Here is a 57,671-nt window from a genome sequence, read left to right as displayed (position 1 = left end):
TGATCCTCGATCTGATCCGTCAGTCAGGCACATTTCGTACCCAGACCAGCCTGAATGGCTTTTATCAGGACAATGCTGAAGGTGCGGACCTGCTGCGCCTGCAGCTGTCGCTGGAGGATGCGCTCTATCCGCAGGTCTCCGGACATAAAAGCCGTTATGCCATTCGTTTTATGCCGCTTGATAGTGAGCGTGGCGAGGTTCCGGCCCGACTCAATTTTCAACTGGCCTGTTGTTAGAGGTGAATATGCAGCAAGAAGTGATGACCGTCGCCTGTCCACAGTGCGGCAAAGATGTGATTTGGGATGAGCTCAGCCCGTGGCGGCCGTTTTGCAGCAAGCGCTGCCAGCTGATCGATTTAGGGGAATGGGCCGCTGAAGAGAAACGTATTCCCAGCAGCGGCGACCTGAATGACAGCGATAACTGGAGTGAAGAGGACCATTAATCGTCAGGTGGAGCCCACGGCTCCGCCCTGTCAGAGCTCGCCGGCGACCAGGCGAGCAATCAGTGGGTGATTGGCCGGCGGAAACTCCTCGGCGACCAACGCCTGCTGATCAACCCAACGTTGCGGCTGCCCCTCTTTGCCCCACGGCTCGCCCTTCCAGCCTTCGACCAGGAAGAAGTGCAGCGTTACCCGTAAATCCTCATAACTGTGGTCAGCCTGTCCAATCGGATGCGCCTCGGTAACCTCGATGCCGGTCTCTTCATGCAACTCGCGAATCAACCCCTGTTCAGCGCTCTCACCCGCTTCGATCTTGCCGCCGGGAAACTCCCATTTATTGGCCATATAGGAGGTTGCTGCGCGCTGAGCAAGGAAAATCTGTTTATTGGCATTGCGGATAATACCAACCGCGACCTGCAGGTGCTTCATGAAGAATATCCTGGTAATGTTGGATGAATGAAGGATGAGTGTAAAACAGGGTGTGACGGATGTTAATCGCTTTGGCCTGCCGCCCTCATCCGGCTCAACGCTGAGGCAATAAAAAAGGAGCCAGAGGCTAATGCTCGTCAGTTTAGCGACAGGTGATAACGCAGTCTGGTGCCGGGCCGGGGCTGGCGCGGTCCTCGCGCCGCTGCGCGGTGCCTTCACTTCATTTCTCTGCCTCACAGCCCGGCAGCAGCAGAGGTGCGCAGGCCCGCCCTCCGGCACGCCTGCCCAAAAAAAAGCTGCCACGTTTAACCGTGACAGCCTTGCAAATCTAACCTTAACTGATCAGCATTGAGCCAGAGGCTCCTTTTTCATCAGTGCTTAATCTCAGGCCAGACGACCGTGGCACTGCTTATACTTTTTACCTGAACCACATGGGCAGGGATCGTTGCGGCCGACTTTGCGTTCGCCACTCTGCTGCGCCAGCGCTTCTGCCGCTAGCGTCTCTTCTTCAACGTGACTCAGTTGCTGCTGCTGGGCCAGACGTTCAGCCTCTTCGCGACGTTGCTGCTCCATCGCTTCAACCTCTTCCGGCATCCGCACCTGCACTTTGCTCAGCGTACTGATCACTTCATATTTCAGTGACTCCAGCATGGCGGCAAACATGGCGAACGACTCACGTTTGTACTCCTGCTTCGGATCTTTCTGCGCGTAACCACGCAGATGGATACCCTGACGCAGGTAGTCCATCGCTGCCAGATGCTCTTTCCACAGCGAATCCAGCGTCTGCAACATCACGCCTTTTTCGAAGTTACGCATCATCTCAGCGCCAACCACCTCTTCTTTGGCGGCATAGTTTTCCATCGCATGCGTCATGATGCGCTCACGCAGCACCTCTTCATGCAGATCCGGCTCTTTATCCAGCCATTCCGCAATCGGCAGGTTAAGATCGAAATCGGTACGCAGACGCTCTTCCAGACCCGGCACATCCCACATCTCTTCCAGTGACTGCGGCGGAATGTAGGTATCGATGGTCGCTTTATAGACGTCATGGCGAATGCTGTTGATGGTTTCGCTCACATCCGACACATCCAGCAGTTCGTTACGCTGGCTGTAGATGGCGCGACGCTGATCGTTGGCTACATCATCATATTCCAGCAGCTGCTTACGAATATCGAAGTTACGGCTTTCCACTTTACGCTGCGCGTTGGCAATAGCTTTGGTGACCCAAGGGTGCTCAATCGCTTCACCTGGCTTCATCCCCAGTTTACGCATCATGTTTGAGACGCGATCCGAGGCAAAAATACGCATCAGCGCATCTTCCATTGACAGGTAGAAGCGTGAAGAACCGGCATCACCCTGACGACCAGCACGACCACGCAGCTGGTTATCGATACGACGCGATTCGTGACGCTCGGTACCGACAATGTGCAAACCACCGGACGCCAGTACTGCATCATGGCGAATCTGCCATGCGGCTTTGATCTCTTCGATTTGTGCTTCGGTCGGGTTTTCCAGTTCAGCGACTTCAGCGTGCCAGCTGCCGCCGAGCATAATGTCGGTACCACGACCGGCCATGTTGGTGGCGATGGTGACCGCACCAGGCTGACCCGCCTGGGCCACGATCTCCGCTTCGCGGGCGTGGAATTTGGCGTTCAGAACGTTGTGTTTGATACCGGCACGCGTCAGTTCGTTCGAGACCACTTCCGATTTTTCAATCGAAATAGTCCCGACCAGTACCGGCTGGCCGTTGGCGGTCCGCTCACGGATATCTTCGATGATCGCATCGATCTTCTCTTTCTCGGTCATGTAGACCAGATCGGCCAGATCTTTACGCACCATCGGGCGGTTGGTCGGCACCACAATGGTGTCGAGCTTGTAGATAGAGCTGAATTCGAACGCTTCGGTGTCTGCCGTACCGGTCATACCGGCCAGTTTTTCGTAAATACGGAAGTAGTTCTGGAAAGTGATAGAGGCCAGCGTCTGGTTCTCGTTCTGGATCTCAACGCCTTCTTTGGCTTCAATCGCCTGATGCAGACCGTCAGACCAGCGACGACCCTGCATGGTACGACCGGTGTGTTCATCCACGATCACCACTTCGCCATCTTTCACGATGTAATCGACATCGCGGGTAAACAGTGCATGGGCGCGCAGTGCCGCAGTAACGTGGTGCATCAGCATGATGTTGGTCGGCGAATAGAGGGATTCGCCCGCTTCCATGATGCCCTGGCTGACCAGCAGCTCTTCCACTTTGACCAGACCGCGTTCAGACATATGCGCCTGACGCGCTTTTTCATCGACCCAGAAGTCGCCTTCACCCTGATAGGTTTCCGTATCTTCTTTATCCTGGCGAACCAGATGCGGGATGATCTTGTTCACTTTGGTGTAGAGCTCAGAACTGTCTTCCGCGGGTCCTGAAATGATCAGTGGCGTACGCGCTTCATCGATCAGGATGGAGTCAACTTCATCCACCAGCGCGTAATGCAGTTTACGCTGCACGCGCTCTTCCGGGCTGAAAGCCATGTTGTCGCGCAGGTAATCGAAGCCATATTCGTTGTTGGTGCCGTAAGTGATGTCAGCCGCGTACGCTTCGCGCTTCGCCACTGCAGGCAGACCCGACATGTTAATACCGACGGTCAGGCCGAGGAATTCAAACAGTGGGCGGTTATTCTCGGCATCACGCTGTGCCAGATAGTCATTGACGGTAACGACGTGTACGCCTTTACCCGAGAGCGCATTCAGATAGGCTGGCAGCGTTGCGGTCAGGGTTTTACCTTCACCGGTACGCATCTCCGCGATGCAGCGGTCGTTCAGCACCATACCGCCAATCAGCTGGACGTCAAAGTGACGCATACCGAACACACGCTTACTCGCTTCACGCACGGTAGCAAACGCTTCCGGAATCAGGCTTTCCAGCGTCTCGCCTTTTTTCAGACGTTCGCGGAACAGTTCGGTTTTGCCTTTCAGTTCATCATCAGAGAGCTTTTCAAAATCCGGCTCCATCTTGTTGATGACGTCTACCACTTTACGCATGCGACGCAGAGTACGATCGTTACTGCTACCAAAAACCTTGGTTAACATTTTGATTAACATAGTAAATATATTCTCAATTCAGCCGGAGCATTCCGGCCTGCAAAATCTAAACAGAGTGAATAAAACCAAAAATATTAGCAGAACAATCGGGCGGGTCCGGCGCGAATACCATGCACGCGGGCATGCCATTCAACCCATGAGCGGGTTGGCGCGGTAAACAGAGGCGGCGTTGAGAGCGTCTGCGGCGCAGCGCGCAGCGCAGAGTGAGATGTCAGTAAATCATGCAGCGAATCGATCAACGCCAGCTTTTGAGCCGCCAGCGGCAACGTCTGCTGTTCCGCCTGCGCCTGGGGCGTGAGCGTGAAAGAGAGGTGGCGAATAACAGTGCGGATGGCGTGCTGGTGCCAGTAGTCGACATTAAAACTGGGACGGCGTGCCGCTTCCTGAAGGCGAATCAGGTGATCAAAGCGCGCGGCGTTACCCATAAACAGGCTACTGGCTGGCGATTCAGACGAGGTATTGAGTTCAGAACTTTGCGCGCAGGCAGGTAAGCCGAGACTGGCCGCGACCATCCCTAACAGGAGATGAGGCCAGAAATAGCGTCTACCTAATTGTCGCCAGCGCAGAAGAATTCCGATCACAACCTTTCCATCGCGCATGCTCTGTTGCGCTTCCGTTTTTGTTCGTCCGCCGCGAGCCGCAGCGGTATTCAGCCTGTAAAAGCGCCAGAGATAGTATCACTAATGTGGGGCATCCACACCTGGGATTAAAGTGGCGGTGCGAGAAATCGCGCGTGATTGTACATCAATTCAGCAAAAAAACGGTGTGATGCGAGCCGTGTCGCAATAGCCGGGAGCAGGAATGAAAGCAATAAAAAAACGGCTGGTGCCGCTGACCGGAGAGGGTGTCAGCATAACCAGCCGTTTCACGTTCTGAGGTAATTAAGCCAGAACCAGATTCGGTGCTTTGAATGCCAGCGGCAGTTCAGCTTCGTCTTCGAAGGTTGCCCATTCCCAGGCTTCCTGCTTAGCCAGAACCGCTTGCAGCAGCTTGTTGTTCAGTGCGTGGCCCGATTTGAACGCAGTAAATGCGCCAATGATGTTATGACCACACATAAACAGGTCGCCGATAGCGTCCAGCATTTTGTGACGGACAAACTCGTCTTCAAAACGCAGGCCTTCTTCATTCAGTACGCGGAAATCATCCAGACCTATCGCACAATCTAAGCTACCGCCCAGGCACAGGCCTTTAGACTGCAGATATTCGATTTCACGCATAAAGCCAAATGTACGCGCCCGGCTGATTTGACGAACAAAGGCGTCAGCAGAGAAGTTCATCGCATAACGCTGCGAGCTGGAATCGATCGCCGGGTGTTTGAAGTCGATGGTGAAGTCGAGCGAGAAACCGTTGTACGGTTTGATCTCGGCCCATTTGTCACCCTCTTCTACACGCACGGTCTGCTTAACGCGCACAAATTTCTTCGCGCTGTTGAGCTGCTCGATACCCGCATCCATCAGCAGATAGATAAACGGTGCTGCGCTGCCATCCATGATCGGGATTTCCGGTGCATCGACTTCAACAATAATGTTATCGATACCCAGACCCGCCAGGGCGGCATTAAGGTGTTCGACCGTTGAAATACGCACGCCTTCATCATTCACCAGGCAGGTACTCAGCATGGTGTCGCGCACGTATTTTGCATCAGCCGGAAAATCTACCGGTGGATTCAAGTCGGTGCGACGATAGATGACCCCGGTATTAGCCGACGCAGGGCGTAATGTCAGGGTGACTTTCTTGCCGGTATGCAAACCGACGCCAGTCGCCTGAACAATACGTTTTAGTGTCCTTTGTTTGATCATCGTATTATCTCGCAATATTACCTTTCCGACCGCCAGTATACTTTACCAGCGGGCAGACACTTTAGCACAAAGAGCGGAGAAACCCAATTATAGGGTTAATCCTAGTCGGCCTGCTTACGCAAAAATGCCGGAATATCAAGGTAGTCTGGCTCTTTGTTCGATTGCGCAGCCTGGTCGTTAACCACTTTGGCCGCCGGTTTCTGCTCCTGCGGCAGCGGTGACATACCGTGCTGCTGATAGCGATGATCCATCACTGGCTGGCTGGCAGGCTTGTTAGTCACCAGCGTAATTTCTGGACGTTTGTCCATGCCGATACCGGTTGCCACCACGGTGACGCGCAGTTCGTCGTTCATTTCCGGATCGAGTGAGGTACCGATTACAACGGTCGCGTTGTCAGAAGCGAAGGCGCGGATAGTGTTACCCACGGTTTCGAACTCATCCAGACGCAGGTCGAAACCAGCCGTAATGTTGACCAGCACGCCGCGCGCGCCAGAGAGGTCGATATCTTCCAGCAGTGGGCTGGAGATCGCCATTTCAGCCGCTTCTTCCGCACGGTCTTCGCCACAGGCAACGCCTGAACCCATCATCGCGTAGCCCATTTCGGACATCACGGTGCGCACGTCAGCGAAGTCGACGTTCATCAGACCCGGACGGGTAATCAGTTCGGCAATACCCTGAACCGCACCTTTCAGCACGTCGTTAGCCGCGCCAAAAGCATCCAGCAGAGAGATACCACGACCCAGAACTTTCAGCAGCTTGTCGTTTGGAATAGTAATCAGTGAATCGACATGCTTAGAGAGTTCCGCGATCCCCTGCTCGGCAAACGCCATGCGCTTTTTGCCTTCGAAGTTGAACGGCTTGGTGACAACAGCAACGGTCAGGATACCGAGATCCTTCGCCACTTCCGCCACCACAGGTGCTGCACCGGTACCGGTACCGCCGCCCATGCCCGCTGCGATAAACACCATGTCTGCCCCTTCCAGCGCAGAACGCAGTGCTTCGCGATCTTCTTCTGCAGAGTTACGGCCGACTTCCGGGTTCGCACCCGCACCCAGACCTTTGGTAATGTTATTACCGATCTGAATCGTCTGGCCGACAGCTGTTTTACGCAGCGCTTGCGCGTCGGTATTCACAGCGAAGAATTCTACACCTTCGATACGCTCGCGTACCATGTGCTCTACGGCGTTACCGCCGCCACCGCCGACGCCGATGACTTTAATCACCGCGTCATTGGTTAATTCCATAGGTTCAAACATGATTTCTCTCCGTTATGTGCCTGTCGCCTGGAGATCACTAAAGAAAACAGCATGATCCCCTTTCACAAAAATTAAAACTCTTTTTTCAACCAACTATTGATGCGCTTGAACCAGTTGCCTACAGAGACCCGTTTTTCGGTCTCGGCATCGCCGTTCATGTGCGACTCTTTGCCGTAATGCAACAGTCCCACCGCGGTGGAGTAGTATGACTCCTGCGCATAGTCAGTTAAGCCGGTAATATTCAGCGGTTGTCCAATGCGCACCTGCGTATGGAATACGCGTTGCGCACAGGCCGCCAGTCCTTCAATTTGCGCCGCACCGCCGGTCAGGACTATGCCCGCGGCCAGGTGGTGCTTCACGCCCTGCTGACGCAGTTGTTCCTGTAACTGCAGAATCTCGTCATTGACCAGATTCAAAAGCTCGGTATAACGCGGCTCAATCACTTCGGCCAGCGTCTGACGTTGCAGGCTGCGCGGTGGACGTCCACCGACGCTCGGCACCTCAACGTTCTCATCTTTGCCGACAATCGATCCCAGCGCGCAACCGTGACGCACTTTGATCGCTTCTGCATCGGTCGGCGGTGTGCCAAAGGCATAGGCGATGTCGCTGGTGACCACGTTGCCTGCATAAGGAATAACCTTAGTGTGCCGTAAAGCGCCGCCGGTATATACGGCAATGTCCATTGTACCGCCACCGATGTCGACAACACAGACACCCAGCTCACGTTCGTCTTCGGTCAGGACCGCAAAACTGGACGCCAGGCCGGCAAAAATCAGTTGGTCAACTTTCAGGCCACAACGTTCAACGGCTTTTACAATATTTTTCGCCATATCGTTGTGGCAGGTGATCAGGTGCACTTTTGCCTGCATGCGCACGCCGGACAGTCCGACCGGGTTTTTGATCCCTTCCTGATAATCGATGGCGTATTCCTGAGGAATAACATGCAGGATGCGATGCTCGTCACGCACACGCACCGACTTAGCGGTATGCACTACGTTCTCCACATCATCCTGAGTCACTTCCTCTTCGGAAATCGGAACCATCCCGATTTCGTTCTGACAACTAATATGTTTGCCCGATAACGCAAGGTAGACGGAGGAAATCTGGCAGTCCGCCATCAGCTCAGCCTGATCGATGGCGCGCTGAACGCATTTCACCACCGACTCAAGGTCATTCACGCCACCTTTATCCATACCGCGGGACGGGCAGCTGCCCACCCCAATAATGTTGACCATACCATCGGGCAGAATTTCCCCAACCAGGGCGGCAACCTTCGCGGTGCCAATTTCGAGTCCAACTACCAGTTTTCTGTCCGTTGCCTTGATCATTGTTGTTTAGCCTGTGCCTGGTTCTGTTGCTGATTACTGTCCTGTGGCTCCATCACGACCGGCGTCCAGCCAACAGAGGCGCCCGAGTCGTATCGTAAATCCACGTAGCTGATACGTTTGCTCTCGTTCTGACCTTGCTGTTGCAGCACCGGGTAGAGCTCAATAAAGCGGTTCAGGCGCTTCATGGTGTCGCTGCGCCCCAGTTCGATGCGCACATCGTCGCTGGTGACCAGCTGCCATGAACGCCGGGCCGTCATCGACGCGACCTTCAGGGTAAACTTTCTCGCCTTCAGGACATCGTCCATGCTGTGAAAACCCGCCAGCACCTCTTTCTCGCTGCCTTCCGGCCCATACAGCATCGGCAGAGTCTCCTTGCCGATATGGTTGGCCGGCACGCTGAAGGAGACGCCATCCGCGTCTACCATGTGCAGATCGTTCCAGCGCGCCACCGGCGTATACTCCACCAGATGTATCTTCAGTTCGTCCGGCCACTGTTTACGCACGCTGACCTGCTTGATCCACGGCAGCCGCTCGATCTGCTGCTGCAGAATATCCACATCCTGCGACATAAAGGTGCCCGGCGCGCCAAGTGACAAAATCGCCTGGCGGATGTCATCGTGGGTGGTGTAATGGGTTTGTCCCGTCACCACCAGTTTCGACAACGGCAGCCGCGATGCATCGTTCATCCACTTCAGCACCACCAGCCCGCCAGAAATCATAATCCCGATTACGATCAGCAAAAAAACGATGCCGAACAGTCGGGCTCCGTTACTGCGCCCGGTGCGTATACGCTCCTGCGGTTCACGGTTTCGAACTCTCATCGCCGCCTGTGACATATCAGTCGGCCAGCTCCAGAATATGGGCAACCAGCTGCGCGAAGCTCATTCCGGCCTGTTTCGCTGCCATCGGCACCAGGCTGTGGCTGGTCATTCCCGGTGAGGTATTAGCTTCCAGCAACTGGAAGTTGCCTGCACCGTCGGCCATCACATCCACCCTGCCCCAGCCGCGACAACCCAGCGCATGCCAGGCTGCCAGCACCAGCTGCTGCAATTCCGCTTCACGCGCCGGGCTCAGATCGGCCGGACAGACGTACTGAGTATCGTCAGAAATATATTTTGCTTCATAGTCATAGAACTCGCTGGCGCTCTTTATTTCAATCGACGGCAGAATGCGATCGCCGACAATCGCCACCGTGTACTCCGCACCGCTGAGAAACGCTTCAACCAGCACGTTATCGTCGTGTTGAAACGCCGTCGCCAGCGCGTCAGGCAAATCACTCAGCGTGTTGACCCGGCTGATCCCGACGCTGGAGCCTTCACAGGCGGGCTTGACGAATAAGGGCAGACCCAGCGCCGCGATGGCGGCATCGGTCGCGGTATCCAGTCCGGCATCGAACTGCTGGCGCGTGAGCCAGACAAACTGACCCGACGGCAAGCCGCGTCCCTGCCACAGCAGTTTGGTGCGGAGCTTGTCCATGGTCACTGCGGATGCCATCACGCCGCTGCCGGTATAGGGCAGTTGCAGGAACTCCAGCACCGCCTGCAGCGTGCCATCTTCGCCGCCGCGGCCATGCAGGGCGATAAAGGCTTTGGTAAAGCCCAGCTCTTTTAGTGTCAGCACTGACACATCGCGGGTGTCGACGGCGTGCGCATCAATACCGCTTTCACGCAGTCCGGCCAGTACAGCCTGACCCGACATCAGTGAAACCTCGCGCTCGGCGGATGTACCGCCCATCAATACGGCGACTTTGTCAGCCATGACGGTCCTCCGCTTTGCGTTCCGGCTGCAGTTTGCAGTCCGCCAGCTTGCGGGCGACCTTGCCGACGTTGCCGGCACCCTGCACCAGAATCAGATCGTTGCCAGAGAGCAGTGGCGCCAGCATTTCCGGCAGTGCGTCATGTTCCGGCACCAGAATCGGATCCACTTTGCCGCGATTGCGAACCGCGCGGCACAGCGAGCGGCTGTCCGCGCCTGGAATCGCCGTTTCACCCGCAGAATAGACATCCAGCATCAGCAGCACATCGACCTGCGACAGCACGTTCGCGAAGTCATCAAACAGATCGCGGGTACGGGTGTAGCGATGTGGCTGAAACACCATCACCAGCTTTTTATCCGGCCAGCCGGCGCGCGCCGCTTTGATCGTTGCGTCCACTTCGGTCGGATGATGGCCATAGTCGTCAACCAGCATCGCACTGCCAGTCTGACCGTTAACCGGTTCTGTCGGAAATTCACCCAGCAGATCAAACCGGCGACCGGTGCCCTGGAAACTCTCCAGCGCAGCCAGAATTGCGTTGTCCTCAATGCCCTCTTCGCTGGCTACGGCCACTGCCGCCGCCGCGTTCAGCGCGTTATGACGACCCGGCGCATTCAGGGTTATCTGCAGCAGCGGTTTGTCCTGACGAACCAGGGTAAAGTGCCCTTGCGAGCCGCGCTGATGGTAATTTTCAATGCGGAAGTCGGCGTCATCGCTGAAACCGTAAGTGGTAATTTGACGCCCCACTCGCGGGATCAGGTCGCGGATCACCACATCATCCACACACATCACGGCACGGCCGTAAAACGGCAGGTTGTGCAGGAAGTTAATAAACGTCTGCTTCAGATTCTCGAAGTCACCCTGATAGGTATCCATATGGTCGGCTTCGATGTTGGTGACAATCGCCACCATCGGCTGCAGATGCAGGAACGACGCATCGCTCTCATCCGCTTCCGCAATCAGATAACGGCTGCTGCCCAGACGTGCATGAGTGCCTGCGGCTTTTACCAGGCCGCCGTTAACAAAGGTCGGATCGAGGCCGCCCTCTGCATAAATACTCGATACCATCGCCGTGGTAGTGGTTTTGCCGTGGGTGCCGGCAACGGCAATGCCATGACGGAAACGCATCAACTCGGCCAGCATTTCGGCCCGGCGGATCACCGGGATACGCTGCTCGCGCGCCGCCACCAGCTCAGGGTTGTCCTGCGCAACGGCGCTGGAGACCACCACCACACTGGCGTCGGTGACATTTTCAGGGCGATGGTTGAAATAAATGGTGGCACCCAGCGCAATCAGGTTCTGGGTCACCGGGTTAGGGGCCAGATCTGAACCACTGATATGGTAGCCTTCATTTGCTAACACTTCGGCAATACCGCCCATGCCTGCACCGCCGATGCCGACAAAGTGGATGTGCCGGACGCGACGCATCTCGGGCACGATAGTTCGCAGTTTTGCCAATTGTTGTGTATTCATCGCTCTCAATTACCTGCTCTTTCAGTTTGTGCTCAACCCGAGCACGGGTCAGACGCGCTGACCGGAATGATTACTTTGCGGCGCGAGCCACTTCCTGCGCGACCCGATCGGTCGCATCGGGAATCGCAACCTGACGGGCCTGTTCAGCCATCGTCAGTAACGTCGGGCGATCCCAGTGGCGCAGCAGATCCGCAACCGCCTCCGCCGTAAACTGCGGCTGCTCAAAAATTCGGGCCGCGCCGGCTTTTTCCAGCGGCAGCGCGTTCCAGTACTGCTGGCGATCTTTGTGCTGAAACGGCACGAAAATCGCGGGTAATCCTGCGGCGGCGACTTCGCTCACCGTTAAGGCACCGGAGCGACAGACCACCACATCAGCCCAGGCATAGGCGGCGGCCATATCATCAATAAACTCGGTGACCTTGTGCTGGGGCTGCCCCGCCTGCTGATAGGCTTTTTCCACCACCTGCAAGCCGCCTTTACCGGTCTGGTGCCACAGCGTGATCGCCTCGCCCAGCTCCGCAGCAACCTGCGGCAGTGTCTGGTTGAGTACCCGCGCGCCCTGACTGCCGCCAATCACCAGTACCCGGATCGGACCCGTGCGACCGGCCAGACGCTCAGCCGGCAGCGGCAGAGCCAGCACATCGGTACGCACCGGATTGCCGACCACATCAGCCCGGGGAAAGGCACCGGGAAACGCCTGCAGCACTTTGGTGGCGATCTTCGCCAGCCACTTGTTGGTCAGGCCGGCAATGCCGTTCTGCTCATGCAGCACCACCGGGATGCCACAGCTCCAGGCCGCTAAACCGCCGGGTCCGGAAACATAGCCGCCCATTCCTAACACCACATCCGGTTGCCAGGCTTTCATGATGCGGCGCGCCTGACGCCAGGCGTTAAAGATGCGCAGCGGAGCCAGCAGTAACGCCTTAAAGCCTTTGCCACGTAGTCCGCTGATGCGGATAAAATCGATGTCGATGCCGTGCTTTGGCACTAAATCCGCTTCCATACGGTCGGCGGTGCCTAACCAGCGGACCTGCCAGCCCTGTTCCATCAGATGATGGGCGACAGCCAGACCGGGAAAGACATGCCCACCGGTTCCGCCCGCCATCACCATCAATCGCTTACTGCTCATCGACCACCTCGGGTAAACGCCTGCGCTTTTGCCAGTCGCGTTTCATAATCTATGCGTAACAAAAAGACGATGGCGGTCGACATGATAATCAGACTCGACCCGCCATAACTGATCAGTGGCAGCGTCAGACCTTTGGTCGGTAACATACCGGCTGCCGCGCCGACGTTGACCAGCGCCTGGAAGCTAAACCAGACACCGATTGAACAGGCCAGAAAGCCGGAAAAACGCTGATCCAGCTCCAGGGCACGGCGGCCAATCGACATCGCACGAAAAGCGACGAAGAATACCATTAACAGCGCCATAACCACACCGATGTAGCCGAGTTCTTCACCGATAATCGAGAAAATAAAGTCGGTGTGTGCTTCCGGCAGATATTCCAGTTTCTGCACCGAGTTACCCAGCCCCTGGCCCCAGAATTCACCGCGACCAAACGCCATCAGCGACTGAGTCAGCTGGTAGCCGCTGCCAAACGGATCTTCCCACGGGTTCCAGAAGGAGGTGACGCGGCGCATACGGTACGGTTCCGCGATGATCAACAGCACCACAGCAAAGATGCCGGAGCCGATAATCGCCAGGAACTGCCACAGCTTGGCCCCCGCCAGGAACAGCATCGCCAGTGTGGTCACGAACAGCACCACCACGGTACCGAGGTCCGGCTGCGCCAGCAGCAGCACTGCCAGCACCACCATCACGCCCATCGGCTTACAGAAGCCCCAGAAGTTGTTACGCACCTCTTCCACTTTGCGCACCAGATAGCTGGCGAGATAGCAGAACAGGGTTAACTTGGAGAGTTCTGCTGGCTGAATACGCAGCGGTCCGAGCGCGATCCAGCGCGACGCGCCGTTAACCGAGCTACCCACTACCAGTACAATCAGCAGCATCGCCACCGAGGCCATCAGCATGACGTTGCTGTAGCGCTGCCAGAAATCCATCGGCACCCGCAGCGTCACCAGCGCCATGCCGATTGCCAGCGCGATATAAAACGCATCACGCTTGGCGAAGTAAAACGGATCGTCATTAAGACGCTGACCCACCGGCATAGAGGCGGAAGTCACCATCACAAAACCAATTACCGCCAGGCCGAGCGTCAGCCACAGCAGCGTGCGGTCATACAGTACCAGCGAGGTGTCATCGCTTTCGCGCGCCCCCATCACCCAATCCTGCAGGCGGCCTGAGAAGAAACGCGCCAGTCCGGCGCCAGGAATACGCATCAGCTCAGCTCCTTCACCAGTTGCGCGAACTGTTCGCCACGCTGCTCAAAATTACGGAACTGATCGAGACTGGCGCAGGCCGGTGACAACAGCACCATGTCGCCTGACTTCACCTGCGGGGCGATCTGCTCCATCGCCTCACGCAGCGTTTCGGTGCGTACGGCAATCTCCGGACGCAGCGCGGCCAGCGCATCGCCATCACGGCCAAAGCAGTAGATCCGCAGATTATCGCCCTGCAGATAAGGCGTCAGCGGGGAGAAATCGGCTGATTTGCCGTCGCCGCCCAGCAGCAGCCATAAGGTACCGCTGACCTGCAGGCCATTCAGCGCGGCTTCGGTGCTGCCGACGTTGGTGGCTTTAGAGTCATTGATCCAGCGCACGCCCTGATGTTCATGTACCAGCTGGAAGCGATGCGCCAGGCCGTTGAAGCTGGTGAGCGCCGCCAGGCTGGAGGCGCGTGGCAGGCCGACCGCATCGGCCAGCGCCAGTGCAGCCAGCGCATTGGTATAGTTGTGTTGCCCCACCAGCTTCATTTCAGCGGTGTTCAGCACCTTCTCGCCCTTCACCCGCAGCCAGACGCTGCCCTGCTGCTTGTTGAGGTGATAGTCACCAAAGTCGATACCAAAGCTGATGCAGCGCGCATCCGCGCCACGAACCGGCATGGTCAGGGCATCATCGGCATTGACCACACAGACCTGCGCATTTTCATAGATGCGCAGCTTGGCGGCGCGATACTGCTGCATACCGAGCGGATAGCGATCCATGTGATCTTCGGTGACGTTAAGTACGGTCGCCGCCGCCGCTTTCAGGCTGTGGGTAGTCTCAAGCTGGAAGCTGGAGAGCTCCAGCACATAGAGTTGCGCCGGCGATTGCAGCAGGCTCAGCGCCGGCAGACCAATATTCCCGCCTACGCCCACCTGCCAGCCAGCGGCTTTCGCCATCTCGCCGACCAGCGTGGTGACGGTGCTTTTGCCGTTGGAGCCGGTAATCGCCACAATCGGTGCCTGCGCTTCACGGCAGAACAGCTCGATATCACCGACGATTTCAATCCCGGCGTCGACCGCCTCGCTGAGAATCGGATGCGCCAGCGCGACGCCCGGGCTGGCGACAATCAGGTCAGCATCCAGCAGCCAGTCAGCATTAATGCCGCCCAGATGGCGTTCCACCTGCGCTGGCAATTTCTCCAGCCCCGGCGGCGACACACGGGTGTCCATCACGCGAGGCGTTACGCCCTGCGCTAAAAAGAAATCAACACAGGAGAGACCGGTAAGGCCTAACCCGATGATGACGACTTTTCTACCCCGATAGTCAGCCATGATTAACGCACCTTCAGCGTGGCCAGGCCAATCAGCACCAGCATTAGCGAAATAATCCAGAAGCGCACAATGACGCGCGGTTCCGGCCAGCCCTTCAGTTCATAGTGGTGATGGATCGGCGCCATGCGGAAAATACGCTGGCCGCGCAACTTAAACGATCCCACCTGCAGGATCACCGACAGCGTTTCAACCACAAATACGCCGCCCATGATCACCAGTAAAAACTCCTGACGCAGCAACACCGCAATGGTGCCCAGCGCGCCGCCTAACGCCAGCGATCCCACATCGCCCATAAAGACCTGGGCTGGATAGGTGTTGAACCACAGGAACCCCAGCCCTGCCCCGACGATGGCGGTACAGACGATCACCAGCTCACCGGCATGACGCAGATAAGGTATGTGCAGGTACTCGGCAAACTTCACGTTACCGGTTGCCCAGGCGACCAGCGCGAAGCCCGCCGCGACAAATACCGTCGGCATAATCGCCAGCCCATCAAGGCCATCGGTGAGGTTGACGGCGTTGCCGGTACCGACAATCACAAAGTAGGCCAGCACCACATAGAACAGACCAAGCTGCGGCATGATGTCTTTGAAAAACGGCACCACCAGCTGCGTGGCGGGCGTATCTTTTCCCGCCACATAAAGCGCAAACGCAACACCCAGCGAAATCACCGACATCCAGAAATATTTCCAGCGGGCGATCAGGCCTTTGGTGTCTTTGCGCACCACCTTGCGGTAGTCGTCAACAAAACCGATGATGCCGAATCCGATCAGAACCACCAGCACGCACCAGACATACGGGTTAGACGGGTAGGCCCACATCAGCACCGAGATGGTAATAGAGGTGAGGATCATGATACCGCCCATGGTCGGCGTACCGCGCTTACTGAAGTGCGATTCCGGACCATCGTTACGCACCACCTGGCCAATCTGCAATTTTTGCAGCCAGGCAATCAGGCGCGGTCCCATCCACAGCGAGATAAATAACGCGGTCAGCAGGCTGACAATGGCGCGAAACGTCAGATACGAAAAGACGTTAAAGCCGGAATAAAAAGCGACCAGATGCTCGGCCAGCCAAACTAACATGTTCCTTTCTCCTGTAAGCTCTGTACTACCTGCTCCATGGCGGCACTACGCGAACCCTTAATCAAGACAGTCATTTCTTTGTGTTCGGACAACAGCTGACGCAAACGTTCAGTCAGCGCAGTTTTATCGCTGAAATGTTCGCCAGCACCACTGCTCTCGCTGATCAATTGACTCACGCTACCCACGCTCAGTACCCGATCGATACCCGCGGCACGCGCCGCCAGTCCGACTTCACGGTGACACTGCTCGCTCTCATCACCCAGTTCCGCCATATCGCCGGTCACCATCACCCGGTAACCCGGCATTTCTGACAACACCTGGGCCGCGGCGGTCATCGATCCGACGTTGGCGTTATAGCTGTCATCCAGCAGCAACTGGTGCGCATTTAAGCGTATCGGGAATAAACGCCCCGGTACCGACTGCAAGGTTTTCAGACCCTGCTGGACCGCGCTCAGTGGCGCATCAACCGACAGCGCCAGGGCCGCGGCGGCCAGCGCGTTGGCAATGTTATGCCGTCCCGGTAGCGGCAGCGTAATCGCCACTTCACCGCGCGGCGTGACCATCACAAAATGGGTGCCATCCTGCGCAATGGTGATGTCGCGGGCAGTGAAGTCACATCCCGCCGCGTCAGGCGAGAAGCGCCAGACCGTCTGGCCCTGCAGATGTGCCTGCCAGTTCGGCCAGTCGTTGCTATCCGCGTTGAGGATTGCCGTGCCGTTGGCGGGCAAGCCCATAAAAATCTCGCCTTTAGCTTTGGCGACACCGGCCAGCGAACCAAAGCCTTCCAGATGCGCCGCCGCCAGGTTATTCACCAGCGCACTTTCCGGCCGCACCAGATCGGTGGTGTAGGCGATTTCGCCCTGATGATTGGCACCCAGCTCAATCACCGCATACTCATGGTCTGTCGTCAGACGCAGCAGCGTCATCGGAACACCAAAATCGTTATTCAGGTTACCGGCGGTATAGAGCGTTTCACCACACTGACGCAGGATCGACGCGGTCATCTCTTTAACCGAGGTTTTACCGGATGAACCGGTCAGTGCCACCACGCGGGCGGTCGACTGCTGACGAACCCAGGCCGCCAGCTTGCCAAAACCGAGTCGGGTGTCGGCAACCACCACCTGAGGGACCGCGACGGGTAAATGCTTACTCACCAGCAATGCCTGCGCGCCGTTAGCAATCGCGTCGCCGACGAAGTCATGGGCATCGAAACGCTCACCCACAATCGCGATAAACAGGCTGCCCGCCGTCACCTTGCGGGTGTCGGTGGTGACGTCAGTTACGGTTAAATCACTGCCATACAGCGTGCCGCCGGTGATTTCCGCGAGCGTATGTAAGGAGACCGGAATCATGCCGCGCCTCCCAGCAGCGCCGCTACCGTGGCGCGATCGGAGTAGTCCAGCCGGCGATTGCCGATGATCTGGTAATCTTCGTGACCTTTACCCGCCACCAGCACGATATCTTCCGGCTTCGCCTGCATAATGGTGCTGGTGACCGCCTGCGCGCGGCCCGCAACGACGCGGGCACGGCCTGGGTCCAGCAAGCCGGTCAGAATGTCCTGCACAATTGCCTGCGGATCTTCGCTGCGTGGATTGTCGTCAGTGATCACCACCCGATCGGCGAACTGCTCAGCGATGGCCCCCATCAATGGACGTTTGCCTTTGTCGCGATCGCCGCCGCAGCCAAACAGGCACCACAGCTGACCTTTGCAGTGCAGCCGCGCCGCTTCCAGCGCTTTTTCCAGCGCATCCGGCGTATGGGCATAATCCACCACCACCGTTGGTTTGCCGGCAGCGCTGAACACTTCCATCCGGCCATTGACCGGCTGTAACTGCGGTGCGGTGTTGATCAACGCATCAAGCGGATAGTCGAGCGCCAGCAGCGTCGCCAGCGCCAGCAGTAAATTGCTGACGTTGAACGCGCCCATCAGACGGCTGTCGATTTCGCCTTCGCCCCAGCTGGAGCTGAAACGGATATGCGCGCCGTTATCGTGATACTGCACCGCGTCGGCTTTCAGCCAGCGACCGTGACAGCCAGGCTGTAAATTATTTTCCATCGTTACGGCGACCGCATCAGGCAGATTTGCCAGCCAGCGACGGCCGACTTCATCATCGGCGTTCAGAATCGCCTGTCCGACCTGATGCTCAGAGAACAGCAGCCATTTAGCGGACTCATAGCGCTGCATATCACCGTGATAATCGAGGTGATCGCGGCTGAGATTGGTAAACACAGCGGCTGCAAACGGCAGCGCCGCCACACGATGCTGCACCAGCCCGTGCGACGAGACTTCCATCGCAGTCAGCGTAGCGCCCTGTTCTGCCAGATCGTGCAGCAGATGCTGCACATCGACCGCCGAGCCGGTGGTGTTTTCAGCCGGGATAAGCTGACCGATCAATCCGTTACCTACTGTACCCATGACCGCACTGGTTTCGCCCAGCAGGCTGGCCCACTGCGCCAGCAGCTGGGTAGTAGTGGTTTTACCGTTGGTGCCGGTGACGCCAATCAGCGTCTGTTTTTCACCCGGCTGCTGGTAAAAACGGCCAGCCAGTGCCGAAAGACGCTGATGCAGCTGCGTCAGATAGATAACCGGTACGCCGTGCATTTCACGGATTTCGCCGTCGGCCGCCTCTCCTTCCGCTTCCGCGATCACGGCGGCTACGCCCTGTGCAATCGCCTGCGGAATGAAACGGCGTCCATCGGCCTGATGGCCTGCAACAGCGACAAACAGATCGCCGGATGCCGCAATACGGCTATCCAGTGTCATGTCACGCAGTGGACGCGCCGGCGCGCCTGGCACCCAGGGGCTGAGTAAGTCGCGCAGGTTACGATCTGTCACTTGATTCCTCACTTCTGTTAGTCACCAACTCGTTCTTGTCATTGGTCGGTAACGCATCCGGCTCGATGTTCATGGTGCGTAATACGCCGCCCATGATGGCACCAAACACCGGCGCAGAGACCGCACCACCGTAATACTTGCCGGCCTGGGGATCGTTGATCACCACCACCAGCGCGAATCGAGGATGACTGGCAGGCGCGACACCTGCGGTATAAGCAATGTATTTATTGACGTAGCGTCCATCCGGCCCGACCTTTTTCGCCGTACCGGTTTTGATCGCGATGCGATAGCCTTTAATCGCCGCTTTAACACCACCGCCACCGGGCAGCGCCACGCTTTCCATCATATGCATCACGGTTTTAACCAGTGACTCATCGAAAACGCGTTGTCCCGCGACCGGCGGATCGACTTTGGTAATCGACAGCGGGCGATTAATGCCATAGCTGCCAATGGTTGCGTAGACTCGCGCTAACTGTAACGGCGTTACCATTAGCCCGTAGCCGAAAGAGAAGGTGGCCCTCTCTATGTCAGACCACCGTTGTTTTTGAGGGTATAAGCCACTGCTTTCCCCGACCAGCCCCAAATTGGTCGGTTTGCCCAGTCCAAAGCGCGCGTAAGTATCTACCAGCGCTGAGGATGGCATCGCTAACGCCAGACGTGAAACCCCGACGTTACTCGACTTCTGTAAGACCCCTGTCAGGGTCAGTTCGCTGTAGCGCGCCACATCTTTGATCTCATGACCATTAATGCGGTACGGCACGGTATTCAGTACGCTGTTCTCTTTAACCACGCCGCGTTGCAGTGCGGTCATTACCACCATGGGCTTGACGGTAGAGCCAGGTTCAAAGATGTCGGTGATGGCGCGGTTACGCATCAGATCTTTTGGCGTGTTGCTGAGGTTGTTCGGGTTGTACGCCGGGCTGTTGGCCATCGCCAGCACTTCACCGGTATTCACATCGACCAGCACTGCCGTGCCCGATTCCGCTTTGTTAAAGGCCACCGCGTTGTTCAGTTCGCGATAGACCAGCGCCTGCAAGCGCTCATCAATACTCAGCGTCAGGTTATGCGCGGCGCGACTGTCGACCGAGGAGATATCTTCAATCACCCGGCCAAAACGATCTTTACGCACCGTACGTTCGCCCGGTGCGCCGGTCAGCCACTTATCGAAACTTTTCTCAACGCCTTCAATGCCCTGACCGTCGATGTTGGTAAAACCAATCAGATGGGACGTGACCTGTCCGGCCGGATAGTAGCGACGCGACTCTTCGCGCAGATGGATACCGGGCAGCTTGAGTTTTTTGACATATTCGCCAATAGCCGGATTGACCTGGCGCGCCAGATAGACAAAGCGGCCTTTCGGATTGGCGTTTACTCGTGCGGCCAGCTGGTCGAGAGGAATGGAGAGCGCATCTGACAGCGCCTTCCAGCGGCTGTCCAGCGTCACGCCACCCCCGGCATGAAGTTCTTTAGGATCGGCCCAGATGGCGTTAACCGGCACGCTCACCGCCAGCGGACGGCCAGCGCGATCGCTGATCATGCCGCGCGAGGTCGGCACCGCCTGCACGCGCAGCGAGCGCAGATCGCCCTCTTTCACCAGCTTGTCAGGGTTAATAACCTGCAGCCAGGCCACACGCGACAGTAAGCCTCCCAGCGCCAGCAAAATACAGCCGCACAGCAACGCAAAACGCCAGCTTACAAAGCTGGCTTTATCTTCCGGTTTCTTCAACTTCAGCGTTCTGCCTGCGCCGCTCATTCGCTATCTGAGGTCCTTATTTCTGCACCACAATATTTTCTTGTGAAGGATCAACGTGCTGCAATTGCAGCTTCTCGGTTGCGATTCGTTCAACACGGCTGTGATCGCCCAGCGCGTTCTCTTCCAGGATCAGGTTGCGCCACTCGATATCAAGCGCATCACGCTCCAGCACCAGTTGCTCACGCTGTGCGGTCAGCAACCGCGTTTTATGCGTGGTGGTAACCACCAGTACCGCAGAAACCAGCACGGCGATCAGCAGCAGAAACGGGATCTTGCCTTTTCGCAGTAGATCCCCGCCAATTACGGCGGGCAGGCTGTGGCGCTCATTACCGATCATGCGTCGGTCTTCTCCGCAATACGTAATACCGAACTGCGCGCGCGTGGGTTCTCAGCGACTTCCGCGTCGCCCGGCGACAGTTTGCCCAGCAACTTCAGTTCACGTCCGCCCAGCGCACGTAACTGCTGTTCGGTCATGGGTAATCCGGCCGGCACTTGTGGTCCGCGGCTCTGATCGCGCATAAAGCGCTTCACCAGCCGATCTTCCAGCGAGTGGAAGCTGATCACCGACAGCCGTCCCTGCGGCGCCAGTACCTCAACCGCGCCTTTCAGCGCAATGTCGATCTCTTCCAGTTCACTGTTGATCCAGATGCGAATCGCCTGGAAACTGCGCGTCGCCGGATGTTTGAACTTATCTTTGATCGGCGTAGCGGCGGCGATCACCTCTGCCAGTTCTCTGGTCCGGGTCATCGGCTGCTCGCGGTTGCGCTCGACAATGGCGCGGGCGATACGTTTAGCAAAACGTTCTTCACCGTAGGTCTTCAGCACGAAAGCGATGTCCGCTTCTTCGGCGTGGAGCAACCATTCCGCGGCAGAATGGCCGCGCGTCGGGTCCATCCGCATATCCAGCGGTCCATCGCGCATAAAGGAAAAGCCGCGTTCGGCATCATCCAGTTGCGGCGATGAGACGCCCAAATCGAGCAAAATGCCGTCAATTTTACCGACTAATTCACGCTCAGAAACGTACTCTGCCAGCGCGGAAAAAGGACCATGAATAATTGAGAAACGCGGGTCGGTGATCTCAGCGGCCGCGGCAATAGCTTGCGGGTCACGATCGATAGCGATCAGCTTTCCCTCCGCGCCAAGGTGCGAAAGAATTAAGCGCGAGTGACCGCCACGACCAAACGTGCCGTCGATGTAGATGCCGTCTTCCCTGATGTTGAGGCCGTTAACCGCCTCATCTAACAGCACGGTGGTATGTTTAAAATTTTCCTGCATAGCTATAGCGACAAGTCCTGCAACCGCTCAGATAAAGGTTCCTGAGCCGACTGTTCTGCGTCAATATCTTCCCTGACTTGTTGATACCAGGTCTGTTCATCCCACAGTTCAAACTTGTTGAACTGTCCAACCAGCATCACTTCTTTGGTTAATTTGGCGTGCTGACGAAGCGTATTCGCCAGCAACAAGCGGCCTGCATTGTCCATCTGACACTCACTGGCATGCCCCAACAACAGGCGCTGCACGCGGCGCTCAAGCGGGTTCATACTGGATAAGCGAGCAAGCTTTTTTTCAATGATTTCCCATTCGGGCAGGGTATAAAGCAACAGGCATGGCTGGTGGAGGTCGATGGTACAGACCATCTGCCCCTGCGACTCACCGTTCAGTAAATCGCGATATCGCATTGGTACAGCGAGCCGCCCTTTACTGTCGAGATTGACTAACGTTGCTCCACGGAACATGTCAGCCTTACCCCCTGGTTACCCATTTACGCCACTTTATCCCACTTTTTACCACGAAACGAGTTTAAGGACCCGATGAAATCCTTGTCAAGCCGGAGCGGCAGTTGAATATCACTCTTTACAGGCCGGAAAATTAGCCTCCGGTGTCGATATATTCAAAAAAGGGGGAAAAATAAAAATTAAACCGATGAATACCTGAATAAAAATAGCGGCGCGCAAAAAAATGGCTAAAAATGAAACAATGTAAAGCGCTAAATATTTATCGTGGTTTCTGAGACGGCGGCGGCATTTTAGGGGATTTCCGAAAGGAAGCCCAGCGGCTTCAGGCAAGACGGGGAAGAAGGTTTGTTGAAGATATAAACAAATAATATAAATAAAGCTTTTTGATTTGTTAGATTCAATGAGCAGAATTTACGCTTTTTTACCTCAAGTGATTTTTTTGTCGATGTCAGAACAGCAATTTAAAACGGCGGGCAGCAGTAATACTGCCCGTGACTCATTTAACTTTCCGGCTTAATTGTCCACGGCGGTATAAATTACGCCGGATGCGGGTTAAACCCGGTTTAGGTTTTCTCGGTTCGTCTAACGACGCTAAAACCAATTCCAGTACCCGCTCTGCCACATCCCGGTGACGCTGACCGACCGCCAGTACCGGACACTCCAGAAAGTCCAGTAATTCGTGGTCGCCAAAAGTGGCAATAGCCAGCTCGGTGGGAAGCCGCCCGTCACGTTTCAGCGTGACATCCATTACGCCCTGCAGCAGACCAAACGAGGTGGTGAACAGCGCTTCAGGCATCGGGTGATCTTCAAGATACTGTTCGAACAGTGCGGCCGCTGCGCTGCGCTCAAAACTGTTGCAGTAGATGTAGTCAATCGGACGGGTATCCTCTTTCCACGCCTCGCGGAATCCCATCTCGCGCAGGAAACTGACCGAAAGCTCAGGCAATGCGCCGAGGAACAGCACATTCTTCACCTCAAGCTGCCGTAATTCCGCCGCCAGCATATAAGCGTCATCCTGATCGGCGCCCACCACGCTGGTGAAGTGCTCACGATCGAGCGCGCGGTCTAAGGCGATAATCGGTAGCGGATCGTTGATCCAGCGCTGGTAAAACGGATGCTCTGGCGGTAACGAGGTTGAGACGATAATCGCATCAACCTGCCGCTGGAGCAGATGTTCAATGCAGCGCATCTCATTATCAGGCTGGTCTTCCGAACAGGCGATCAGCAGCTGATAGCCACGCTGGCGTGCCTGACGTTCAAGATAATTTGCGATGCGGGTATAACTTGTATTCTCAAGATCGGGAATAACTAAGCCAATGGATCGCGTACGCCCGGCACGCAGGCCAGCCGCCACCGCGTTAGGGTGGTAATTGTGCTCACGCACCACCGCCATCACTTTCTCAACGGTTTTGTCGCTGACACGATACTGCCGCGCTTTGCCATTAATGACATAACTGGCCGTGGTGCGCGACACGCCTGCCAGGCGCGCAATTTCATCCAGTTTCACGATAACCCTCAATCAAGGCCGCTCGAACGACAAAAATAGCCGCAGTTAAGCTATGGACAACTCATGGTTATCATCTAACAGCAGAAAAGTGCGCGGAGCAACCGCTTTTCTGAATGTAACCCGCCTGGCGCATAAAAAATAAAAAAACCCGGCATTTCGCCGGGTTAGAGACATCCTGAGTGATGACGTAGCGTGATTAACGCATGATGCGATCGCCGCGTGACACGCCGACGATACCGGAGCGTGCGACTTCAACAATTTCCGCCACGTCACGCACCGTCGCCAGGAAAGCGTCCAGTTTGTCACTGGTGCCCGCCAGCTGAACCGTGTACAGCGTTGGCGTCACGTCGATGATCTGACCCCGGAAGATCTCCGCGTTGCGCTTTACCTCTTCCCGGCCGTAGCCACTGGCCTGAATCTTCACCAACATGATCTCGCGTTCAACGTAAGCGCCCTGCCCCAGCTCGGTGACGCGCAGCACGTCTACCAGCTTGTGCAGTTGCTTCTCAATCTGCTCCAGCACCTTCTGATCGCCGACCGTCTGAATGGTCATCCGCGACAGGGTCGGATCGTCGGTTGGCGCAACGGTCAGACTTTCGATGTTATATCCGCGCTGTGAGAACAGGCCGACGACGCGGGATAATGCGCCGGATTCGTTCTCCAGCAGAACCGATAAAATGCGACGCATAGTTATGTCCTCTCCGTTTTGCTTAACCACATCTCATCCATGCTGCCACCGCGAATCTGCATCGGGTAAACGTGCTCGCTGCCGTCGACGGTGACATCCACAAACACCAGACGGCCCTGCGCCAGCGTTTCCAGCGCCAGCGCCAGCTTCTCTTCCAGCTCAGCCGGATGCTCAATGGCGATCCCCACATGGCCGTAGGCTTCAGCCAGACGGACAAAATCGGGCAGCGACTCCATATAAGACTGGGAGTGACGGCCAGAATAGATCATATCCTGCCACTGCTTCACCATGCCAAGGAAACGGTTGTTGAGGTTCAGCACCAGCACTGGCAGATTGTACTGCAGCGCGGTGGAGAGCTCCTGAATGTTCATCTGGATACTGCCGTCACCGGTGACACAAATAACGGTTTCATCCGGCAATGCCATTTTCACACCCAGCGCCGCCGGCAGGCCAAAGCCCATGGTGCCGAGGCCACCGGAGTTGATCCAGCGGCGTGGCTTATCAAACTGGTAGTAGAGCGCTGCGAACATCTGATGCTGACCAACGTCAGAGGTGACATAGGCGTCACCTTTTGTCAGGCGGCAGATGGTTTCGATGACCGCCTGCGGCTTGATTTTCGCGCTGGTGCGATCAAACTCCAGGCAGTGACGACTGCGCCAGCCCTCTATCGACTGCCACCAGTCGCGCAGGCTATCGAGCGGCTGTTTGCTGTCGGTTTGCGCCAGTAACTCCAGCATCTGCTGCAGCACCTGGCGGGCATCACCCACGATGGGAATATCGGCCGCCACCGTTTTCGAAATGGAGGTCGGATCGATATCGATGTGCATCACCGTGGCATCCGGGCAATATTTTGCCAGGTTATTGGTGGTACGGTCATCAAAGCGCACCCCGACGCCAAAAATCAGGTCAGCGTTGTGCATCGTCATGTTGGCTTCGTAAGTGCCGTGCATCCCCAGCATCCCCACGCACTGACGATGAGTGCCAGGAAACGCACCCAGCCCCATCAGCGAGGTGGTCACCGGAATATTCAGGCTCTCCGCCAGCTGCAGCAGCTCCGCCTCACAGCCTGCGGTAATGGCACCCCCGCCGACATACATCACCGGTTTGTGCGCGGCCAGCAGCGTATTCAGTGCGCGCTTGATCTGCCCTTTATGCCCCTGAATCGTCGGGTTATAAGAGCGCATGCTCACTTCTTCCGGCCAGTGATAAGGCAGTTTGTTGGCCGGATTCAGAATGTCCTTCGGCAGATCGATCACCACCGGTCCCGGACGTCCCGTGGAGGCCAGCCAGAATGCTTTTTTCAGCACCGTCGGGATCTCTTCGGTGTTTTTCACCAGGAAACTGTGTTTCACCACCGGACGGGAGATGCCGACCATGTCGCACTCCTGAAAGGCGTCATAGCCGATCAGCGACGACGGCACCTGGCCCGACAGAATCACCAGCGGGATTGAATCCATATAGGCGGTTGCGATACCGGTAATCGCATTGGTGGCGCCGGGTCCGGACGTCACCAGCACCACGCCGACTTCGCCGGTCGCGCGCGCCAGGCCATCAGCCATGTGCACCGCGCCCTGTTCATGGCGCACCAGAACGTGGTCGATACCTCCGACGGTTTGCAGCGCGTCGTAAATATCTAATACCGCGCCACCCGGATAACCGAATACCTGCTTAACGCCCTGATCGATTAACGAACGGACGACCATTTCGGCTCCTGACAACATCTCCATCTTCTGCCTCCAGGCGTGAGGACCGGGCTGCGCTAACGTGCCTTGCGCGTTACGTCACCCCGATACCTGCTTTGCCAATGTAAGATCAAAACCTTATGTTTATGCCCGCACGACGGAAACGCATTCCGCTGTCCGGATACAGAGAATTCTGTTGAGTTCATTGTTTTGAGAGTAGGTCGATTACCATAACCGCAGTTAACCTGGCAGGCAAACCGCAAACTCGCGCAAATTAAACCGTGCGAACGTAAAGGCTCTGCGCGATAAGAAAGGGCTACGCCGATTAAACTAATTACGCCGCAGAACCGCAGAGGAAAATGCTGGCGATGAAATTATTTTCAGCGCGATCTAAGAAATAGCGAAAAGTTATTGCCGCCTGACACAGCCCACAATTTCCTGTCTCATTTCTTTTCTGGCGTAATTAACCTTAAAACCATAAAAGTTCATACGATTATGCTGAACAGGCGAAAATAATTGTCACCAGGCTGCGTGACAGAGAAATCGAATAACCTTTTAATTTCAATAAATTAAAAAACAACAGGCGTCATCACACCGCCCACAGCAACCCGTTTTAACCCGCACCGCGTACGCTGCTGTGCATTACGCTGCTTCACCGATATCTGACAGAATATTTTCCTTCATCGCCGCAAAAAATAGCCCTTCATTCAAGGTTGACATCGCTGGGCGATTCCAGTACCAATATGTGCAGCACAAAATTTTATGAGGTTTGAATCCATGTTTCGTTCTTCTCGCCTACTCGGTCTACTACTAAACGCATTCAGTTTGCGCGGTAGACTTGTGGGCGGAATCAAACACTGATTCAAACCTGCTGAAAGTTAAAAACCCGCGCCTGTCGCGGGTTTTTTTATGCTCGTTGCAAGGCAAGAGAAATGCATAAGGATGATTACGATGAGCCAGCAAGTCATTATTTTCGATACCACTCTGCGCGACGGTGAGCAGGCATTACAGGCCAGCCTGAGTGTGAAAGAAAAATTGCAGATCGCATTAGCGCTGGAGCGCATGGGCGTTGACGTTATGGAGGTTGGTTTTCCGGTCTCTTCTCCCGGTGATTTTGAATCCGTACAGACTATCGCTCGCACCATTAAAAACAGCCGGGTCTGCGGTCTGGCGCGCTGTGTAGAGAAAGATATTGACGCCGCTTACGAATCACTGCGCGTTGCCGAAGCCTTCCGTATTCATACTTTCATCGCGACGTCGCCGATGCACATCGCCACTAAACTGCGCAGTACGCTGCCAGAGGTGATTGAGCGTGCGGTGAAGATGGTGAAACGCGCCCGCAATTATACCGATGACGTCGAGTTCTCCTGTGAAGATGGCGGCCGGACCCCGCTTGATGATCTGTGCCGGATGGTAGAAGCGGCGATTAACGCCGGTGCCCGCACCATCAACATCCCCGACACCGTTGGCTATACCCTGCCAGGCGAATATGCGCACATCATCAGCCAGTTAATTCAGCGCGTGCCAAACATCGATAAAGCGATTCTCTCTGTGCATACCCATGATGACCTGGGCATGGCGACCGGTAACGCCCTCGCCGCCGTGCAGGCAGGCGCGCGTCAGGTTGAAGGAACGCTGAACGGCCTGGGCGAACGTGCCGGTAACTGTGCGCTGGAAGAGGTGATCATGGCGATCAAAACCCGCCAGCAGATCATGAACGTCCACACCAATATCAATCATCAGGAAATCTACCGCACCAGCCAGATGGTCAGCCAGATCTGCAATATGCCGATCCCGGCGAACAAAGCGGTGGTCGGCTCTAACGCTTTCGCCCACTCCTCCGGTATTCACCAGGATGGCGTGCTGAAGAACCGCGAAAACTATGAAATCCTGACGCCTGAATCGATTGGCCTGCACAAAATTCAGCTCAACCTGACCTCGCGCTCAGGCCGTGCGGCGGTCAAACACCGCATGGAAGAGATGGGCTACGCAGAACGTGATTACAACCTGGATACCCTGTACGACGCCTTCCTGAAGCTGGCGGATAAGAAAGGTCAGGTATTTGATTACGACCTGGAAGCGCTGGCCTTTATCAATAAACAGAATGAAGAACCGGAACATTTCCAGCTGCACGAATTTAATGTCCAGACCGGCTCCAGCATTACCGCCACTGCCTCGGTCAATCTGGGCTGTGGCGACGAGAATAAATCGGATGCCGCAACCGGCAATGGCCCGGTGGATGCCGTCTACCAGGCGATCAATCGCATCACCCAGCTGGATGCAGAGCTGGTGAACTACAAACTGACCGCCAAAGGCCACGGCGAAAATGCGCTGGGTCAGGTGGATATCGTTGTGAGCTACAACGGCCGTAAGTTCCACGGCGTCGGTCTGGCGACCGATATCGTCGAATCCTCCGCCAAAGCGATGGTGAACGCCCTGAACAACATCTGGCGCGCCAGACAGGTTGAGCAAGAATTGCAGCGCAAATTTAAAGATCAGAAGGAAACGGTATAACTATGTCCAGTTCTTCCCATATCGCAGTGTTACCGGGTGACGGTATCGGCCCTGAAGTGATGGCGCAGGCAATGAAAGTGTTAGACGCGATTCGTCAGCGCTTCGACATGCGCATCACCACCAGCGAATACGCCGTCGGCGGCATCGCCATCGACCAGCATGGCGAACCGTTACCGCCAGCCACCGTTGCTGGCTGTGAGCAGGCGGACGCCATTCTGTTCGGTTCGGTTGGCGGACCTAAGTGGGAACACCTGCCGCCCGCCTCGCAGCCTGAGCGTGGTGCGCTGCTGCCGTTGCGTAAACATTTCCGTCTGTTCAGTAACCTGCGTCCGGCAGCGCTCTACAGCGGGCTGGAAGCCTTTTGTCCGCTGCGCAGCGACATCGCAGCTAAAGGTTTCGACATTCTGTGCGTGCGCGAACTGACCGGCGGCATCTACTTCGGCCAGCCGAAAGGCCGTGAAGGCAGCGGTCCGCACGAGCGGGCCTTTGATACCGAGGTTTACCACCGTTTCGAAATTGAACGCATCGCCCGCATCGCCTTTGAGTCAGCGCGCAAGCGTCGTCATAAAGTGACCTCCATCGACAAAGCCAACGTGCTGCAGACCTCAGTGATGTGGCGTGAGATCGTCAATGAGATCGCTAAAGAGTATCCGGATGTCGAGCTGAGCCACATGTACATCGACAATGCCACCATGCAGTTGATCAAAGACCCGTCGCAGTTTGATGTACTGCTCTGCTCTAACCTGTTCGGTGACATTCTCTCTGATGAGTGCGCCATGATCACCGGCTCAATGGGCATGCTGCCTTCCGCCAGCCTGAACGAAGAAGGTTTTGGTCTGTTTGAACCGGCGGGCGGCTCTGCGCCTGATATCGCCGGTCAGAACATCGCTAACCCGGTGGCGCAGATCCTGTCACTGGCGCTGCTGTTACGTTACAGCCTGAATGCCGATGACGCCGCCGACAGCATTGAGCGCGCCATCAGCCGGGCGCTGGAAGAGGGCTACCGCACCAAAGATTTAGCCGGTGACGGCCCAGCGATCAGCACAGATGAGATGGGCAGCATCATCGCCCGCTTTATCGCCGAGGAAAAATAAAATAATGAAAACGTTATACCAGAAGTTATTTGATGCACATGTCGTCCACGAAGCGCCGAACGAAACGCCGTTACTCTACATCGATCGCCACCTGATCCATGAAGTGACGTCACCTCAGGCGTTCGACGGTCTGCGCGCGCACGGGCGTAAAGTCCGTCAGCCCGAAAAGACCTTCGCCACCATGGATCACAACGTCTCTACCCAGACCAAAGACATTAACGCCTCAGGTGAGATGGCCCGTATTCAGATGCAGGAGCTGATGAAAAACTGCGCCGAGTTTGGCGTCCAGCTCTATGACCTGAACCACCCGTTCCAGGGCATCGTCCACGTTATCGGTCCTGAGCAGGGTATGACGCTGCCGGGCATGACCATCGTCTGCGGCGACTCACACACCGCCACGCACGGCGCCTTTGGCTCGCTGGCCTTTGGTATCGGCACCTCAGAAGTGGAACATGTGTTCGCGACCCAGACGCTGAAACAAGGTCGGGCGAAAACCATGAAAATTGAAGTGCTGGGCGAAGCCGCAACCGGCATTACCGCCAAAGATATCGTGCTGGCCATCATCGGTAAAACCGGCAGCGCGGGCGGCACCGGTCATGTGGTGGAGTTCTGCGGTCCGGCGATTGAAGCGCTGAGTATGGAAGGCCGCATGACCCTGTGTAATATGGCGATTGAGATGGGTGCCAAAGCGGGTCTGGTTGCGCCGGATGACACTACCTTCAACTACCTGAAGGGCCGTCAGTTCTCGCCGAAAGATGAGAAATGGGAACAGGCTGTCGCGTACTGGCGCACGCTGAAGTCCGATGAAGGCGCGAAATTTGATGCAGTCGTCACTCTGCACGCAGAAGAGATCGCTCCTCAGGTTACCTGGGGTACCAATCCGGGTCAGGTGATTGCCGTCGATCAGGTGATCCCGAATCCCGCCTCGTTCGCCGATCCGGTCGAGCGTGCTTCAGCGGAGAAAGCGCTGGCCTACATGAATCTGCAGCCGGGCATTAAGCTGACCGATGTGGCGATTGATAAAGTCTTTATCGGCTCCTGCACCAACTCACGCATTGAAGATCTGCGTGCCGCGGCCGCCATCGCCAAAGGTCGTAAAGTTGCGCCAGGCGTGATCGCCATGGTGGTGCCGGGTTCCGGCCCGGTCAAAGCCCAGGCCGAAGCGGAAGGTCTGGATAAAATCTTCCTGGAAGCGGGTTTTGAATGGCGTCTGCCAGGTTGCTCAATGTGTCTGGCGATGAACAACGACCGCCTGAATCCGGGCGAGCGCTGCGCCTCAACCAGCAACCGCAATTTTGAAGGTCGTCAGGGCCGCGGTGGCCGGACGCATCTGGTCAGCCCGGCAATGGCTGCGGCAGCTGCCGTCACCGGCCATTTTGCTGACATCCGTCAACTGACAGGAGCCTGAGTCATGGCGAATAAATTTACCCAACACACCGGCATTGTTGCGCCACTGGATGCGGCTAACGTTGATACTGACGCCATCATTCCTAAGCAGTTTTTACAGAAAGTGACCCGTACCGGTTTCGGCCAGCATCTGTTCCACGACTGGCGCTTTGAAGATGATGCCGGTACGGTGCCGACACCCGGTTTTGTACTCAACAAGCCGGAGTTCAAAGGCACCAGCATTCTGCTGGCGCGCGAAAACTTCGGCTGCGGCTCTTCTCGTGAGCATGCGCCGTGGGCGCTGACCGATTTCGGTTTTCACGTGGTGATTGCGCCGAGCTTCGCTGACATTTTTTACGGCAACAGCTTCAATAACCAGCTGCTGCCGGTGAAATTAAGCGAACAGGAAGTGGATGAGATGTTTAAACTGGTGGCGGCCCAGCCCGGCATTCGCTTTACGGTCGATCTGGAAGCCCAGACGGTCACTGCGGGAGATAAAGTCTATCCGTTTGAGCTCGACAGCTTCCGCCGTCACTGCATGATCAACGGCCTCGACAGCATCGGCCTGACGCTGCAGCATGAAGCGTCAATCTCGCAGTATGAGCAGAATCAACCAGCCTACCTGCGCTGATCATCATGACAGGGCGACGCTGACGTCGCCCTGCTTCTTTATACGTCGCGCACCCGCGCCGACATCACCAAAGCCACTATCGCCAGCCCAAACGCCAGCCAGTAAACCGCCTCATGTCCCAGCCGCTCACTCAGGGTTCCCTGAATCACTCCCGCCAGAATCATGCCGGTTGAAATGGAGTTAGTGAACATCGTTGTCGCCGCACCTGGCCGCCCCGGCATTAAATCCTGAAACCACAACATGCCGATCCCGGCGATAATCCCGACAAAGACCGCATTAAACAGCTGCAGCACCATCAAAGAGGTACGCGAATTAAACAGCACCAGCCCGAGGTAGAACAGCACACCGGCCGCCACGGCCAGCAACATCAGCCGCCGTTTGCCCACTTTACGGGCGTAATGTCCGGCCAGCAGCATCACCGGGATCTCCAGCCCGGCGGCGGTGCCCATCAGCAGGCCGGCCAGCTTTTCCGGCAATCCCAGCGTGGTACTGATGTAGAGCGGCATATCGATGATATACATGGTATTGCAGGTCCACATGGTCACCGAGGCGATGAACAGTAAACGCACATCCCGGTCGCGCCAGCCGCTCAGCGGCAGGCCGCCGCTTTGCAGCAGTGGTGTGGCACGCGGTACCGACGGCAGAGTAAACCACACCAGCAGAATGCAGATCAGAAACAGTGCTGCCGCCACCATAAACAGCGTTACGAAGCCGTAGTTCAGCGCCAGCGCGAATGACAGCGGCGGTCCGATTACCCACGCCAGCGACAGCTGCGCACGCATCACTGAACTGAACATCACCGCTTCCCGCGCCGACTGATCGGCATATTCACGCGCCAGCGCGAACAGTTGCGGCATCGACACGCTGGCCAGCGCCGACAGTAGCACCCCAAGGGTAATCAGCGTCAGATAATGGCGGGTAAAAGCAAACAGCAGCGCATTGACCAGCGCCATCAGGCAGCAGAACAGAATGATGTTACGGCGATCGCCGACGCTGTCCGATCGCTTCGCCACCAGCATACTCACCACGATACCGGCCACCGCGTTGATGGTGAAAAACAGCCCGACCCAGAATGGGCGAGCCTGCACCTCGCGGGTTAAAAACAGGCTGAGCGTCGGTGCCTGCAGCGCACCGGCCACGCCCAGCATGAACGAGGCGACCATAAAAGCGAGATAGACCGGATTGATGCGGCGCTGCCGCGTTAACAGCGATTTCATACCGAAATCCCTTACAGGATGAACAGGGGAAGAGAAGAAGGGTAGACGATACCGTGCAGCATGAAAAAAGCCAGCAGAGATCATCTGCTGGCGGTGTAAATGCACCCTACTCAGAAAAGCATCCCGCTGAACAGCGGCATGAGGGTCGAACGCCATTCATTGCTGAATGCCTCCCGCTCTTCCCATAAGGGAAAGTTTGCCCTTAAAATAGGGCAAGAAAAACAGAGCGCTTTTCAGCAGGAGTTCCTCTTTTATGTCCTCATCTCGTCTGAAGCAGCAGTTTATTCGCCTGTGGCAAAGCTGTCAGGGTCAGACGCAGGAGATCACCCTCAGTGAACTGGCTGACCTGCTGCACTGCTCGCGTCGTCATATGCGTAATTTACTCAACCGGATGCAGGCTGCCGGCTGGTTGATCTGGCAGGCTGAGGCCGGACGCGGTAAGCGCTCGCAGCTCACTTTTTGCTACACCGGCCTGGCGCTACAGCAGCAGCGGGCGGAGGATCTGCTGGAGCAGGATCGCATCGATCAGCTGGTGCAGCTGGTCGGCGATAAAAATCAGGTCAGGCAGATGATTGGCGCCCACCTTGGCCGCAGCTTCCGCCAGGGCAAACACATTCTGCGGGTGCTTTACTACCGTCCGCTGCTTAATCTTCAACCCGGCTCCGCCCTGCGCCGCTCCGAAACCCATATTGCCCGCCAGATTTTCAACGGCCTGACGCGCATAAATGAGGAAAACGGGGAAATCGAGGCTGATATCGCCCACCACTGGCAGCAAACCTCCCCGCTACACTGGCGCTTCTTTCTGCGTCCGGCGATTCGCTTTCATCATGGTCGCGAGCTGGAGATGGCCGACGTGATCGATTCGCTGGAACGTCAGCGCCAGCAGCCGCTGTTTTCCCACATTCAGCAGATCGACTCGCCCGCGCCCTGGACGCTGGATATCACCTTAAACCAGCCCGACGACTGGTTACCCTGGTTGCTGGCCAGCGTCAGCGCCATGATCCTGCCGCGCGAGTGGCCGACGCTGCGCGACTTTGCCCGCCAGCCGATTGGCACCGGCCCGTACAGCGTGATCCGCAATCAGGAAAGCCAGCTGAAGATTGAAGCCTTTGATGATTACTTCGGCTTTCGCGCCCTGATTGATGACGTCTCTATCTGGGTCTTGCCGGATATCAGCGACGAACTGGTCTATGCGGGCGTACGTCTGCAGGGCGACGGCGCAGATGAGGTGCAGGAAGAGAGCCGCCTCGAAGAGGGTTGCTACTATTTGCTGTTCGATCAGCGCTCAGAGAAGGGCCGCGACGAGGCGATACGGCGCTGGGTCAGCTATCTGTTTAACCCTATCGCCCTGCTCAATCATGCTGGCGTGGGTTATCAGCGCTACTGGTTTCCAGCCTATGGCCTGCTGCCGCGCTGGCATCACCGGCGCGATCTGACGCCGGTAGAAAAGCCGCCCGGCCTGACCCATCTGACGCTGACCTGGTATAGCCAGCACGTCGAGCACGAAGGGATCGCCAATGCATTGCGTCCGCTGCTGGCGCAGCACGGCGTCACGCTGGAGACCCGCGAGATCAGCTACGAAAGCTGGTATCAGGGTGAAGCGGAAAGTGACATCTGGCTCGGCAGCGTGAACTTTACCCTGCCGCTGAATTATTCACTGTTTGCGCAGCTGTATGAGATCCCGCTGCTGCATCACTGCCTGCCGATTGACTGGCAGGCTGATGCCGCCCGCTGGCGCGAAAAGGCGCTGCCGCTGGCGGAATGGAGTAAGCGGTTAGTGGAAGACGCCGGGCTGCATCCACTGTTTCATCACTGGCTGCTGCTGGAAGGTCAGCGCAGTATGCGCGGCGTACGGATGAATACGCTGGGCTGGTTCGATTTTAAATCGGCCTGGTTTGCGCCGCCCGCGCTGTAACGCTTTCGCGCTACGGCTGAAATGACTAGAATGTGACGTTCTCAACGGGGTGCCGCGTGCGGCTGAGAAAGACCCGTCGAACCTGATTCGGTTAATACCGACGTAGGGATTTGAGAGACCTGCTGCTCAGATCCTTTGCGACTCATCCCCTATTCTCCCGAAGGAGCGCAAAGTGTTAAACAAAGTTCTGCCACTGCTGCTGTTACTCTCCACGCCGGTCCTGGCGGCTAAACCGGTGCTCACGGTCTACACCTACGACTCCTTCTCCGCTGACTGGGGCCCAGGCCCGGCGATTAAAAAAGCCTTTGAAGCGCAGTGCGACTGCGAACTGAAATTTGTCACGCTGGAAGATGGCGTATCGCTGCTGAATCGCGTGCGGATGGAAGGCAAAAACAGCAAAGCCGATGTGGTACTGGGACTGGATAACAACCTGCTGCAGGCGGCGCAAAAAACCGGCCTGTTCGCCGCCAGTCAGGTCGATACCGCGCAACTAACGCTACCGGGCGGCTGGCACGACAGCACCTTTATCCCGTTTGACTACGGCTATTTCGCCTTCGTCTATGACAAAACCCGCCTGAAAAATCCGCCGAAAAGCCTGAAAGAGCTGGTAGAGAGCCCGGAAAAATGGCGGGTGATCTACGAAGATCCGCGCACCAGTACGCCGGGATTAGGTCTGCTGCTGTGGATGCAAAAAGTCTATGGCGATCAGGCACCGCAGGCGTGGCAAAAGCTGGCGCAGAAAACCGTGACCGTCACCAAGGGCTGGAGTGAAGCCTACGGCCTGTTTCTAAAAGGGGAAGGCGATCTGGTGCTGAGCTATACCACCTCGCCGGCCTACCACCTCATCGAAGAGAAAAAAGAGAACTACGCCGCCGCGCCGTTTGCCGAAGGTCACTATCTGCAGGTTGAGGTCGCCGCACAGTTAGCCAGCAGCAAACAGCCGAAACTGGCGCAGCAGTTCATGCAATTTATGGTGTCGCCTGCGTTCCAGAACACCATCCCGACCGGCAACTGGATGTATCCGGTGATCAACACCACCCTGCCGGCCGGATTTTCGACACTGAAGGTGCCCGCCACCGCGCTGCAATACTCGCCGGAAGAGGTTGCCAGCCAGCGTTCAGGCTGGATTAGCCAGTGGCAACGCGCCGTCAGCCGCTGATGCCGCGCTGGCTGATTCCTGGTTCGCTCGCCACGCTGCTGTTAATCAGCGTGGCGCTGTTCGCCTTTGGCTCACTGTGGAATGCCGCGCCGGTCACCGACTGGCGCAGCGTGCTGCAGGACGCGTATCTGCATCACGTTATCGCCTTCTCCTTTGGTCAGGCGCTGCTCTCTGCCCTGCTGTCGCTGCTGCCCGCCCTGCCGCTGGCCCGCGCCCTTTATCGACGCCGCTTTCCCGGCCGCCAGTTATTGCTGCGCCTGTGCGCCATGACGCTGGTGCTGCCGGTGCTGGTGGCGGTGTTCGGCTTGCTGACGGTCTATGGTCGCGTCGGCTGGCTGGCGCAGATTTGTCAGCTGATCGGCATCGATTATCGCTTCTCGCCCTATGGGTTGCAGGGCATTTTGCTGGCACACGTCTTTTTTAACCTGCCGCTGGCGACGCGCCTGATGCTGCAGGCGCTGGAAAGTATTCCGGCGGAACAGCGCCAGCTGGCGGCGCAGCTTGATCTGCGCGGCTGGCACCACTTTCGCTTGCTGGAGTGGCCGTGGCTGCGTCGTCAGCTGCTGCCGACCGGCGCGCTGATCTTTATGCTCTGCTTCGCCAGCTTCGCCACCGTGCTTTCGCTGGGCGGCGGGCCGCAGGCCACCACCATTGAACTGGCGATCTTCCAGGCGCTCAGTTACGACTACGATCCCGGACGGGCCGCCCTGCTGGCGCTGATCCAGCTCGGCTGCTGTCTGACGCTGGTGCTGCTTAGCCAGCGTTTCAGCAAGGCGATTCCCGTCGGCACCAGCCAGCTGCACGGCTGGCGCGATCCGCAGGATTCGCGCCTGGCGCAGCTGACCGATGGCCTGCTGATTGTGCTGGCGTTACTGCTGCTGTTGCCGCCGCTGGCGGCAGTGGTGGTGGATGGTTTGCACGGCGGGTTGCGCGGCGCGCTGGCCCAGCCAGCACTGTGGCAGGCGACGCTGACCTCGTTGCGTATTGCGCTGGGTGCCGGTCTGCTCTGTGTCACACTGACGCTGATGCTGCTGTGGAGCAGTCGCGAGTTGCGACTGCGCCAGCATCCGGTCGCGGCGCAGCTGATCGACACCAGCGGTATGCTGATTCTGGCCATGCCCGGGATCGTGCTGGCGACCGGTTTCTTTTTGCTGTTTAACGCCACCGTCGGCCTGCCGGACTCGGCGGATGGGCTGGTGATCTTCACCAATGCGCTGATCGCCATTCCCTATGCGCTGAAAGTGCTGGAAAACCCGATGCGTGACGTCGCCGGGCGCTACGGCAGACTCTGCGAATCACTGGATATCCACGGCTGGAACCGGCTGCGACTGATTGAACTGCGGGCGCTGAAGCGTCCGCTGGCGCAGGCGCTGGCGTTTGCCTGCGTGCTGTCGATTGGTGATTTTGGTGTCGTGGCGCTGTTTGGTAACGCCGACTTCCGCACGCTGCCGTTCTACCTTTATCAACAGATCGGTGCCTATCGCGGTGCCGATGGCGCAGTGACCGCCCTGCTGCTGCTGTTACTCTGTTTGTTGCTGTTCACCCTGATGGAAAAATTACCGGGCCGCCATGCTGACTCTGAATAACCTTACCTACCTTTATCAGCATCTGCCGATGCGCTTCAGCCTGCACGCCGGGCGCGGCGAGCGTCTGGCGATCCTCGGCCCAAGCGGGGCGGGAAAAAGCACGTTGCTCAGTCTGATCGCCGGATTTCTGCCGATTCGTCAGGGCACGCTGCTGATTGATGGTCAGGACCACAGCCACAGCGTACCGGCCAGGCGGCCGGTTTCGATGCTGTTTCAGGAGAACAACCTGTTTCCGCACCTCAGCGTGCAGCAGAACATGGCGCTGGGATTGCATCCGGGATTGAAACTGAACGCCGATCAGCGTCAGCAGCTGGCTGCGCTGGCCGAACAGGTGGGGCTGGGCGATCTGCTGGCGCGGCTGCCGGGCGAGCTGTCGGGTGGACAACGTCAGCGCGTGGCGCTGGCGCGCTGCCTGCTGCGTGACCGGCCAGTGCTGCTGCTGGATGAGCCGTTTTCGGCGCTCGACCCGGCGCTGCGCAGCGAAATGCTGCAGCTGGTGCGCTCGGTGTGTGAAGCGCGCAGCATCACGCTGCTGATGGTGTCGCACAGTCTGGAAGATGCGCAGCAGATCGCGCCGCGCAGCGTAGTGATTGTCGATGGTCGGGTTTACTGGGATGGCGCGACCCGACAGTTGCTGTCGGGCGAGACGCGGGAAGCCGAGGTGCTGGGCATCCCGCGCCGCTGAATTACTCGAAGAAGACCTGCCACAGCAGATGGCGGAAAATCGGCATCATCGGATGGAACTGAATGCCGACGAAGGCGGCGATGGCGAGCGCCAGCCCCAGCGGTCCCAGCCAGCGCAGCCGTTCCGGCGGCAGATACGCAGTCGCCCAGTCCTGACTCCTGCCACTGCGCCACCAGCGCCAGCCCAGCCAGCCACCCAGCCACACCACAATCGCGGCCGCCAGCAGCAGCCACTTAAAGTTGCCGCCCTGCGCCGCCTCGGGAACATCCACCGCCACGCCCGCCAGGATGCCGGGCAGCAGATAGAGCGGTGGCCACAGCAGGCAGCCAATCAGATTAGGCGGCAGGAATTTACGTACCGGCAGCTCCAGCATCCCCGCGGCCAGCGGGATCAGCGGACGCGTCGGCCCGACAAAGCGCCCGACCAGAATGGTAAACATACTGTGCTGATGCAGCGCGTGTTCGGTTTTATCCAGCAGACCTTTGTACTTTTGCAGATACTTCCAGCGATGCAGCGGCCCCTGAAATTTCCAGCCGATCCCGTAGGAAACCCAGTCGCCAATCAGGCAACCGACAAAACCCGCCGCCCAGGCCGGATAAAGACCAATCTGTCCGCTCCCCACCAGCGCGCCCAGACTCGCCATCAGCACGGTACCCGGCAGCAACAGCCCGACCAGCGCCAGCGATTCCAGAAAGGTGACCAGCGCCACCGCAAACAGCGCCCACTCCAGCGACTGCGTAAACAGGTGTTGAACCCAGGCTTCCATAAACTTCCTTAGAAAAAGCAGAAGGCTGGATTGTCCAGAGCCAGCTACACAGCGTCAAGGCAAGAATTGTAGGACAATGTTGACAAAACCCAGCGGCGGAACTGTATAAATATCCATGTTATACTGAGCGGGTTTTCTCACCGATCAAAAATCCTGAGTCTGGAGACGATGTGAATAGGCCCCGCGCAGGTTTTCTGCTTACCCGCCACTGGCGCGATACGCCGCAAGGCAGCGAAATTATCCTCTGGCTCGCTACCGATCAGGGTGCGCAGCGCGTGGTGCTGCCGGTTCAGGAGTCAGTAGCGTTTATTCCGCGTGAGTTTCAGTCTCAGGTCAGCGAGCTGCTGAAGGATGAGCGTCAGCTGCGCATCCAGCCGCTCGAACTAAAAGATTTTCGCCAGCGCCCGGTGTTCGGGCTCTATTGCCGACAGAATCGCCAGCTGCAGCAGATCGAAAAGCGGCTGCGCGAACAGGGGATTCCGGTCTATGAAGCGGATATCCGCCCGCCGGAACGCTATCTGATGGAGCGTTTTATTACCGCACCGGTCTGGTTTGATGGCGAAGCCCGGGGCGACAGCGTGGTGAACGCCCGACTGAAGCCGCATCCCGACTATCGGCCCCCGCTCAAATGGGTCTCACTGGATATTGAAACCACCCAGCACGGTGAGCTTTATTGTATCGGGTTGGAGGGTTGCGGCCAGCGCCAGGTCTACATGCTCGGTCCGGCAAACGGCGATGCCAGCGCACTCGATTTTGAACTGATCTACCTTGATACCCGACCGCAACTGATTGAAGCACTCAACCAGTGGTTCGCTGAGCACGATCCCGACGTGATTATCGGCTGGAACGTGGTGCAGTTTGACCTGCGGGTATTGCAAAAACACGCCGATCGCTACGCGATTCCGCTGCGGCTGGGTCGTCAGAACAGCGCGCTGGAGTGGCGTGAGCACGGCTTCAAGCCCGGCGTGTTTTTCGCCCAGGCCAGCGGCCGGCTGATCATTGACGGAATCGACGCGCTGAAATCCGCTTTCTGGGATTTCCCGTCATTCAGCCTGGAATCGGTGTCGCAGCAGTTACTGGGCGAAGGCAAGGCGATCGATAACCCGTGGCAGCGCATGGAGGAGATCAACTGGCGCTTCGCCAACGATAAACCAGCGCTGGCGCGCTATAACCTGAAAGATTGTGAACTGGTGACGCGCATTTTCCACAAAACGGCGATCATGCCGTTTTTGCTGGAACGGGCAGCGGTGAACGGCCTGGCGGTGGATCGCCACGGTGGTTCGGTCGCCGCGTTCGGTCATCTTTATATTCCGCGTATGCATCGGGTCGGCTTTGTCGCGCCGAACCTCGGCGATGTGGCGCCGGAAGCCAGCCCTGGCGGCTACGTAATGGATTCGCGGCCAGGCCTCTACGACTCGGTGCTGGTGCTGGATTACAAAAGCCTCTATCCGTCGATTATTCGTACCTTCCTGATCGATCCGGTTGGACTGGTGGAAGGGCTGGCGCACCCTGATGATGCTGATTCGGTGGAAGGCTTTCGCGAGGCGCGCTTTTCACGTCATACCCACTGCCTGCCCGCTATCGTCGAACAGATCTGGCTGGGCCGCGAAGCCGCCAAAAAGCAGGGCAACCAGCCGCTGTCGCAGGCGCTGAAGATTATCATGAACGCCTTTTATGGCGTGCTCGGCACCAGCGCCTGTCGCTTTTTCGATCCGCGCCTCGCCTCCTCGATTACGATGCGTGGTCACGCCATTATGCAGCAGACCCGCACGCTGATTGAGGCGGAAGGCTACGATGTGATTTATGGCGATACCGATTCGACCTTTGTCTGGCTGAAATCGGCCCACAATGAACTGGATGCGGCCGCGATTGGTCAGCAGCTGACACAAAAAGTGAACGCCTGGTGGCGTGACCATCTGCAGCAGACCCAGGGCCTGACCAGCGCGCTGGAGCTGGAGTATGAAAATCACTTCTGCCGTTTTCTGATGCCCACCATTCGTGGCGCTGAACAGGGCAGTAAAAAACGCTATGCCGGCCTGATCCGTGAAGCGGCGGGCGAACGCATGGTGTTTAAAGGGCTGGAGTCGGTACGCACCGACTGGACGCCGCTGGCACAGCAGTTTCAGCAGCAGCTCTACAGCCGGATTTTCCATCGTGAGCCGTGGCAGGACTATATCCGTGCTACCGTGGCGCAGTTGCTGGCCGGTGAACTCGACGATCAGCTGATTTATAAAAAACGTCTGCGCCGTCCGCTGAAAGAGTATGAAAAAAATGTGCCGCCGCACGTCCGCGCCGCCCGGCTGGCGGATGAGCAGAATCGCAAATTAAACCGGCCGTTGCAGTACCAGAATGGCGGCCGGATTCGTTACGTGATGGCGACGGCCGGCCCGGAGCCACTGGAGGCGCGTACCACGCCACTGGATTACGATCACTACGTCAGTAAGCAGTTACAACCGGTCGCCGACGGGATTTTACCTTTCGTCGGAGGGGACTTTGCTACACTGATTACCGGGCAGTTGGGTCTTTTTTGACAGGTGACGAATGCCCTGCCATCCAGTACCATAGCGCCCTTCCTGATACTCACCGCGCTAAGAGAGACTCTCCAGACCTGTTCGTTTGGATGAAATCCTATTGCCTGAGTATCCGGGAACACCTCTAAAAACGTTAAAATTCGAGCTAAAAATATATGGTTTTTACATTAGGTCAGCGCTGGATTAGTGATACGGAAAGTGAACTGGGACTGGGCACGGTGGTGGCGGTTGATACCCGCATGATCACCCTGCTGTTCCCGGCCACCGGGGAAAACCGCCTCTACGCCCGCAACGATTCGCCTGTTACCCGCGTCATCTTCAATCCGGGTGACACCATCACCAGCCATGAAGGCTGGCAGATGCGAGTCGATGAAGTACGCAACGAAAATGACCTGATGACCTATATCGGCACCCGTCTTGATACCGACGAAAGCGACGTGATGCTGCGCGAAGTGATGCTCGACAGTAAGCTGGTCTTCAGCAAGCCGCAGGATCGTCTGTTCGCCGGCCAGCTCGACCGGATGGACCGCTTCGCCCTGCGCTTCCGCGCCCGCAAATATCAGAGTGAGCAATATCGTCTGCCGATCAGCGGTTTGCGTGGCATGCGCACCAACCTGATTCCGCATCAGCTGCATATCGCCCACGATGTGGGCCGTCGCCACGCGCCACGCGTGCTGCTGGCGGATGAAGTCGGACTGGGTAAAACCATTGAAGCCGGGATGATCATCCAGCAGCAGCTGCTGGCCGGACGTGCCGACCGGGTATTAATCGTGGTGCCGGAAACGCTGCAGCATCAGTGGCTGGTTGAGATGCTGCGCCGTTTCAACCTGCGCTTTGCACTGTTTGATGACGATCGCTATACCGAAGCCCAGCACGACAGCGATAATCCGTTTGAAACCGAACAGTTAATTATCTGTTCGCTCGACTTTGTGCGCCGCAACAAGCAGCGTCTTGAACTGCTGGCCGATGCCGAATGGGATCTGCTGGTGGTCGATGAAGCGCACCATCTGGCGTGGTCGGAAGGCGCACCGAGCCGCGAATATCAGGTGATTGAGCAGCTGGCGGAAAAAACCGCTGGCGTCCTGCTGTTAACCGCCACGCCGGAACAGCTGGGCATGGAGAGCCACTTTGCCCGTCTGCGTCTGCTTGACCCCAATCGCTTTCACGACTTTGCCGCTTTCGTTGAAGAGCAGCAGCATTTCCGGCCGATTGCCGATGCGGTGACCGCGCTGCTGGCGGATCAGCCGGTCTCGCAGCAGGAGATGAACCGGATCAACGATCTGGTCGGCGAGCAGGATATTGAGCCGCTGCTGCAGGTCGCCAACAGCGATCGTGACGGCAAACAGGAGGCGCGCCAGGAGCTGATCTCGATGCTGATGGATCGCCACGGCACCAGCCGCGTGCTGTTCCGTAACACCCGTAACGGCGTCAAAGGGTTCCCGAAACGCGAACTGCACCAGATTCGTCTGCCGCTGCCAGCGCAGTATCAGACCGCGATTAAAGTCTCCGGCATTATGGGCGCCCGTAAAAGCGCAGAAGAACGCGCGCGTGACCTGCTCTATCCGGAACAGATTTATCAGGAATTTGAAGGCGACAGCGGCACCTGGTGGAACTTCGATCCGCGCGTGGAGTGGCTGATGGGTTACCTCACCAGCAACCGTAAAGAGAAAGTGCTGGTGATCTGCGCCAAGGCCGCCACGGCGCTGCAACTGGAGCAGGTATTGCGTGAGCGCGAAGGTATCCGGGCGGCGGTGTTCCATGAGGGTCTGTCGATCATCGAACGTGACCGTGCTGCGGCGTGGTTTGCTTCGGAAGAGAACGGCGCGCAGGTGCTGCTCTGCTCAGAAATCGGTTCAGAAGGCCGTAACTTCCAGTTCGCCAGCCGTCTGGTAATGTTCGATCTGCCGTTTAACCCGGATCTGCTTGAGCAGCGTATCGGTCGTCTCGATCGTATTGGTCAGGCGCACGATATCCAGATCCTGGTGCCGTGGCTGGAGAAGACCGCACAGGCGGTGTTACTGCGCTGGTATCACGAAGGGCTGGATGCGTTTGAACATACCTGCCCGACCGGCCGCACCATTTATGACAGCGTGCATTCGCAGCTGATCGACTATCTGGCGGCACCGGAAAACAGTGACGGCTTCGATGCCTTTATCACTGACTGCCGTAAGCAGCATGATGCGCTGAAACTGCAGCTGGAACAGGGACGCGATCGCCTGCTGGAGCTGAACTCCAACGGCGGCGACGCGGCTCAGGCGCTGGCGAATGCGATCGCTGATCAGGACGATGATACCGGCCTGGTGAACTTCGCGCTTAACCTGTTTGATATCGTTGGTATCAATCAGGAAGATCGCAGCGATAACCTGATCGTGCTGACGCCATCCGATCATATGCTGGTGCCCGACTTCCCTGGCCTGCCGGAAGATGGCTGTACCATCACCTTTAACCGCGAACAGGCGCTGTCACGCGAAGATACCCAGTTCATTACCTGGGAACATCCGCTGATCCGCAATGGTCTGGATCTGATCCTGTCGGGTGATACCGGCAGCAGCGCCATCTCGCTGCTGAAAAACAAGGCGCTGCCGGTCGGTACGCTGCTGGTCGAGCTGATCTACGTGGTCGAAGCGCAGGCACCGAAGCATCTGCAGCTGACCCGCTTCCTGCCGCCGACGCCAATCCGTCTGCTGCTGGATCGTAACGGTACCAACCTGGCGGGCAAGGTGGAGTTTGAAAGTTTCAACCGTCAGCTGAATGCCGTTAACCGCCATACCGGCAGTAAGCTGGTCAACGCGGTACAGCAGGATGTCCACGCCATTCTGACCCAGGGCGAAGAGAAGGTGGTCAGCGAAGCACGTGCGGTGATTGATGCTGCCCGCGCAGAAGCGAACGAGAAGCTGGGTGCGGAACTCTCCCGCCTGGAAGCGCTGAAAGCGGTCAACCCGAACATTCGTGAAGATGAAATCGAGGCGCTGGAAAGTAACCGTCAGCAGGTGCTGGAAAGCCTCGATGAGGCTAACTGGCGTCTCGACGCGCTGCGCCTGATTGTGGTGACTCACCAGTAAGCTCAGGGGCCGCATGGCCCCTTATTTTTGGAAAGATGCATGGAACCCTACAATCCACCGCGTGAACCCTGGCTGCACATCCTCTATCAGGATGCGCACATCATGGTGGTGAACAAGCCCAGCGGCCTGCTCTCAGTGCCGGGCCGGCTGGACGAACATAAAGATAGCGTGATGACGCGGATCCAGCGTGATTACCCGCAGGCAGAGTCGGTACACCGGCTGGATATGGCCACCAGCGGCGTGATTGTGGTGGCGCTGACCAAAGCGGCAGAGCGCGAGCTGAAACGGCAGTTTCGGGAGCGTGAGCCGGCTAAGCGCTATGTCGCCTGCGTCTGGGGCCATCCGGCAGAGGAGAAGGGGCTGATTGATCTGCCGCTGATTTGCGACTGGCCCAACCGACCGAAGCAGAAAGTCTGCTTTGAGACCGGCAAAGCCGCACAGACTGAATATCAGGTGCTGGAGTATCGCGCCGATAACAGCGCACGCGTGTCGCTGAAACCCATTACCGGCCGGTCACATCAGCTGCGGGTACACTTGCTGGCGCTGGGACATCCGATTCTGGGCGATAACTTTTATGCGCATCCGGAGGCCAAAGCGATGGCACCCCGTCTGTTGCTGCATGCGGAGTCCCTGACCATTACCCATCCCGCTTTCGGTAACCTCATGACCTTCCGACAGCCCGCCGACTTTTAATCACCGGCCGGGCAGCCCGTGACGTCGGGAAAGACGTCACGGCAACAGCGCGATTATTTAAACCCTTTCTCTTTGCGGATCAGGTCGTAAGCCGCCTGAATTTCCTGCGCTTTCTGCTTCGCCATCTCCATCATCTCTGGCGGCAGCCCTTTGGCCACCAGCTTATCGGGATGGTGCTCCGTCATCAGCTTGCGGTAGGCGCGTTTGATGGTGGTGGCATCATCGCTGCTCTTTACGCCCAGCACGCTACAGGCATCTTCCAGCGTCGGTCCGCGTTGCGCCTGCTGGAAGCCACCGGATGAACGCTGACCGCCGCCGAATTGCTGACCGCCTTCCATCATCCGCAGGAACTGATCGAACTGACCGCGCGATATTCCCAGCTCTTCCGCAATCACGTAGAGCACCTGACGCTCATTAGGATGCAGTGAACCGTCCGCGAAGGCGGCCTGAATCTGAATCTCAAGGAACATCCGAATCAGATCAAAGCGTCCGAAACAGGCGCTGCGCAGTTCGCGCAGCTTGCTGCGTAATGGATAATCGGCCTGCTTGCCTTCGCGGAACGCGCGCTGTGCCGCCGTACGCGATTCGCCGTGCAGTTGCATCCGCTCCATTAATAGCGAAGCAATCTGGATATCCGCTTCGGTGACGCGCCCTTTTGACTTGGTCAGATGGCCCATCACCTGAAAGGTGGTGCTGAAAAACAGCGTCTGTCGGGTTTGATTATTCGAGAAGTAAGCCTTGCCTTGTGCGCCGCGAACTTTGTCAATCATATGGCCAATGATCAAACCGATCACAATACCCCAAAAGCCTGCACCGGAAAGTAATCCCACCGCCAGACCCACAACTTTTCCCCAGTAGCGCATAAACTCCTCAATTCGCCATGCTTGCGGCTGAAAATTGCATTATCATACCTGTCATTTATCTCAGCGCCTAACGGCAACGCGGACAGAAAAGGATTAACGCTGGCACAACGCCGGGCAGTAAGTTAGTCTCTGACCCGATTGTCGGCATGATGCCAGTTTTCATGGAATTCTCGATACCGCGTATGAAAAAACATATACCTACCCTGCTGGCCACTCTGATCGGCTCAGCCATTAGCCAGCAAGCCTTTGCCGACGATTTGATGTCGCAGTGTATGTTAGGCGTGCCGAGTTATAACCGCCCGCTGGTAAGTGGCGACACTAACCAGCTGCCGGTGACCATTCACTCCGACGCCGCAAAGGGGAATTACCCCAATGATGCGGTCTTCACCGGCAATGTGAATATTGAACAGGGCAACAGCCGGATGCAGGCGGATGAAGTACAACTTCATCAGCGTCAGCAGGAGGGCCAGACCACGCCGGTTCGTACCGTCGATGCCCTCGGTAATGTGCACTACGACGACAATCAGGTCATCCTGAAAGGTCCGAAAGCCTGGTCAAACCTCAACAGCAAAGACACCAACGTCTGGAATGGCGACTACCAGATGGTGGATCGTCAGGGGCGCGGCACCGCTGACCAGATGAAGCTGCGCGGCAATAACCGCTATACCATTCTGGAAAACGGCAGCTTCACCTCCTGTCTGCCAGGTTCCAACAGCTGGAGCGTGGTGGGCTCGGAAGTCATTCAGGACCGTGAAGAGGAAGTGGCGGAGATCTGGAACGCCCGCTTTAAGCTCGGCTCGGTACCGGTGTTCTACAGTCCCTATCTGCAGTTACCGATCGGCGATCGCCGCCGCTCCGGTTTCCTGATCCCAAATGCAAAATATGGCAGCAACAACGGCTTTGAATTTGTGCTGCCCTATTACTGGAACATCGCGCCGCAGGCCGATGCCACCATCACGCCGCACTACATGAGTAAGCGCGGCATGCAGTTTGAAAACGAATTTCGTTATCTGACTGTGGCTGGTGCAGGTCTGGTGGAGTTCGACTATCTGGGCTCGGACAAACAGTACGATAACGACAAAGCGGTGCGCGGCATCGCCGAGGACGACAGTTCTGACCGCTGGTTATTCTACTGGCGTCACGCCGGTGTCTACGACAAGAACTGGCGTTTCAGCGCCGACTACACCAAGGTCAGCGACCAGTACTACTTCAACGATCTCGACTCGAAGTACTACAGCTCGACCGACAACTACGCTACGCAGAAATTCAGTATCGGCTACGCTGACACCAACTGGGATGCCACGCTCTCGACCAAAGACTTCCAGGTCTTTGGCGACACCAGCAGCAGCAATGTCTACCGTGCGATGCCGCAGCTGGACCTCAATTTCTATCAGAACGATATCGGTCCGTTTGATGGCCGTATCTACGCCCAGGCGGTTAAGTTCACTAACGTCAGCGATCGCTATCCTGAAGCGACCCGTTTACACATTGAACCAACCCTGAACCTGCCGCTCTCTAACGGCTGGGCCAGTCTGGATACCGAAGCGAAGCTGCTGGCGACCCACTATCAGCAAACGGATGTCGATTTCTACAACAACAATTACGCCAACGTAAATGGTAAGAGCGGCACGCTCGATGAGTCCGTCAACCGTACCCTGCCGCAGTTTAAAGTAGATGGCCGGATGGTGTTTGACCGCGACATGAGCTCGGCGGCAGGCTATACCCAGACGCTGGAACCGCGGGTGCAGTATCTCTATATCCCGTATCGCGACCAGAGCAATATCTATCCTTACGACTCGACCCAGCTGCAAACCGACTATACCGGTCTGTTCCGCGACCGTACCTATAGCGGCCTGGATCGCATCGCGTCGGCCAACGAAGTGGCGACCGGCGTCACCTCACGTATTTATGATAACGATCTGGTTGAACGTTTTAACGTTTCCGTGGGTCAAATCTACTCGTTTACCCCTTCACGCACTGGCGTTAATCAGACCAGTGAAGAAGATGATACCGGCAGCCTGATCTGGGCTGGCGATACATACTGGAAAGTAAGCGATCGTTGGGGCGTTCGGGGTGGGATTCAGTATGATACCAAACTCGATAACGTCTCCCAGGGAAATGCGGTGCTGGAATACCGTCGTGATGCCGATCGTATGGTGCAGCTGAGCTACCGCTACAGCAGCCCGGAATACGTGGCGACCGCACTGAATGACAGTACGCTGGTGAATAACCCGATCTACAAAAACGGGATTTCTCAGGTCGGCACCACGGCCAGCTGGCCGATTGCGGATGCATGGTCTGTCGTAGGCGCTTACTACTACGATACCCGCAACACGCGTCCAGCATCGCAACTGGTTGGCCTGCAATACAGCTCATGCTGTTACGCCATTCGCCTGGGCTACGAGCGCAAAATTAACGGTTGGGAAAATGACGACAGTAAGTATGACAACCAAATCTCATTCAACATTGAGTTGCGTGGTCTGAGTTCCAACTATGGCTTAGGCACCAACCAAATGCTGCGTCAGGGCATCATTCCTTACCAGCGCGCTTTCTGATGTTGTGATGTTTGACAGGCAATCCCGCAGTGCGGAACCAACAATGGATAAAGTATGAAGAACTGGAGAATGCTGATTCTTGGTGTGGCGATCAGTGCCAACACCGCGTTCGCAGCACCACAAGTGGTTGATAAAGTTGCAGCCGTGGTCAATAACGGCGTGGTGCTTGAGAGCGACGTTGACGGGATGATGAGCACCGTCAAATCTCAGGCCCAGCAGGCAGGTCAGCAGTTGCCAGATGACAAAACGTTGCGCCACCAGATTCTGGAACGTCAGATCATGGACAACATTATTCTGCAGATGGGCGAAAAAGCGGGCGTTGAGATCAGCGACCAGCAGCTGGATCAGGCGATTCAGAACATCGCTGCGCAGAACCGCATGAGCCTCGATCAGCTGCGTAGCCGCCTGGCTTACGACGGCATGAACTACGGCACTTACCGTTCGCAGATCCGTAAAGAGATGTTGATTGCGGAAGTGCGTAATAACGAAGTGCGCCGTCGCGTCACCATTCTGCCGCAGGAAGTGGATACGCTTGCCACCCAGATCGGCTCTCAGAACAGCCAGGGCACCGAGCTGAACGTCAGCCACATCCTGCTGCCGCTGCCAGAAAACCCGACCCAACAGCAGGTCGATGAGCAGGAAACCCTGGCGAAACAGCTGGTGGGTGAACTGAAAAACGGCGCTGACTTCGGCAAAATGGCGGTCACCTACTCAGCTGACTCGCAGGCGCTGAAAGGCGGCAACATGGGCTGGGGCAAAATAGAAGAGTTACCAACGCTGTTTGCACAGGCGCTGGCAACCGCGAAAAAAGGCGATATCGTCGGTCCGGTTCGTTCCGGTGTCGGTTTCCACATTCTGAAGGTGAACGATCTGCGCGGTGAGAGCAAAAATGTCTCGGTGACCGAAGTGCATTCGCGTCACATTCTGCTGAAGCCGTCGCCGATTCTCACTGACGATCAGGCGCGTGCTCAGTTAGAGCAGATTGCCGCCGATATCCGCAGCGGAAAAACCACCTTCGCGGCCGCCGCTAAAAAGTTCTCTGACGATCCCGGCTCGGCCAACCAGGGCGGCGATCTCGGCTGGACCTCACCGGAAGCCTTTGATCCGGCGTTCCGTGATGCGCTGCTGCGCCTGCAAAAAGGCCAGACCAGCCAGCCGGTTCACTCCTCTTTCGGCTGGCATTTAATCCAGCTGCTGGATACCCGTCAGGTGGATAAAACCGATGCGGCCCAGAAAGAGCGTGCTTACCGTATGCTGTTCAACCGCAAGTTTGCAGAAGAAGCACAGACCTGGATGCAGGAACAACGCGCCAGTGCCTACGTGAAGATTCTGGATGGCAATGCGCAGTAATGCCCGTGTGGTGATCACGCCCGGCGAACCTGCCGGGATTGGTCCCGATTTGACGGTGCAACTGGCCCAGCAAAACTGGCCGGTTGAACTGGTGGTGTGCGCCTCACCGGCTTTATTGCAACAGCGCGCGGCGCAGCTCGGTCTGCCGCTGACGCTGCGGAATTACCAGCCTGGCGTGGCGGCACAGCCGCAGCAGGCGGGTACGCTGACCATTCTGCCGATTGAAACCGCACAGCCAGTATCGCCTGGTGAGCTTTGCGTGGCCAACAGCGACTATGTGTTGTCCACGCTGGCGCGCGCCTGTGACGGTTGTCTGAGCGGTGAATTTGCCGCTCTGATCACCGGCCCGGTACACAAAGGCGTGATCAACGATGCCGGTATCGCCTTCACCGGTCATACCGAGTTCTTTGCCGATCGCGCCGGTAGCCATCGGGTAGTGATGATGCTGGCGACAGAAGAATTACGCGTTGCGCTGGCCACCACCCATCTGCCGCTGAAAGCGGTCTCCGACGCGGTAACGCGGGAGTGCCTGCACGAAGTCATTACCATTCTGCATCACGACCTGCAGCAGAAATTCGCCATCGCCGAGCCGCACATTTACGTCTGTGGCCTTAACCCGCATGCGGGTGAAAGCGGCCACATGGGTCGCGAAGAGATCGACGTTATAATCCCGGCATTGAACGAACTGCGTCAGCAGGGCATTCAGCTTACCGGCCCGCTGCCGGCGGATACGCTGTTCCAGCCCAAATATCTGCAATATGCCGATGCGGTGCTGGCGATGTATCACGACCAGGGCCTGCCGGTGCTAAAATTTCAGGGGTTTGGCCGGGCGGTAAATATTACCCTTGGCCTGCCCTTTATCCGGACTTCAGTTGACCACGGTACCGCGCTTGAACTTGCCGGGCTAGGCCAGGCTGAACCGGGCAGCTTCATCACGGCGCTTAACCTCGCCATCACTATGATCAAGAGCAGTAATGAATAATCGCGTCCATCAGGGGCACTACGCCCGTAAACGTTTCGGGCAGAACTTCCTGAACGATCAGTACATTATCGACAGCATTGTCTCCGCTATCCATCCGCAGCGCGATGAAGCGCTGGTGGAGATCGGTCCTGGCCTGGGTGCCTTAACCGAGCCGGTGGGCGAACGCCTCGACAGCTTAACGGTGGTGGAACTGGACCGCGATCTCGCTGCGCGCCTGCAAACACATCCGTTCCTCGGACCGAAGCTGACCATTTTCCAGCAGGATGCCATGACCTTTGACTTCGCCGCGCTGGCGCAGGAAAGAGGCCAGCCGCTGCGTGTGTTTGGTAACCTGCCGTACAATATTTCGACCCCGCTGATGTTTCACCTTTTCAGCTATACTGGTTCGATCAAAGACATGCACTTCATGCTGCAGAAAGAGGTGGTCAACCGTCTGGTGGCCGGTCCGGGCAGCAAAGCGTATGGCCGTCTGACGGTGATGGCGCAGTATTACTGCCAGGTGATCCCGGTGCTGGAAGTGCCACCGCACTCCTTCACCCCGCCGCCGAAAGTGGACTCTGCCGTGGTACGTCTGGTGCCGTTTGCCGAGCCGCCGCATCCGGTCAGCGACGTGCGTATCCTGAGCCGCGTGACCACTGAAGCCTTTGGTCAGCGTCGTAAAACTCTGCGCAACAGCCTGAGCCATATGGTCGCGGCCGGAGCGCTGGAAGCGTTGTCGATTGATCCAACCCTGCGGGCCGAGAACGTCTCGGTTGCGCAATATTGTCAGCTGGCAAACTGGCTGGCGGACCATCAGGGAAAATCGCAGGAGTAAGTGATGAGTGAAACGGCCCGCGTCTCGGTTCATGTGCAAAGCCAGTACGTTGCTTCGCAATCCTCACCGGATGACGAACGTTACGTCTTCGCCTATACCATTACCATTCGCAACCTCGGCCGTTCATCGGTGCAACTGCTGGGACGTTACTGGCTGATTACCAACGGTAACGGCCGGGAAACTGAAGTTCAGGGCGAAGGCGTGGTGGGTGAACAGCCGCACATCGCCGCCGGTAATGAATTTCAATACACCAGTGGTGCCGTGATTGAAACGCCGATGGGCACCATGCAGGGACACTACGTGATGGTCGACGAGCAGGGTGAAACCTTTCACGTTGAGATCCCGGTTTTCCGCCTCGCAATTCAGACTCACATTCATTGATTTACACGCCTGTTGCCCGCGTCGTCGGGCAAATTTTCATACTGGATAAAAGTCTATGAGCACATACCTGATTGGTGACGTTCACGGGTGCTACGACGAATTACGTGCGCTGCTGCAGCAGGTCGATTTCGATCCTCAGCAGGATACGCTGTGGCTGACCGGCGACCTGGTGGCACGCGGCCCCGGCTCGCTTGAAGTCCTGCGCTACGTTAAATCGCTGGGTGACGCGGTGCGGCTGGTTCTGGGTAATCACGATCTCCATCTGCTGGCTGTCTATGCCGGCATCAGCCGTAATAAGCCTAAAGATCGTCTGACACCGCTACTGGAAGCAGACGACGCCGACGAGCTGATTAACTGGCTGCGTCGGCAGCCGCTGTTACAGGTCGATGAAGAGCACAAGCTGGTGATGGGCCATGCCGGTATTACGCCACAGTGGGATATCGAAACCGCGAAAAAGTGTGCGCGAGAAGTGGAGTCGGTGCTCGCCAGTGACAGCTATCCGCTGTTCCTGGATGCGATGTATGGCGACATGCCGAACAACTGGAGCGAAGAGCTCACCGGACTGGCCCGCCTGCGCTTCAGTACCAATGCCCTGACCCGCATGCGTTACTGCTTCCCGAATGGTCAGCTGGATATGATCTGTAAGGATGCGCCGGAGTCGGCGCTGCCGCCGTTAAAGCCCTGGTTCAACATTGAGGGACCGGTAGCACGCGACTACACCATTGTGTTCGGTCACTGGGCTTCGCTGGAAGGCAAAGGCACGCCTGCAGGGATTATTGGTCTGGATACGGGCTGCTGCTGGGGCGGCACGCTGACCCTGCTGCACTGGGAAAGTCAGCGCTACTATGTGCAGCCTTCCAATCGCCAGCAACCGCTGCCGGATGAAGTCATTAGGCAACAATCCGCAGGTTGATCAGACAAACAAAAACGCCCTGAAAATTCAGGGCGTTTTTTATTGCGCGCGGGCTTAACGGCGGCGATCGAGGATCTCAAAACAGTAGCTGTGTGAGTTCTGCGCATCCGCGTCATGAAACTCGCTGAAGGTCGATTGCCACTCATCGGGCTCATAGTCCGGGAACTGAGTGTCGCCTTCCACTTCCGCATCAATATGGGTCAGATAGAGACGGTCAGCGCGCGGCAGCATCTGCTCATAAATCCGGCCGCCACCAATCACCATCACCTCTTCCGCCTCACCAGCAGCCTCTAACGCCGCCTCCAGCGAGGTGACCCAGGTAACGCCTTCCGTGCTGCCCGGCTTGCTGCTGACCACGATGTTCAGACGGCCCGGCAACGGACGACCAATCGATTCAAAGGTCAGCCGCCCCATAATAACCGGCTTTTTCAGCGTGTTGCGCTTAAACCACGCCAAATCTGCAGGCAGGTCCCACGGCATGGCGTTCTCCATACCAATAATGCGATCTGCTGCTAATGCCGCGATAAGACTAATCATGTTAACCACTCACTGGAAAAAATTGGCGCCATCATACGTAAAGGCGAAACTTTCGTCGATAGCGGGAAAGGTCTATTTGCGTAAAGCTGTTTAGCCACCGCGTTTTCGCGCTGATGCAGAGTTTTTCACCGCACATTGGCAGCAGTTGACCACAGCTCGCCAGAGATCCGGCTCAGGCTGGTACAAAAGGGAGAGGGAGAGATAAAAACGGCTCCCGCAGGAGCCGTCGGGATAATCAGAAGTCGTAGCGCAGACGCACCAGATTCATATCACCGAGGTTATCAGTGCTGGAGGTAAAGACATGTTCGTAATCGACGCGGAAGCCGTAGTCGAGGAACAGCGTAACGCCCAGGCCGTTATCGATACGCTGGTAATTACGACCGTTAGCGTACTCGATACGATCGCCCATGACATAAGGCTGCACCGCTTTCAGACCGTACTGCGCCACCGGAACTTTATAACCGGCAAAGTATTCAATGCCCCAGGCGTCGTCAGCAAAGTAATCGTGCACATCTTTGCGTTTGGTGGTCATGAAGTTCTGATACCAGCCACCGCCCGCCGAAAGGGTCCAGTTGCCTGGCGTCCAGCTCAGCGCAGTACCCAGAATGTTCTGGTCATAATCTTTGCTGTCGCCGTTATCCGGGTTACGCATCGCCGCATGGGTATAGTTCCACGCCGTGCCCCAGGTCAGATCGTCAGTGATGTGATAATCCAGACCCAGCGAACCGCCGCCTTTACGCTTGTAGCGCAGGCCGTTGCCTGGCAGATATTCGTTATCGTCAAACAGGTAGGAGGCATAGAGATCGACGTCGCCGAAGGTGTTTTTATACTTCAGCTGCTTACGCGAGCGGTAAGATCCGTCGTAGTCGCCATTGATGCCGTTGCCAGGTGCCTGGCCGATCATGTCGTAATCCCAGATATCGGTTTTGGCGCCCACTACGTCGTAATAGACGCTGTTCTGCTGGCCAAAGGTCAGCTGACCCCAGGTTTTGCTTTTCAGACCGGTATAGAGCTGGCGACGGGTGGTGTTATTGGCGCCATCCGCGTAGTGACGATCCCAGTCGAATACCGCCGGCACATTGACGCCCAGCTCGTAGTAGCTGATCCAGCTGACATCATCAAACAGGTAGTAGTCAGCACCGAAACGGAAACGGGTGCCGCCGTCAAAGCCGTCACGCTTGTAGGATTTATCATTGACGCCGGTCTGGTGGTTGACCTGGGCACGAATACTGCCGCCCACGGTAAAGTTCAGACGGCTAAGCGGATCGCCCGCCTGCGGGTCCTGTTTTAACAGGGTAATTTCCGCCTGGCTGGCGAAAGGGAGCATTGCCATTAGTGCAGCCACTGCACTCAGAGAAAAAGTACGCATTTTCATTTTATTTTTGTCCTGAATCCGCTCTGGTAATAAGCGGCAGGCATAGTACTGATGAAAGATTTGTACAGGAAGTGTTTCAATTATAAAAACGTGCGAAACGACTTTATTCGCACCGAAAGCTAAAAAACTAAGCCAAATCAGTAGCTTTAATTCAAATGCGTCTGCTTATCACGAGCATTTCAGTACCAATAAAAGCCAAAAAAAACGGCTCCCGCAGGAGCCGTTATCACCATTATTTCGCTTTGATTTGTGCGTGCATTTCCTGCACCGAAATAACCTGTTCCGTCGGATCGGCATTCAGCGCCATCGCCGTGGCGAAACCGCCGTTCAGCGTGGTGTCGTAGTGCACTTTATACTGCAGTGCGCTGCGGCGAATCAGCTTGGAATCTTCAATTGCCTGACGGCCTGCGGTGGTATTGACGATGTAGGTGTACTCGCCATTCTTCAGACGATCCTGAATGTGCGGACGCCCTTCATGCACCTTGTTGACCAGCCGCGGATTGATGCCGGCTTCACCCAGCACTACCGCCGTACCGTGGGTCGCATCCAGTTCGAAACCAAACTTCTGCAGTTTAGCGGCGAGGTCGACGATACGTTTCTTATCGCCTTCACGCACCGACAACAGCGCACGGCCTGATTTCTTCATGTTGCTCTGCGCACCGAGCATCGCTTTGGCAAAGGCTTCAGCGAAGGTCCGGCCCACACCCATCACCTCACCGGTGGAGCGCATTTCCGGGCCCAGGATCGGGTCGACACCCTGGAACTTGTTGAACGGCAGCACCACCTCTTTCACCGAATAGTAAGGCGGAATCACCTCTTCGGTGACGCCCTGCTCGGCCAGGGTTTTGCCAGCCATCACGCGCGCTGCCACTTTCGCCAATGGCACACCAGTCGCCTTGGAGACGAACGGCACGGTACGCGCGGCGCGAGGGTTGACCTCAATCAGATAGACTTCATTGTCTTTCACCGCGAACTGCACGTTCATTAAGCCGCGCACGTTGAGCTCAAACGCCAGCTTCTCAACCTGCTGACGCATCACATTCTGAATCTCCTGATTCAGGGTGTAGGCCGGCAGGGAACAGGCGGAGTCACCGGAGTGCACGCCAGCCTGCTCAATGTGTTCCATGATGCCGCCAATCAGCACCCGCTCACCGTCGCAAATCGCATCGACATCCACTTCTACCGCATCATCAAGGAAGCGGTCGAGCAGTACCGGCGCATCGTTTGAAACCGAGACAGCCGTCTGGAAGTAGCGCTTGAGGTCGATTTCGTCATAGACGATCTCCATCGCGCGTCCACCCAGCACATAGGAAGGACGCACCACCAGCGGATAACCCAGTCCGGCGGCTTTTTCCACCGCCTGCTCCAGCGTCGCCACTGTGGCATTCGCCGGCTGCTTGAGGTTCAGGCGATCGACAGCCTGCTGGAAACGCTCACGGTCTTCAGCACGGTCAATCGAGTCCGGGCTGGTTCCGATAACCGGTACGCCAGCGGCTTCCAGCGCGCGCGCCAGTTTCAGCGGGGTCTGACCGCCATACTGGACGATAACGCCCTTCGGCTGCTCGATGCGCACAATCTCCAGCACATCTTCCAGCGTGACCGGTTCGAAGTAGAGGCGATCAGAGGTGTCGTAGTCGGTCGAAACGGTTTCCGGGTTACAGTTGACCATAATGGTCTCGTAACCATCTTCACGCAGCGCCAGCGCCGCGTGCACGCAGCAGTAATCGAACTCAATGCCCTGGCCGATACGGTTGGGTCCGCCGCCCAGCACCATAATCTTTTCGCGATCCTGATTCGGATTCGCTTCGCACTCTTCTTCATAAGTGGAGTACATGTAAGCGGTATCGGTGGCGAACTCTGCGGCGCAGGTATCCACGCGCTTGTAGACCGGGTGCAGGTTAAACTGCTGACGCAGCTTACGAATCTCGCTTTCAGCCACACCAGCCAGCGTCGCCAGTCGTGCATCGGCAAAGCCTTTACGCTTCAGGGCGCGCAGGAACGTATAGTCGAGGCTGTTAACCCCTTCACGCGCTACCTGCTCTTCCAGCCGCACCAGCTCTTCAATCTGCACCAGGAACCAGCGGTCGATGTTGGTCAGGTTGAAGACGCCATCCACGGACATGCCGGCACGGAACGCATCCCCGATGTACCA

At 57.0% G+C, this 57,671-nt stretch carries 48 protein-coding genes and 1 riboswitch (2 of these 49 only partly in view); of the genes, 20 read left to right on the top strand and 28 right to left on the bottom strand.

The annotated features are described in order from the left end of the window. Both zapD and yacG read left to right on the top strand, forming a co-directional pair. Nucleotides 1–236: the 3' end of a cell division protein ZapD gene (gene zapD / locus ACX3P5_RS02920; protein ID WP_233985298.1), read on the top strand. 508 nt of this gene lie to the left of the window's left edge; the window shows 236 of its 744 coding nt (coding positions 509–744); its start codon lies beyond the left edge, outside the window; its stop codon occupies nt 234–236. Nucleotides 237–244: 8 nt separating this feature from the next. Further along, nucleotides 245–442, top strand: coding sequence for a DNA gyrase inhibitor YacG (yacG, locus tag ACX3P5_RS02915; RefSeq protein WP_031376700.1), 198 nt, complete (start codon nt 245–247; stop codon nt 440–442). Between the two features lie 30 nt (nt 443–472). On the opposite strand, the gene mutT is transcribed toward yacG, so the two are convergent. The 22 genes from mutT to ilvI all read right to left on the bottom strand — a co-directional run bounded on the left by mutT (nt 473) and on the right by ilvI (nt 26,555). Further along, nucleotides 473–868 carry an 8-oxo-dGTP diphosphatase MutT gene (gene mutT / locus ACX3P5_RS02910; protein WP_458968270.1) on the bottom strand — a complete coding sequence of 132 codons (396 nt, stop codon included), beginning with the start codon at nt 866–868 and terminating at the stop codon, nt 473–475. Nucleotides 869–1,252: 384 nt separating this feature from the next. Then, entirely contained in the window at nt 1,253–3,958 is a 2,706-nt protein-coding gene (gene secA / locus ACX3P5_RS02905; RefSeq protein WP_233985300.1) for a preprotein translocase subunit SecA, read from the bottom strand. Nucleotides 3,959–4,032: 74 nt separating this feature from the next. Then, entirely contained in the window at nt 4,033–4,539 is a 507-nt protein-coding gene (secM, locus tag ACX3P5_RS02900) for a secA translation cis-regulator SecM (RefSeq protein ID WP_233985301.1), read from the bottom strand. Nucleotides 4,540–4,839: 300 nt separating this feature from the next. Then, the gene (gene lpxC / locus ACX3P5_RS02895; protein WP_031376704.1) at nt 4,840–5,757 is read right to left on the bottom strand and encodes a UDP-3-O-acyl-N-acetylglucosamine deacetylase; all 918 of its coding nucleotides are present in this window, start codon (nt 5,755–5,757) and stop codon (nt 4,840–4,842) included. Between the two features lie 101 nt (nt 5,758–5,858). After that, entirely contained in the window at nt 5,859–7,013 is a 1,155-nt protein-coding gene (ftsZ, locus tag ACX3P5_RS02890; protein ID WP_009092127.1) for a cell division protein FtsZ, read from the bottom strand. Nucleotides 7,014–7,084: 71 nt separating this feature from the next. Then, nucleotides 7,085–8,341 (bottom strand): cell division protein FtsA, encoded by a 1,257-nt coding sequence (gene ftsA / locus ACX3P5_RS02885; protein WP_003854739.1) that lies wholly within the window; start codon nt 8,339–8,341, stop codon nt 7,085–7,087. Then, entirely contained in the window at nt 8,338–9,177 is an 840-nt protein-coding gene (gene ftsQ / locus ACX3P5_RS02880; RefSeq protein ID WP_233985302.1) for a cell division protein FtsQ, read from the bottom strand. Before ftsQ ends, ftsA begins: the two co-directional genes overlap by 4 nt. Nucleotide 9,178: 1 nt before the next feature. Then, nucleotides 9,179–10,099, bottom strand: a complete 921-nt coding sequence (locus tag ACX3P5_RS02875) for a D-alanine--D-alanine ligase (protein WP_458968269.1) — start codon at nt 10,097–10,099, stop codon at nt 9,179–9,181. Further along, nucleotides 10,092–11,567 carry a UDP-N-acetylmuramate--L-alanine ligase gene (gene murC, locus ACX3P5_RS02870; protein ID WP_336755853.1) on the bottom strand — a complete coding sequence of 492 codons (1,476 nt, stop codon included), beginning with the start codon at nt 11,565–11,567 and terminating at the stop codon, nt 10,092–10,094. Before murC ends, ACX3P5_RS02875 begins: the two co-directional genes overlap by 8 nt. Nucleotides 11,568–11,637: 70 nt before the next feature. Beyond that, nucleotides 11,638–12,696 (bottom strand): undecaprenyldiphospho-muramoylpentapeptide beta-N-acetylglucosaminyltransferase, encoded by a 1,059-nt coding sequence (gene murG / locus ACX3P5_RS02865; RefSeq protein ID WP_336755854.1) that lies wholly within the window; start codon nt 12,694–12,696, stop codon nt 11,638–11,640. Beyond that, on the bottom strand, nt 12,693–13,907 hold the full coding sequence (gene ftsW, locus ACX3P5_RS02860; protein ID WP_233985306.1) for a cell division protein FtsW: 1,215 nt from the start codon (nt 13,905–13,907) through the stop codon (nt 12,693–12,695). Before ftsW ends, murG begins: the two co-directional genes overlap by 4 nt. Further along, nucleotides 13,907–15,223, bottom strand: coding sequence for a UDP-N-acetylmuramoyl-L-alanine--D-glutamate ligase (gene murD, locus ACX3P5_RS02855; RefSeq protein WP_233985307.1), 1,317 nt, complete (start codon nt 15,221–15,223; stop codon nt 13,907–13,909). The genes ftsW and murD overlap by 1 nt, the downstream gene beginning before the upstream one ends. A 2-nt stretch (nt 15,224–15,225) precedes the next feature. Continuing rightward, a complete protein-coding gene (gene mraY, locus ACX3P5_RS02850; RefSeq protein ID WP_094119262.1) occupies nt 15,226–16,308 on the bottom strand; it encodes a phospho-N-acetylmuramoyl-pentapeptide-transferase in 1,083 nt (360 codons plus the stop codon). Beyond that, nucleotides 16,302–17,660: a UDP-N-acetylmuramoyl-tripeptide--D-alanyl-D-alanine ligase gene (gene murF, locus ACX3P5_RS02845; RefSeq protein WP_458968268.1), complete on the bottom strand. Its 1,359-nt coding sequence runs from the start codon at nt 17,658–17,660 to the stop codon at nt 16,302–16,304. Before murF ends, mraY begins: the two co-directional genes overlap by 7 nt. Next, nucleotides 17,657–19,144, bottom strand: coding sequence for a UDP-N-acetylmuramoyl-L-alanyl-D-glutamate--2,6-diaminopimelate ligase (gene murE, locus ACX3P5_RS02840; protein WP_233985309.1), 1,488 nt, complete (start codon nt 19,142–19,144; stop codon nt 17,657–17,659). The genes murF and murE overlap by 4 nt, the downstream gene beginning before the upstream one ends. Further along, on the bottom strand, nt 19,131–20,897 hold the full coding sequence (locus ACX3P5_RS02835) for a peptidoglycan glycosyltransferase FtsI (RefSeq protein ID WP_094119259.1): 1,767 nt from the start codon (nt 20,895–20,897) through the stop codon (nt 19,131–19,133). The genes murE and ACX3P5_RS02835 overlap by 14 nt, the downstream gene beginning before the upstream one ends. Nucleotides 20,898–20,913: 16 nt before the next feature. Continuing rightward, the gene (ftsL, locus tag ACX3P5_RS02830; protein ID WP_094119258.1) at nt 20,914–21,234 is read right to left on the bottom strand and encodes a cell division protein FtsL; all 321 of its coding nucleotides are present in this window, start codon (nt 21,232–21,234) and stop codon (nt 20,914–20,916) included. Beyond that, complete coding sequence (gene rsmH / locus ACX3P5_RS02825; protein WP_233985310.1) at nt 21,231–22,172, bottom strand: 16S rRNA (cytosine(1402)-N(4))-methyltransferase RsmH; 942 nt, start codon at nt 22,170–22,172, stop codon at nt 21,231–21,233. Before rsmH ends, ftsL begins: the two co-directional genes overlap by 4 nt. Before the next feature lie 2 nt (nt 22,173–22,174). Further along, nucleotides 22,175–22,633 (bottom strand): division/cell wall cluster transcriptional repressor MraZ, encoded by a 459-nt coding sequence (gene mraZ, locus ACX3P5_RS02820; RefSeq protein ID WP_094119257.1) that lies wholly within the window; start codon nt 22,631–22,633, stop codon nt 22,175–22,177. A 496-nt stretch (nt 22,634–23,129) separates the two neighbouring features. Next, nucleotides 23,130–24,140, bottom strand: coding sequence for a catabolite repressor/activator (gene cra / locus ACX3P5_RS02815; RefSeq protein WP_233985311.1), 1,011 nt, complete (start codon nt 24,138–24,140; stop codon nt 23,130–23,132). Between the two features lie 196 nt (nt 24,141–24,336). Then, nucleotides 24,337–24,828 carry an acetolactate synthase small subunit gene (gene ilvN / locus ACX3P5_RS02810; protein WP_233985312.1) on the bottom strand — a complete coding sequence of 164 codons (492 nt, stop codon included), beginning with the start codon at nt 24,826–24,828 and terminating at the stop codon, nt 24,337–24,339. Nucleotides 24,829–24,830: 2 nt separating this feature from the next. Further along, complete coding sequence (ilvI, locus tag ACX3P5_RS02805; protein ID WP_233985313.1) at nt 24,831–26,555, bottom strand: acetolactate synthase 3 large subunit; 1,725 nt, start codon at nt 26,553–26,555, stop codon at nt 24,831–24,833. A 717-nt stretch (nt 26,556–27,272) separates the two neighbouring features. On the opposite strand from ilvI, the gene leuL reads away from it, so the two are divergent. The 5 genes from leuL to leuD all read left to right on the top strand — a co-directional run bounded on the left by leuL (nt 27,273) and on the right by leuD (nt 32,135). Further along, nucleotides 27,273–27,371: a leu operon leader peptide gene (leuL, locus tag ACX3P5_RS02800; protein ID WP_193387671.1), complete on the top strand. Its 99-nt coding sequence runs from the start codon at nt 27,273–27,275 to the stop codon at nt 27,369–27,371. Nucleotides 27,372–27,461: 90 nt separating this feature from the next. Continuing rightward, complete coding sequence (gene leuA / locus ACX3P5_RS02795) at nt 27,462–29,024, top strand: 2-isopropylmalate synthase (RefSeq protein ID WP_458968267.1); 1,563 nt, start codon at nt 27,462–27,464, stop codon at nt 29,022–29,024. 2 nt (nt 29,025–29,026) lie between these two features. Then, nucleotides 29,027–30,118 carry a 3-isopropylmalate dehydrogenase gene (gene leuB, locus ACX3P5_RS02790; protein WP_233985315.1) on the top strand — a complete coding sequence of 364 codons (1,092 nt, stop codon included), beginning with the start codon at nt 29,027–29,029 and terminating at the stop codon, nt 30,116–30,118. Between the two features lie 4 nt (nt 30,119–30,122). Beyond that, nucleotides 30,123–31,526, top strand: coding sequence for a 3-isopropylmalate dehydratase large subunit (gene leuC, locus ACX3P5_RS02785; RefSeq protein WP_094119251.1), 1,404 nt, complete (start codon nt 30,123–30,125; stop codon nt 31,524–31,526). 3 nt (nt 31,527–31,529) lie between these two features. Then, nucleotides 31,530–32,135 carry a 3-isopropylmalate dehydratase small subunit gene (leuD, locus tag ACX3P5_RS02780; RefSeq protein ID WP_094119250.1) on the top strand — a complete coding sequence of 202 codons (606 nt, stop codon included), beginning with the start codon at nt 31,530–31,532 and terminating at the stop codon, nt 32,133–32,135. A 38-nt stretch (nt 32,136–32,173) separates the two neighbouring features. On the opposite strand, the gene ACX3P5_RS02775 is transcribed toward leuD, so the two are convergent. Further along, complete coding sequence (locus tag ACX3P5_RS02775; protein WP_336755858.1) at nt 32,174–33,352, bottom strand: MFS transporter; 1,179 nt, start codon at nt 33,350–33,352, stop codon at nt 32,174–32,176. A gap of 253 nt (nt 33,353–33,605) precedes the next feature. On the opposite strand from ACX3P5_RS02775, the gene sgrR reads away from it, so the two are divergent. The 4 genes from sgrR to thiQ all read left to right on the top strand — a co-directional run bounded on the left by sgrR (nt 33,606) and on the right by thiQ (nt 38,697). Beyond that, on the top strand, nt 33,606–35,267 hold the full coding sequence (gene sgrR, locus ACX3P5_RS02770; protein WP_336755859.1) for an HTH-type transcriptional regulator SgrR: 1,662 nt from the start codon (nt 33,606–33,608) through the stop codon (nt 35,265–35,267). Between the two features lie 35 nt (nt 35,268–35,302). Then, nucleotides 35,303–35,394: riboswitch (TPP riboswitch) on the top strand. 45 nt (nt 35,395–35,439) lie between these two features. Beyond that, nucleotides 35,440–36,426: a thiamine ABC transporter substrate binding subunit gene (thiB, locus tag ACX3P5_RS02765; RefSeq protein WP_233985319.1), complete on the top strand. Its 987-nt coding sequence runs from the start codon at nt 35,440–35,442 to the stop codon at nt 36,424–36,426. Next, complete coding sequence (thiP, locus tag ACX3P5_RS02760; RefSeq protein ID WP_233985320.1) at nt 36,402–38,012, top strand: thiamine/thiamine pyrophosphate ABC transporter permease ThiP; 1,611 nt, start codon at nt 36,402–36,404, stop codon at nt 38,010–38,012. The genes thiB and thiP overlap by 25 nt, the downstream gene beginning before the upstream one ends. After that, the gene (gene thiQ, locus ACX3P5_RS02755; RefSeq protein WP_233985321.1) at nt 37,996–38,697 is read left to right on the top strand and encodes a thiamine ABC transporter ATP-binding protein ThiQ; all 702 of its coding nucleotides are present in this window, start codon (nt 37,996–37,998) and stop codon (nt 38,695–38,697) included. Before thiP ends, thiQ begins: the two co-directional genes overlap by 17 nt. Nucleotide 38,698: 1 nt before the next feature. On the opposite strand, the gene ACX3P5_RS02750 is transcribed toward thiQ, so the two are convergent. Continuing rightward, entirely contained in the window at nt 38,699–39,463 is a 765-nt protein-coding gene (locus ACX3P5_RS02750; RefSeq protein ID WP_233985322.1) for a DedA family protein, read from the bottom strand. 170 nt (nt 39,464–39,633) lie between these two features. Here ACX3P5_RS02750 and polB point away from each other — a divergent pair, with 170 nt between their 5' ends. The 3 genes from polB to rluA all read left to right on the top strand — a co-directional run bounded on the left by polB (nt 39,634) and on the right by rluA (nt 45,749). Next, nucleotides 39,634–41,994 (top strand): DNA polymerase II, encoded by a 2,361-nt coding sequence (polB, locus tag ACX3P5_RS02745; protein WP_458968266.1) that lies wholly within the window; start codon nt 39,634–39,636, stop codon nt 41,992–41,994. 155 nt (nt 41,995–42,149) lie between these two features. Beyond that, the gene (gene rapA / locus ACX3P5_RS02740) at nt 42,150–45,056 is read left to right on the top strand and encodes an RNA polymerase-associated protein RapA (RefSeq protein ID WP_233985324.1); all 2,907 of its coding nucleotides are present in this window, start codon (nt 42,150–42,152) and stop codon (nt 45,054–45,056) included. Nucleotides 45,057–45,095: 39 nt separating this feature from the next. Further along, complete coding sequence (gene rluA / locus ACX3P5_RS02735; RefSeq protein ID WP_233985325.1) at nt 45,096–45,749, top strand: bifunctional tRNA pseudouridine(32) synthase/23S rRNA pseudouridine(746) synthase RluA; 654 nt, start codon at nt 45,096–45,098, stop codon at nt 45,747–45,749. 53 nt (nt 45,750–45,802) lie between these two features. Here rluA and djlA read toward each other — a convergent pair whose 3' ends face one another. Continuing rightward, nucleotides 45,803–46,612: a co-chaperone DjlA gene (gene djlA, locus ACX3P5_RS02730; protein ID WP_336755862.1), complete on the bottom strand. Its 810-nt coding sequence runs from the start codon at nt 46,610–46,612 to the stop codon at nt 45,803–45,805. 182 nt (nt 46,613–46,794) lie between these two features. Here djlA and lptD point away from each other — a divergent pair, with 182 nt between their 5' ends. The 6 genes from lptD to apaH are packed head-to-tail and all read left to right on the top strand — an operon-like array spanning nt 46,795 to nt 53,607. Continuing rightward, nucleotides 46,795–49,167, top strand: coding sequence for an LPS assembly protein LptD (lptD, locus tag ACX3P5_RS02725; RefSeq protein ID WP_233985326.1), 2,373 nt, complete (start codon nt 46,795–46,797; stop codon nt 49,165–49,167). Nucleotides 49,168–49,221: 54 nt separating this feature from the next. Further along, nucleotides 49,222–50,517: a peptidylprolyl isomerase SurA gene (surA, locus tag ACX3P5_RS02720; RefSeq protein ID WP_233985327.1), complete on the top strand. Its 1,296-nt coding sequence runs from the start codon at nt 49,222–49,224 to the stop codon at nt 50,515–50,517. Beyond that, entirely contained in the window at nt 50,507–51,499 is a 993-nt protein-coding gene (gene pdxA / locus ACX3P5_RS02715; RefSeq protein ID WP_458968265.1) for a 4-hydroxythreonine-4-phosphate dehydrogenase PdxA, read from the top strand. The genes surA and pdxA overlap by 11 nt, the downstream gene beginning before the upstream one ends. After that, a complete protein-coding gene (gene rsmA / locus ACX3P5_RS02710; RefSeq protein ID WP_094119241.1) occupies nt 51,492–52,313 on the top strand; it encodes a 16S rRNA (adenine(1518)-N(6)/adenine(1519)-N(6))-dimethyltransferase RsmA in 822 nt (273 codons plus the stop codon). The genes pdxA and rsmA overlap by 8 nt, the downstream gene beginning before the upstream one ends. Before the next feature lie 3 nt (nt 52,314–52,316). After that, entirely contained in the window at nt 52,317–52,694 is a 378-nt protein-coding gene (gene apaG / locus ACX3P5_RS02705; protein WP_094119240.1) for a Co2+/Mg2+ efflux protein ApaG, read from the top strand. Nucleotides 52,695–52,749: 55 nt separating this feature from the next. Then, nucleotides 52,750–53,607, top strand: coding sequence for a bis(5'-nucleosyl)-tetraphosphatase (symmetrical) ApaH (gene apaH, locus ACX3P5_RS02700; protein WP_458968264.1), 858 nt, complete (start codon nt 52,750–52,752; stop codon nt 53,605–53,607). A 54-nt stretch (nt 53,608–53,661) separates the two neighbouring features. Here apaH and folA read toward each other — a convergent pair whose 3' ends face one another. From folA to carB, 3 genes are all read right to left on the bottom strand, one after another. After that, nucleotides 53,662–54,144 carry a type 3 dihydrofolate reductase gene (folA, locus tag ACX3P5_RS02695; RefSeq protein WP_233985330.1) on the bottom strand — a complete coding sequence of 161 codons (483 nt, stop codon included), beginning with the start codon at nt 54,142–54,144 and terminating at the stop codon, nt 53,662–53,664. A 235-nt stretch (nt 54,145–54,379) separates the two neighbouring features. After that, entirely contained in the window at nt 54,380–55,513 is a 1,134-nt protein-coding gene (locus tag ACX3P5_RS02690) for a porin (RefSeq protein WP_458969168.1), read from the bottom strand. 238 nt (nt 55,514–55,751) lie between these two features. Further along, a protein-coding gene (gene carB / locus ACX3P5_RS02685; protein WP_458968263.1) for a carbamoyl-phosphate synthase large subunit crosses the window boundary here: on the bottom strand, nt 55,752–57,671 show its 3' portion. 1,308 nt of this gene lie beyond the right edge of the window; 1,920 of the gene's 3,228 nt are visible here — the last part of the coding sequence; its start codon lies off the right edge, out of view; the stop codon is at nt 55,752–55,754.

The organism is Pantoea sp. S-LA4, from assembly GCF_054482835.1.
The sequence above is the reverse complement of the archived record's forward strand: the minus strand, read 5'-3'. Positions and strand labels throughout refer to the sequence as shown.

Excerpts from the sequence above, each read along its gene's own strand:
- yacG (WP_031376700.1), top strand. The coding sequence starts at position 245 with ATGCAGCAAGAAGTGATGACCGTCGCCTGTCCACAGTGCGGCAAAGAT.
- mutT (WP_458968270.1), bottom strand. The coding sequence starts at position 868 with ATGAAGCACCTGCAGGTCGCGGTTGGTATTATCCGCAATGCCAATAAA.
- secA (WP_233985300.1), bottom strand. The coding sequence starts at position 3,958 with ATGTTAATCAAAATGTTAACCAAGGTTTTTGGTAGCAGTAACGATCGT.
- lpxC (WP_031376704.1), bottom strand. The coding sequence starts at position 5,757 with ATGATCAAACAAAGGACACTAAAACGTATTGTTCAGGCGACTGGCGTC.
- ftsZ (WP_009092127.1), bottom strand. The coding sequence starts at position 7,013 with ATGTTTGAACCTATGGAATTAACCAATGACGCGGTGATTAAAGTCATC.
- ftsA (WP_003854739.1), bottom strand. The coding sequence starts at position 8,341 with ATGATCAAGGCAACGGACAGAAAACTGGTAGTTGGACTCGAAATTGGC.
- ftsQ (WP_233985302.1), bottom strand. The coding sequence starts at position 9,177 with ATGTCACAGGCGGCGATGAGAGTTCGAAACCGTGAACCGCAGGAGCGT.
- ACX3P5_RS02875 (WP_458968269.1), bottom strand. The coding sequence starts at position 10,099 with ATGGCTGACAAAGTCGCCGTATTGATGGGCGGTACATCCGCCGAGCGC.
- murC (WP_336755853.1), bottom strand. The coding sequence starts at position 11,567 with ATGAATACACAACAATTGGCAAAACTGCGAACTATCGTGCCCGAGATG.
- murG (WP_336755854.1), bottom strand. The coding sequence starts at position 12,696 with ATGAGCAGTAAGCGATTGATGGTGATGGCGGGCGGAACCGGTGGGCAT.
- ftsW (WP_233985306.1), bottom strand. The coding sequence starts at position 13,907 with ATGCGTATTCCTGGCGCCGGACTGGCGCGTTTCTTCTCAGGCCGCCTG.
- murD (WP_233985307.1), bottom strand. The coding sequence starts at position 15,223 with ATGGCTGACTATCGGGGTAGAAAAGTCGTCATCATCGGGTTAGGCCTT.
- mraY (WP_094119262.1), bottom strand. The coding sequence starts at position 16,308 with ATGTTAGTTTGGCTGGCCGAGCATCTGGTCGCTTTTTATTCCGGCTTT.
- murF (WP_458968268.1), bottom strand. The coding sequence starts at position 17,660 with ATGATTCCGGTCTCCTTACATACGCTCGCGGAAATCACCGGCGGCACG.
- ACX3P5_RS02835 (WP_094119259.1), bottom strand. The coding sequence starts at position 20,897 with ATGAGCGGCGCAGGCAGAACGCTGAAGTTGAAGAAACCGGAAGATAAA.
- ftsL (WP_094119258.1), bottom strand. The coding sequence starts at position 21,234 with ATGATCGGTAATGAGCGCCACAGCCTGCCCGCCGTAATTGGCGGGGAT.
- rsmH (WP_233985310.1), bottom strand. The coding sequence starts at position 22,172 with ATGCAGGAAAATTTTAAACATACCACCGTGCTGTTAGATGAGGCGGTT.
- mraZ (WP_094119257.1), bottom strand. The coding sequence starts at position 22,633 with ATGTTCCGTGGAGCAACGTTAGTCAATCTCGACAGTAAAGGGCGGCTC.
- ilvN (WP_233985312.1), bottom strand. The coding sequence starts at position 24,828 with ATGCGTCGCATTTTATCGGTTCTGCTGGAGAACGAATCCGGCGCATTA.
- ilvI (WP_233985313.1), bottom strand. The coding sequence starts at position 26,555 with ATGGAGATGTTGTCAGGAGCCGAAATGGTCGTCCGTTCGTTAATCGAT.
- leuL (WP_193387671.1), top strand. The coding sequence starts at position 27,273 with ATGAGGTTTGAATCCATGTTTCGTTCTTCTCGCCTACTCGGTCTACTA.
- leuA (WP_458968267.1), top strand. The coding sequence starts at position 27,462 with ATGAGCCAGCAAGTCATTATTTTCGATACCACTCTGCGCGACGGTGAG.
- leuB (WP_233985315.1), top strand. The coding sequence starts at position 29,027 with ATGTCCAGTTCTTCCCATATCGCAGTGTTACCGGGTGACGGTATCGGC.
- leuC (WP_094119251.1), top strand. The coding sequence starts at position 30,123 with ATGAAAACGTTATACCAGAAGTTATTTGATGCACATGTCGTCCACGAA.
- leuD (WP_094119250.1), top strand. The coding sequence starts at position 31,530 with ATGGCGAATAAATTTACCCAACACACCGGCATTGTTGCGCCACTGGAT.
- ACX3P5_RS02775 (WP_336755858.1), bottom strand. The coding sequence starts at position 33,352 with ATGAAATCGCTGTTAACGCGGCAGCGCCGCATCAATCCGGTCTATCTC.
- sgrR (WP_336755859.1), top strand. The coding sequence starts at position 33,606 with ATGTCCTCATCTCGTCTGAAGCAGCAGTTTATTCGCCTGTGGCAAAGC.
- thiQ (WP_233985321.1), top strand. The coding sequence starts at position 37,996 with ATGCTGACTCTGAATAACCTTACCTACCTTTATCAGCATCTGCCGATG.
- ACX3P5_RS02750 (WP_233985322.1), bottom strand. The coding sequence starts at position 39,463 with ATGGAAGCCTGGGTTCAACACCTGTTTACGCAGTCGCTGGAGTGGGCG.
- rapA (WP_233985324.1), top strand. The coding sequence starts at position 42,150 with ATGGTTTTTACATTAGGTCAGCGCTGGATTAGTGATACGGAAAGTGAA.
- rluA (WP_233985325.1), top strand. The coding sequence starts at position 45,096 with ATGGAACCCTACAATCCACCGCGTGAACCCTGGCTGCACATCCTCTAT.
- djlA (WP_336755862.1), bottom strand. The coding sequence starts at position 46,612 with ATGCGCTACTGGGGAAAAGTTGTGGGTCTGGCGGTGGGATTACTTTCC.
- lptD (WP_233985326.1), top strand. The coding sequence starts at position 46,795 with ATGAAAAAACATATACCTACCCTGCTGGCCACTCTGATCGGCTCAGCC.
- surA (WP_233985327.1), top strand. The coding sequence starts at position 49,222 with ATGAAGAACTGGAGAATGCTGATTCTTGGTGTGGCGATCAGTGCCAAC.
- pdxA (WP_458968265.1), top strand. The coding sequence starts at position 50,507 with ATGCGCAGTAATGCCCGTGTGGTGATCACGCCCGGCGAACCTGCCGGG.
- rsmA (WP_094119241.1), top strand. The coding sequence starts at position 51,492 with ATGAATAATCGCGTCCATCAGGGGCACTACGCCCGTAAACGTTTCGGG.
- apaG (WP_094119240.1), top strand. The coding sequence starts at position 52,317 with ATGAGTGAAACGGCCCGCGTCTCGGTTCATGTGCAAAGCCAGTACGTT.
- apaH (WP_458968264.1), top strand. The coding sequence starts at position 52,750 with ATGAGCACATACCTGATTGGTGACGTTCACGGGTGCTACGACGAATTA.
- folA (WP_233985330.1), bottom strand. The coding sequence starts at position 54,144 with ATGATTAGTCTTATCGCGGCATTAGCAGCAGATCGCATTATTGGTATG.
- ACX3P5_RS02690 (WP_458969168.1), bottom strand. The coding sequence starts at position 55,513 with ATGCGTACTTTTTCTCTGAGTGCAGTGGCTGCACTAATGGCAATGCTC.